The following is a 55583-nucleotide window of genomic DNA, read 5'->3' as shown; positions in this document are numbered from 1 at the left end:
CTGTCGTTCAACGGCGATCAGTACCTGCATTTCCCGCCGCGCAACCTGTCGCTGCGCTGGTACCAGAATTTCTGGGCGAGCCCCGACTGGCTGGATGCTGCGCGCATGAGCTTCGTGATCGCCATCGCCGTCACGATCCTGGCGGTGCCGCTCGGCACGGCGGCGGCGCTTGCCTTGAGCCGCCTGCGCTTCCGCGGCAAGTCGCTCGTGTTCGGCCTCATGCTGTCGCCGCTGATGGTGCCGGTCGTGGTCCTGGCGCTCGCACTCTATTTCTACTTCAGCACCCTGCATCTCGTGGGCTCCTGGGCCGCGATCGTGCTGGGCCAGACGATCCTCGCCTTTCCGTTCGTGCTGGTGAACGTGCATGCGAGCCTGCAGGGCTATCCGGTGACGCTCGAGCGGGCGGCGCGGACCTTGGGCGCGGGGCCGCTCACCATCTTCTTCCGGGTCACCCTGCCGATCATCCGGCCAGGTGTCATGGCGGGGGCACTCTTCGCCTTCATGGTCTCGTTCGACGAGATCGTGATCGCGCTGTTCCTCGCGAGCCCGGGTGCCACTACCATGCCGGTCAAGATGTGGCTCAGCATGCAATTCTCGATCAACCCGACCATCGCGGCGGTCTCGACCATGGTCACCGGCCTGAGCGTCGCACTGTTCCTGGCCATGGCCTGGGCGCGCCGGCGCACGACCCGGCGCCGGACCGCCCCGGTCACCTGAGCCCGGCCACCTAAAGGGAGACGCGATCCGCCATGTATGCGGCAATCGTCGGCGGCGAGCGCCATGTGTTCGACAGCCTGGCCCAACTCCTGGCGCACGCAACGCCGGCGCGCAGCGGCGACCGGCTCGCGGGCCTGGCCGCCCCCACGGCCGAGACGCGGGTCGCGGCCCAGTTCGCGCTCGCCGATCTGCCGCTCAAGACTTTCCTCGAAGACCTGGTCATTCCCTACGAGGCCGACGAGGTCTCGCGCCTCATCATCGACAGCCACGACGCCGCCGCCTTCACGCCGATCGCCCATCTGACGGTCGGCGGCTTCCGCGACTGGCTCCTGTCGGATACAGCGACGCCCGAGGTGCTGGCGACGATCGCGCCCGGCATCACGCCCGAAATGGCCGCCGCCGTCGCCAAGCTCGCCCGCGTGCAGGACCTGATGGTGATCGCGGCGAAATGCCAGGTGGTGACGCGCTTCCGCAACACGATCGGGCTCGCGGGCCGCCTTTCGACCCGGCTGCAGCCGAACCATCCGAGCGACGATCCGCGCGGCATCGCCGCCAGCATCCTCGACGGGCTGCTGCTGGGCTCGGGCGATGCCACCATCGGCATCAACCCGGCGACGGACAGCCCGAGCCATATCCTCTCGCTGCTCAGGCTCCTGGACGAGATCCGGCAGAAGCTCGACATCCCGACGCAGAGCTGCGTCCTGACCCATGTCACGACCACGCTCGAGCTCATGCGCGCCGGGGCCCCGGTCGACCTCGTGTTCCAGTCGATCGCCGGCACGGAGGCCGCGAACCGCAGCTTCGGCATCGATCTGGCGCTGCTCGCCGAGGCGCGTGACGCCGCACTCTCGCTCCGGCGCGGCACGGTCGGCGACAATGTCATGTACTTCGAGACCGGCCAGGGCTCGGCGCTGTCGGCCAATGCGCATCATGGCGTCGACCAGCAGACGCTCGAGGCGCGCGCCTATGCGGTCGCCCGCGCCTTCCAGCCGCTGCTCGTCAATACGGTCGTGGGTTTCATCGGCCCGGAATATCTCTATGACGGCAAGGAGATCATCCGCGCCGGGCTTGAGGACCATTTCTGCGGCAAGCTCCTGGGCCTGCCGATGGGCTGCGACGTCTGCTACACGAACCATGCCGAGGCCGACCAGGACGACATGGACATGCTCCTGACCCTGCTGACCGCGGCGGGCGTCAATTTCATCATGGGCGTGCCCGGTGCCGACGACGTCATGCTGGGCTACCAGAGCACGTCGTTCCACGACGCGCTTGCCATGCGCGACCTGTTGGGCCGCCGGCCGGCGCCGGAGTTCGAGGCCTGGCTCGACGGGCAAGGCCTGCTCGACAAGGCCGGCCATGTCCGCCCGCGCGACCTGCCGGAGCGGCTACGCCAGCTCCTGCCGGCGGCCTGACCGATGAGCCGCGCGAAACCGCCGGCCACCCCCGGTGACGCCTCAGCCAGTGTTACCTGGTCGAAGCTGCGCACGCTCACGACCGCGCGCATCGGGCTCGCCCGCAGCGGCGCCTCGCTCGCCACGCCGCCGCTCCTGGAGTTCCGCCTGGCCCACGCCCGCGCCCGCGACGCCGTCCACCAGGCCGCCGATTTCCGGGCACTTACGGCGGCATTCGCTGGCTTCGGCATGCCGGTGCTGACGGTCGAGAGTGCAGCACCGGACCGGCCGACCTATCTGATGCGGCCCGATCTCGGCCGGCAGTTGGCCCCGGCGGCGCGCGAGACATTGGCGTCTCATGCCGGCACCGCCGATCTGGTGATCACCGTGGCGGACGGGCTCTCGGCCCAGGCGATCGAGCGGCATGCGGCACCGCTGCTCGGCGCGCTGCTGCCGGCGCTCGCAGCCGAACATTGGCGCCTGGCGCCGCTCGTGCTCGTGAGCCAAGGCCGCGTCGCGATCGGCGACGCGGTGGCGGCCGCCCTCGGCGCCGCGGCCGTCGTCATGCTGATCGGCGAGCGGCCGGGCCTGTCGGCCCCGGACAGCCTCGGCGCCTACGTCACCTGGCGGCCCACGCCCGCCACCACCGATGCCGACCGCAACTGCATCTCGAACATCCGGCCCGAAGGGGTCGGCTATCCGGACGCGGCGTTCAAGCTCGCCTATCTCCTGCGCGAAATGCGCCGCCGCGGCCTTTCGGGTGTCGGCCTCAAGGACGAATCAGGCAGTTTGGGCGAGGCGGTGCTGGGGATGCCGATTGAGGAGAGATGATAGCGGCGGGGTGGAAGGACGGGAGCGGGCCGCTTTCTCCTGACTGCTCACGACCCACTGTTGTCATTCCTGCGCCCGCAGCTGCGCGCCGAAGGCGGACATTTGGGGACAGGCCGCGCGCGACCAAGGTACGCCAACAGCGGCAGTTCGCTGAACGGGGTGCACGCGCTGCCGATCGAGCCCCCGTCGATCCAGCAGCCATGCGCCCGGACCGGCAGGTCGCCCCAGTGGCCGAAAAACCGTTATCCTAGAAAGGCAGGAGATCCAGGGTCAGTTCGCCGAACCAGGGCGGCGTCGGGGCACAGAGGTCCTTGCGACGCCACTTGTCCTGGGGATTGTCCTGCGCAAGGCCCGGGAAACCGCCCCATTCCAGAATCGCGACGCGTAGATATGGTACGAAACCGATCCCTCGCCATTCTTCATGAAATGTCGCGTCGGCACCTGGGTCCGGAAGAGCGATAGCGTATGCTGCGCCGCCGCTGACGTTGTCCTTGTGCAGGACATCCGGCGCGAGCGGGCACATGAAGACGCCGTCCGGATTCCCGCTCTGCTCCCAATCAAGTAGGTCGAGTAGAGCATAGTCGGGCGGCGAGACAAACAATGGATCGCTATAGTCTGGCCAGCCTTCTGGCGCGCAGCCAATCAGCGAGACTGTACCGACGACCTGCCAGAACGCACAAAGGGACAGGGGAATCGGCCCCACCCGTTTCTCCAGTTCGAGGACATCGGCCAGCAGGGTGGCGTCGGGGTGACCATGAGCCCGGAGCGTTGCCGCAGGCACCGTGCCATCGGGATAGACGTCGAACTGATAGGAATGAGTTGCTAGCCGATCGATGATGCGATCGACGTTCTCCGCTACCCGAGTCATTGTCGCGTCGGCGACCGCTCGGGCATCCTCGATCAGCGCTGGGGCGCGGACCGAGGCCCCGAGCGCCGTCAACTCCTGCCAGACCGCAATGTATTCGCCTGCTTCATATCGCGCGTGATACGTCATGCGACCAGTCCGACCTATTAAACGAACGCAACCAGTTGTCGCGCATCCCGGCGGGTTCAGCTTAGCGCGTGTCAAATGAAACAACACCAAGAGAAGCAGAGCTTTCGGCGGAACTCCTCATCCCGAGCCGACCGCTCGAATCGCACCGCGCCATGGGCCGCTTCGGGTCAGATCCGGCCGGGCCGACCGGAATCTTGAGTGTCCGGTTTCGCCTCATGGCAACGGAAACCAGACAGACCGCTTCCTACCTATTCCAGCTTGCAGCAACCAAGCCCATGCCACCGCTTCGGCGCATTGGCGTTGATTGACCGAATGACGCAGGTGACCGCGCCACCGACGCCCTTGACCGTGGCGCCGTCCAGGGCGATCAGGCGCCCGAGCTTGTTCTGCGACGACTTCGGCGACGACGGGCCGACCTCGGCGAGCTTGGCCGCGGCCGCGAACTGGGGGGTAGGCCCGAAGGAGGCCGGCGCGCCGGGGCTCCGACCTTGGATGCGGTTGGCGGTCAATCGTGCTATTGTGGAGATCTCCCTAGAAGGAATTGAACAGTGACCCCAGGACCTGTTCAAATCGACATCGAGGCGGCGCTGGTCGATCCCAGGGCCTTCTTCGCGCAGCCGCAGGAAGTGGTTGTGCACCCTCAGCTGTCGCGTGAGGTCAAGCTCAAGGTGCTGCGGCAGTGGAAGCTGAACGCGCTCAATCTGGCGGTTGCCGAGGGCGAAGGCATGGGCGGCGGCGAGGAGAGCATGCTCGGCCGCGTCGAAGCCGCCATCCGGGCGTTGGGGGGAAGCGCCTGAGCGCAGCGCTCCCCACGCGCCGGGCCCGAGCCCAAACTTGCCACAGATATCCTACGGCATACGGCGTATGCCGTGGCCGTTGTGATGCGGGACGAGCTTGATCGGCATTCCGATCGGACCGCCCCGAGCCACTCAAGCGCCTGAGAAGGGCGCCTTCCAGCCGCCACGGAGATCTCCTTGCCGCACTTCAACCTTGCGATCCGCTTCCGCTCCCCCATCATCGCGCTTGCCATGATCGCGGCCGCCGGCCTTGCGCCGGCCGCGTCCGCGTTCGCCCAGGGCTACGGGGGCCAGGGCTACGGGGGTCAGGGCAACGGGGGCCAGACCTATGGCACCGACAATCGGGCCTGCGATCGCTCGTCGCTCGCCAACGTGTTCAGCACGTCCCAGAACAACCTCATCGGCTCGGCGCTGGGCGGTGCCGCCGGCGGCCTGCTCGGCAGCCAGTTCGGCAAGGGCTCGGGCCACACGGTCATGACGATTGCCGGCGTCCTGAGCGGCGCCTTGGCCGGCGGCGCCATCGGCCGGTCGATGGAGCCGGTCGACCAGGGTTGCGTCAACCAGACGCTCGAGCATGCCCCGACCGGGCAGACCGTCGCCTGGCAGAACCCCGACCAAGGGTCGTCCTATTGGGTGACACCCACCAACACCTATCAGTCGAACGACGGCACGCCCTGCCGTCGCTACGTCACCACGGCCCTGATCGATGGCCAGCAGCAGCGTGTCCAGGGAACCGCCTGCCGCCAGCAAGACGGCACCTGGAAGCAGCAGCAGTAGGGCTGTTCCTACCTAAGCTTCCTCAACAACGCCAAAAACTGCGCCTGTTCCTCCGGCGTCAGCGGCGCCAGGGTCTCCTCGGTGATCCTGGTGCCGGCTGGGAGGGCTTCGGCGGCGACGGCGCGGCCGAGGGCGGTCAAGGCCACGACAAGCAAGCGGCCGTCGTCCGGGTCGGGGCTGGTCTCGGTCAGGCCGCGCTTGGTCAGCCGGTCGATGACGCCCTTGATCGTGGCGCCGTCCATGGCGGTCAAGCGCCCGAGCTTGTTCTGCGACGACGGGCCGACCTCGGCGAGCTTGGCCAAGGCTGCAAACTGGGTCGGCGTCAGGTCCTCGACCATGAGCGCCACGAAGATCGATGTATGGCGCTGCGCCGCCTGGCGCAGGATGAAGCCGACCTGATCGTCGAGCCGATAGACGGTCTCCGAACGACGACGCTGCTTCGTGTCGAACGCATCGACGGGCATGCTTCCTCCAGGCCTGCTTTCTTGTTCCCCATCACACCGCGAGAACCGTCACACTGCAAGATAGGCATCGCGGATCGCCGGGTCGGCGTCGATCTCGGCGATCGTGCCGGAAAAACGCACCCGCCCCTTCTCGATGATATAGGCCCGATCCGAGATGAGGCGCGCGAAATGCAGGTTCTGCTCCGAGATCACCATGGCGAGCCCCTCGCGTTTCATGGCGATGATCGCGGCCGCCATCTGCTCGACGATCTTGGGCGCCAAGCCCTCCGACGGCTCGTCGAGCAGCACCAGCGACGGATTGCCCATGAGCGTGCGGGCGATGGTCAGCATCTGCTGCTCGCCGCCGCTCATCCGCCCACCCAGGCGCCGGCGCAGCTCGCCCAGGTTCGGGAACAGCGCATAGAGCTTGTCCGGTTCCCAGGCGGGCGCCCCCGCGCGCGGCCGCTGCCGGCCGACCGACAGGTTCTCCTCGACCGTGAGCTCGGTGAAGATGCGCCGGTCCTCCGGCACGTAGCCGAGGCCCCGCCGCGCGATCTCGTGCGGCGGCAGCCGCGAGATGTCGGCACCGCCGAAACGCACCTGGCCCTGGCGCGCCGGCACCAGGCCGGCGATGGCGCGGAAGGTCGTCGACTTGCCGGCGCCGTTGCGGCCGAGGAGCGCCACGACCTCGCCCGGCGCGACGTCGAGCGCCACATCGTAGAGAATATGCGCAGGTCCGTAGAAGGCGTTGAGCCCCTCGACATGCAGGCCTTCGACGTGCTGGCCTTCGACGTGCTGGCCTTCGACGTGCGGGCTCACGATGCCGCCTCCGCGTGATAGAGCCGCCCCTCGCCCAGATAGATCTGTCGCACCTGGTCGTTCGCCCTGACCTCGGCCGGCCGGCCCTCGGCGATGAGCGCGCCGCGGTTCAGCACCATGATCCGGTCGGCATGCTCGAACACCACGTCCATGTCGTGCTCGGTGAAGAGCACGCCCATGCGGCGGTCGCGCGCGATGCGTGCCGTCAAGCGCATGAGCGCGACACGTTCCTTGGGCGCCATGCCGGCGGTCGGCTCGTCCATCAACAAAAGTTTGGGTCGGTTGGCGAGCGCCACCGCCAGCTCGACGCGCTTCAGGTCGCCATAGGCGAGCTCGCCGCACGGCCGCTCCGCGGCATCGTCCATGCCGACGAGGCCGAGGAGCCGGTCGGCCTCGTCCGCTTCGAGCCGGCCGGCGAAGCGCCAGACGTCATGGATGGCCCGCGCGTGGGACAGCAGCGCCATCTGTACATTCTCGCGCACGGTCATGGAGCCGAAGGTCTGGGTGATCTGGAACGTGCGGCCGACGCCCAGGCGCCAGATCGCGCGCGGCGTCAATCCCACGAGCTCGCGCCCGTCGAGCTTGACGCTGCCCTGGTCCGGGCGGATCTGGCCGTTCAGCATGTTGAAGCAGGTGCTCTTGCCGGCACCGTTCGGGCCGATGAGCGCCAGGATCTCGCCGGCGTCGAGCGCGAAGGCGACGCCGCGCACCGCCTCGATGCCGCCGAACGCTTTGCGCAGGTTCTGGACCTCAAGCAGCATCATGCACCTCCGCCGCCCGCTCGGCGGGCGCCTCGGGTGGCGCCTCGGGCGGTGGGTGCTGCCGGCGATGCAGCAGGTCGCCCATGAATCCCAGGATGCCCTTGGGGCAGGCGACGACCAGCAGCACGATGACGGCGCCCAGCACCAGCTTCGACCAGTCGGTCTGGCTCATCAGCCAGATCGACAGCGTCTTGTAGACGAGCGCCCCGGCGACGCCGCCCGTGATCGTGCCGACGCCGCCCAGCAGCACCATGACCAGCCCGTCGATCGACTGCGGAATGCCGAGTACATCCGGGAAGACGCTGCCCTTGAGCACGGCGTAGAGCGCACCGGCCAGCGCCGCGACCGTGCCCGACAGCACGAAGGCGGCCCATTGGATGCGCATGCGGTCGAGCCCGAGCGAATCGGCGCGCAGCGGCGCGTCGCGGAGGGCACGCAGCGCATAGCCGAACGGCGACAGCAGCACCCGGCGCAGAAGGGCGATCAGCACGACCGCGAGCAGCAGGGTCAGCTCGTAGAAGCGCGCCGGTGTCGCGAGCCAGGCATCGGGCCAGACGCCGAGGATGCCGTTGTCGCCGCCGGTGACGCTCACCCATTGGAAGGCGAGCGACCAGACGATCTGGGCGAAGGCCAGGGTCAGCATGGCGAGATAGACGCCTGCCAGCCGGACCGAGAACCAGCCGAAGAGCGCTGCCCCCACGAGGCCTGCGAGCGGGGCTGCGGCAACGGCCGCCAGCGTCGCGAAGCCGGCCTGCTTGACGAGGAAGGCCGCGGCATAGGCGCCCAAGCCGAAATAGGCGGCATGGCCGAAGGATGCCAAGCCGCCGCCGCTCATCAGGAACTGCAGGCTCATCGCGAAGATCGCGAAGATCAGGATCTCGGCGCCAATGGTCATGAGATAGGGCCCGGCGCCAAGCGGCAGCAGCGCCGCCAATGCCACCAGGGCCGCGAGCACCGCCCGCTCACGCGGGACGAGCGGCCGCCATGGCCGAATCGCCGTCGCGGCGGGCGCGCGCTGCACGGCGTCCGGCTTGCCGAACAGGCCCCAGGGCCGGATCACCAGCACGACCGCCATGACCAGGAACACGAGAACGAGCGAGATGCGCGGCAGGATCAGGATGCCGAAGGCGTTGAGTTCGGACACGATCACCGCCGCGACAAAGGCGCCGGGCAGGGAGCCGAGGCCGCCGATCACCACGATGACGAAGGCCTCGACGATGATGCCCAGGTCCATGCCGTGATTGACCGCGTCGCGCGGCAGCTGCACGGCACCGCCGAACGCGGCCAGGCCCACGCCCAAGGCAAAGACGCCGGTGAAGAGCCATTTCTGGTTGACGCCGAGCGACGCAACCATCTCGCGGTCCTGGGTCGCCGCGCGCACCAGCACGCCGAACCGGGTGCGGTGGAACAAGAGCCAGAGCAGGCCCAGCACGACCGGCCCCAGCACCAGCAGAAGCAGATCGTAGGACGGCACCGGCTGGCCCAGGATCTCGACGGCGCCCTTGAAGCCCGGCGCCCGGCGGCCGACCAGGTCGTCCGGCCCCCAGACGAGCACGACCAGGTCCTCGACCATGAGCGTCATGCCGAAGGTCGCGAGCAGCTGGAACAGCTCCGGCGCCTGATAGAGCCGGCGTAAGAGCAGCATCTCGACGAGCGCCCCCACGACCGCAACCGCGAGCGCCGCGAGCACGAGCCCGCCCCAGAAGCCGAAGCCGCCTTCGAGCCGCTCCGTCAGCGTGTAAGCGACATAGGCGCCGGCCATGTAGAAGGCGCCATGGGCGAAATTCACGATCCGCGTGACGCCGAAGATGATGGAGAGCCCGGCCGCGACCAGGAACAAGGACGCGGCATTGGCGAGACCCGTCAGAAACTGAGCGACCAGAAAACCCATCGAGACCTGCTTCAGCTAGATCCTCGGCAGCTTCGTCAACCCTCGCCCGCGCAAGCGGGAGAGGGTGGCGAGCGCGAGCGAGCCGGGTGAGGGTTGCGCCGCAGCACCCCCTCACCCTTCCCGGCCCCGAGGAGCCGGGCCCCTTCCCTCTCCCGCTCGCGCGGGCGAGGGAGCGATGTCACTCCTTCGGCCGGAGCTTCGCGACTTCCTCGTCGCTCGGCAGGTATTTGGCGCCGTCGCGGTAGGCGAAGTCGACCATGACCGGCTTGCCGTCCTTGAGCGCGGTCTTGCCGACGAAGGCACCCAGCGTCGATTGATGGTCGATCTTGCGGAAGGTGATCGGGCCGAACGGCGTCGCGACGCCGAGCCCCTCGGCCGTCGCGATCAGCTTCTCCGTATCGGTCGAGCCGGCCTTGGCCAAGAGCGCCGCGATCGTCTTGACCGAGCTGTAGCCCACGATCGAGCCCAGCCGCGGCGGCTCGTTGTATTTCGCCTGATAGGCCTTCAGGAACGCGTCATGCTCCGGTGTGTGGATGCCGTACCAAGGATAGCCGGTGACGATCCAGCCCTCAGGCGCCTCGTCCTTCAAGGGATCGAGATACTCGGGCTCGCCGGTCAGGAAGCTCACGACCGACTTGCCCTTGAACAGGCCGCGCGTGTTGCCCTCGCGCACGAACTTGACGAGGTCGGGGCCGAACTCGACGTTGAGGATCGCCTCCGGATTGTCGGCGGCCAGCGCCTGGGTCACGGCACCCGCGTCGATCTTGCCCTGGGTCGGCCATTGCTCGCCGACCCACTGGATGTCGGGGCGCTTCGCCGACAGAAGCTGCTTGAACACGGCGACGGCCGACTGGCCGTATTCATAGTTGGGTGCCACCGTCGCCCAGCGCTTGGCCGGCAGTTTCGCCGCTTCCTCCGCCAGCATCGCCGCCTGCATGTAGTTCGACGGGCGGAGCCGGAATGTGTAGTGGTTGCCCTGGCTCCAGGTAATAGCGTCGGTCAAGGGCTCGGCACCCAGGAAGAACACCTTCTTCTGCTTGGCGAAGTCGGACACGGCGAGGCCGATGTTCGAGAAGAACGTGCCGAACAGCAGCACCGCATGGTCGTTCGCGACGAGCTCGTTCGCCGCCGTCACCGCGTCGCCCGGCTTGCCGCCGTCGTCGCGCGACACGATCGCGAGCTTCTTGCCCATGACGCCGCCGGCGGCATTCACCTCCTCGAGCGCCAACTGCCAGCCCTTGCGGTAGGGCTCGGTGAAGGATGGCAGGGCCGAATAGGAATTGATCTCGCCAACCGTGACCGCGTCCTCGGCCCGGGCCGCCGGGCTCGCGCCCCCGACACTCCAGACCGCGAGCGCCAACGCCGCCCCCGCGCAAAGCCGCTTCATCGCCATGTGCCTGTCCCCTCTCGTCCGAAGTCCCTGTCGTGAATTGGTATATTTGTCTATTTAGCGTCGTTCCCGCGAGAGGCGGGAATCCAGGGCGAGCGCTCGGTGCTTACCGACAGCCTTTACGGCTACCCCTGCGACAAGCCTGCGGCTTGCGCATGGATCCCCGCCTTCGCGGCGATGACGTTCGTTTTTTACCGCAACCCGTCCTCGCCCTTGATCTGGTCCTTGGTGAGGCCGCCGACGCGCGGCAGCGGGCGGCCGCTGTCGGTGACGGCGACGGCGACCACGATCTCGCGCGCCCGGGGCGCGTCCGGCACGCGCACTTCCATGCCGTCGAAATGGCTACGCACGAAGGCCGCGTCCTTGTGGCCCAAGGGGATGTCGAGCACCACGCCCGGCCCGCCGCGCTTCTTCGACGACGGGATCAAGGCCGCCCCCTTCCCCAGCACCTGGCGGACCGGCGTGCCGAGCTTCGGATGCAGGATGGCGGCGGCGTGCTCGAGCTCGCCATCCTCGCCGACGGCCGCCGCCTTGCCGTAGCTCTCGGCCCGGTCGCCGGGGATGCCGAGGGCGGCAACCGCCCGCTCGGTCAGGAGCCGGCCCAGCTCCTCGCCGATCTCGGTCAGGAGCGTCAGGTCCTCGACATAGGTGCCGGCATAGGGGTTCTCGATCACGGCGACGGCCGCGGCCCGGCGCGTCGCCGGCTCGACCGGCCGGCCCATCTCGAGCCGGGTCTCCTCGAGAAACGTCAGGAGCTTGCGGATCTTCGTCTTCATCTCAAGCCATCCTCTCCCTTGATCTCGGATGCCTTCAGGCCGCCGGCGCGGTTATGGATGCGGGCACCCGTCGTCATGACCAGCGCCAGCAGCATCTCGTCAGCCTTAGGCGCGTCCGGAATGCCGACCTCCATGGCGTCGAAATGGCTGCGCACATAGGAGGCGTCGATATGGGTCACCGGCACGTCGAGCCGCGTGCCCGGCCCGCCCACCTTCTTGGTCGACGGCACGATCGCCTTGGCGCCGCCCAGGATCTCACGCATGGCGTAGCCGCCCGGCGCATGCCAGAGCGCGCCATGCTCGAGCTCGCCCGCCGCACCGACGATGGCACCCTTGCCGTAGCCCTGGATCGCCTTCGGATCGCCGCCGAGCGCCGTCACCAGCCGGCGCGCCATCTCGAGGCCGAGCGGCTCCAGGTCCTTCATGAACGGCTGGATGTCCTCGACATAGCGCCCGGCGAAGGGATTACGGATGACGACGAGCGCGGCACCGCGCTTCAACGGCACGGCCGCGGGCGGACCGCCCTCGTGAAAGATCTCTTCGACGATGATCGCGCGTTTGCGCAGCACGACTTCAGGCATGAGGCATCCTCCGGAACGATTCGGTTTCTTCGGGCAGCGGCGAGGGTGGCGGCAGGGAGCCCAGCCGGCCGATCGTCCGCGTCGCGCCCTGCAGATGCAAGGAAGCGCCGACGATCCGCCCGGCACGGATGAGGCCGGAGGCCCGGGCAATGCCGGCGGCGAGCGCGCGGTCCCGCTCCGCCGGGTCGAGCGGCACCACCGCCCGCGTGACCAGGCGCGAGCCCAGGTCGGTGTTCGGGTCGATGCTGTCGGCGGCCACGCGCAGGATGCCCGGATGGCCGGGCAGATCGACCGCATTCGCGAGGATGGTCGCCGCTGCGTCCGCATCGGCCGCACGCGCCGCCAGCACCGTCACCGCATCGGCGATGCCGAGCGAGAAGGACCGGCCGTGCCGGCCGCTGGTCGCGATGCCGAAGATGCCGTCCTCGGCGCCGAGCCGCGCCGTGCCGATCATCGACGGCCGGTCCGGCCGGTCGATCAGGCCGGCGGTGAGGCTCTCGCCCGGTTCGATATGAAGCGCAATGTCGCCGCCGTTGTTCACATAGGCCCGGTCGAGCGGGGCGGCTTCGACCATCGCCGCCAGCACCGCCTCGGCCACGGCGCCGGCGACGGCGGCCATGGGCGTGATGAAGCATTCCGCGGCATAGGGCTCGACCGCCGCGCACATGCGGCGCGCGATCGGGCCCGCCGGCACCGGGACATGGCCGCCGGCCGGCGCCCTGAGGATCACAAGCTCATCGCACAACTCGTCGAGCAGCCCGTTCATCCGCGCCGCCGCCGCCCGGTGCGCCGCGCGCACAGCCGCGGGCGCGCCCCAGGCCTCCAGGATCAGGTCGATCGGCCCGTCATGGAGATGGACGCGCCGCCCGTCGGGCAGCAGGCGGATGAGCGGCGGCTCCCTCATCCATGCGACCTTTTGGCGTCCGACGGCGCCAGCGGCCAGGGATTGCCCTGGAGTTGCGGCAGCTTGCGCCCGCCCTGGCCCGCCAGCACCTGGTCGAGCGGCCGCAGATGGTCGAGATGGCCGCCGAGCGCCGCGTAATCCTCGAGCCGCATGGTGAACTCGATCGGCGCCACCAAGGCCGGCGTCGGCACATAGCCGAAGGCATTGTCCGGCACGCGCGTCACGTCGACCATGAAGGTGATGCCGCCGCCGGGCCAGACATAGACCGGCGCCCCGCCGCAGGTGACGTAGGTGAGGGCATCCTTGACCGAGCGGGTGAGGCGGACCGGGTTCTCGGTGACGCCGGCGCGGAGCGAACCGCCGGCGCCGCCCATGAAGAGGACGGTCGACAGCGCCGGCTCGCAATTCTCCTTCACCCGCTCGACCGATTCGACGAGGGGCGCCGGCAGGTCGCGTTCGACGGGCCGGAGCGCCTCGTCCAGCTCGTAATAGCCATATTGCTCGCCGGTCGTGCTGATCATCAGCAGCGACAGGCCGGGCCGGGCGACCTTCGGGTCGAACGGCCCCAGGATCGACAGCGGGTCCGTAATCGCGGTGCCGCCCCAGCCGGTGCCCGGATCGGCGACCTCGAAATAGCGGCCCGGCGTCGAGCGGCGGCCGGTCATGCGGATGCCGGTCTCCTTGACGCCCAATACCTTGCCGGCCTGGTGCTCCGACAGCACGCCGGTAATGTGGTCGTCGATCACCACGACCTCGTCGACCTTGCCGAACCATTGGCGCGCGAACATGCCGATGGTGGCCGAGCCGCAGCCGACGCGCATGCGCTCCTCGAGCATGCCGTTCACGACCGGCGGCTTGCCCGCCTGGACCAGTACGGTCGCACCCTCGTCGACCGTAAGCTCGACTGCCTTGCCGTTGCACAGGTCCAGGAGCGCTTCGCAGGTCGCGCGCCCCATCTTCTTGCCGCCGCCGGTCAGGTGGTTGACGCCGCCCAAGGACAGCATCTGCGAGCCGTATTCGCCGGTCGTCACATGGCCGATCGTCTCGCCCTTGGCGCGGACCGGCGCGCGCTCGGGGCCCAGGTGCCGGTCGGTGTCGATCTTCACCTTGACGCCGCAATAGCTGAAGATGCCCTCGGTCACGACCGTCACCATGTCGACGCCGTCGATCTGGGACGACACGATGAACGGTGCCGGCTTGTAGTCGGGATAGGTCGTGCCGGCGCCGATCGCCGTCACGAACCGGCCGCCCGGCTTCACCAGGTCGCCGTCCCATTCCTCCGACCGTTCCAGGAACTCGACGACCGGCTCGCCGCGGTCGACCGCCCGGTCGAGGATGACGTGGGGGTCGACGCGCACCAGGTCGCCGTTGTCGTTCATGTAGCGGTCGCAGGCGCCGGTCATGCCGGGCTTGATGAAGCACATGACCGGGCAGGCGTCGCAGCGGATCTTGTCGCCGTCGCGGACGAGGGCGGAGGAGTCAGGCATCGGAGTCTTCCTCGGCAGAAAGCGCACGGATCGCCGCCCGCACCCGGTCCGGGGTCGCGGGCACGCGCGTGATGCGCGCGCCGGTCGCATCGTAGATGGCGTTCAAGATGGCCGGCGCAGTCGGGATCAGCGCCTGCTCGCCGATGCCCTTGGCGCCGAACGGACCGATCGGCGACGCGTCCTCGATCAGGATCGAGGTCACCGGCGGCATGTCGCCCACGGTCGGGATCAGGTAGTCATGCAGGTTCTCGCCCTTGCCGGGGAAGAATTCCTCCATGAGCGCCAGGCCCAGGCCCTGCGCGGCCCCGCCCTCGATCTGGCCTTCGAGCAAGGTCGGGTTGATCGCGCGGCCGACGTCATGCGCCGCGGTCAGCTTCAGCACCTTGACCGTGCCCAGCGCAATGTCGACCTCGACCTCGGCCAGATGCGCGCCATAGCCGAAGACCGCATAGGGCTCGCCCTGGCCGTTCTCGTCCAAGGGGCTCGTCGGCGGATCGAACGTCTCCTCGACCGACAGCACGTAGCCGCGCGCATCGACCGGCAAGTCGACGAGGGACAGGATGCGCGCATGGCCGCGCTCCTCGACCGCGATGCGGCCGTCGCCGAAGATGAGCCGAGCGTCCTCGCCGGCATTGGCCTCGCGCAGGATCGCACGCCGGAGCGCCTGGCCGGCAAGGAACGCCGCCTTGCCGCTGACGAAGGTCTGGCGCGAGGCCGAGGTCTTGCCGCAGTCGGGCGTCAGGTCCGTGTCGCTCGACACCAGGTCGAAGAGCTCGAGCGGTGCGCCCAGCGCGTCGGCGCAGATCTGCGTCACGACCGTGTTCGAGCCCTGGCCGATGTCGACCGCGCCCTGGTGCAGCGTGAGCCGGCCGTCGGGCCTGAGGCCCAGCCGCATGGTCGAAGGATTGGGCAGCGAAGTATTGCCGCAGCCGTACCACATGCCGGCAAAGCCGACGCCGCGCCGCAGAGGCCCGGTCGCCGCCGCATTGAACGCCCGGGCCTCGGCATGCGCGGCGTCGCGGCGCGGGCGCAGCGCCTCGAGGCAGGCGCGGATGCCGACGCCCGCCTCGAACACCTGGCCCGTCACCGTCGGCACGCCCGGCCCGAGCGCATTCCTGATGCGGAAGTCGAGCCGGTCGATGCCGAGCTTGTCCGCCAGCTCGTCGAACAATTGCTCCTGTGCAACCGCCGCCTGCGGCACGCCGAAGCCGCGGAAGGCGCCGGCCGGCACCAGATTCGTGTGCACCGCCCGGGTCAGCGCCCGGTAATGCGGGATGAAGTAGGGCCCGGAGGCGTGGACCGGCACGCGGTTCGCGACCGTAGGCCCCCAGGAGGCATAGGCGCCGGTGTTGAAGTCGCCCGAGAAATCCATGGCCGTGAGGCGGCCGTCGCGCGCGGCCCCGATCCGCACCCGCATGCGCGCCGGATGCCGCTTGGTCGTGGTCATGATCGACTCGACGCGCGAATAGACCATGCGCACCGGCCGGTGGAGATGCCAGGCGGCGAGGGCGATGAACGGCTGCACCGAGAGGTCGAGCTTGGAGCCGAAGCCGCCGCCAACTGCGGTCGGGATGATGCGCACGGCTTCCACCGGCAGCCCCAGGATGCGCGCGACATCGTCGCGGTCCATATAGGGCGCCTGGGTACAGGCCTGAATCTCGATCCGGTCGCCGACGCGGCGCGCGAAGCCGGCCTCGGGCTCGATATAGGCGTGCTCGACGAAGCCGGTCTCGAAGCGGCCCTCGACCTCGACCTCGGCCGCCGCAAAGCCGGCTTCGAGATCACCGCGCACGACGCGGCCGCGGGTCAGGATGTTGCCCGGCCGGCCGTCGTGGAGCTTCGGCGCTGCCTCGTCCAGCGCGGCGTCGACATCGACGAGCGGCGGCAGTTCCTCCCAGGTAACCGGGAAGTCGCCAAGATTGAGCGCCGCCAGCGCCTCAGGCTCGCCCGCCACGGCGGCGACCGCCTCGCCACGGAAGCGTGCTTCGCCGACCGCGAACACCGGCTGGTCGGCGAACGGGCCGATGACGCCATAGCAATTGTCGCCAGGGACGTCGTCGGCGGTGAACACGCGCACGATGCCCGGATGGCTCGCCACGAAGCCGTCGAGATCGCCGAAGCGGAAGCGGGCGCGATGGTGCGGCGAGCGGATCGCCCGCACGGCCAGCGCATCGGCCGGCACCTCGTCCGCGCCAAAGATCTCGCTGCCGTCGATCTTGCGCCGGCCGTCGAGCCGCTCGACGCGCGTGCCGACCGCAGCGCCGGCCACGGGCGAGGCGACGGTTTCGCGGGCGGGGCCGCCGCCCGCCTCGAGCACCGCCTCAACGATCTTGCGATAGCCGGTGCACCGGCACAGCACGCCGCCGATCGCGTCCATCACTTGGGCTTCGGTTGGCCTCGGCTCGCGATCGAGCAGCGCCGTCGCGGCACCCAGCATGCCCGGCGTGCAGATGCCGCACTGGGCGGCGCCATGCTTCAAGAAGGCGCGCTGCAGCGCTGCGGCCGACGGGCTCGCGTCGGGCAGCCCTTCGATGCTGGTCACCGTCCGCCCGCGCACCTGGCCGACGGCGATCAGGCAGGAACAGACCGGGTCGCCGTCGAGCAGCACCGTGCAGGCGCCGCAATCGCCGGCGTCGCAGCCGACCTTGGTGCCGACGAGCCCCAGCTCGTCGCGCAGCACGGCCGAGAGACGGGTGATCGGTGCTGAGCCGACCTCGACCCGGCAGCCGTTGAGCTCGAAACCGAGCCGGGGAGCGGAATCAGGCACGGGCAGGCTCCATGGCGGCGGACTCCGTGAGACAGGCATCGAGCGCACGGCCGACGAGGGTCAGCGCGGCATCGCGTCGGTAGGTCGCGGTCGCGCGGACGTCGTCGATCGGCTGCAAGGGGGCGAGATGCGCCGGCTCGACCAGGGCCGCGAGACCGGACGCGGCGGGAGCGCCAACCAACGCCTGCTCCAGGGCCGGCAACCGGCGGGCGACCGCCGAGCAGGAGCCGACCGCGACGCGGGCATTCGCAACCCGGCCTGCCGCATCGAGCGTCAGCTCGGCCGCGACCATGACGATCGAGATCACAAGGTAGCGCCGGGCGCCCAGCTTGATGAAGCGCGATCGGGCGGCAGCGGGCGGCGGCGGCACCAGGATCGCGACCATGATCTCGTCCGGGGCGAGCGCCGTGCGCCGCGGCCCGAGGATGAACTGGTCGAGCGGCAGCACACGCCGGCCGGCCGGGCCCATGAGCTCGACCGACGCGTCGAGCGCCAGCAGCGGCGGCACGCCGTCGGCCGCCGGCGAGGCGTTGCAGAGATTGCCGGCGATCGTGCCGGCATTCTGGATCTGCCAGCCGCCGACCTCGCGCGCCGCGGCCCGGAGCGCATCGAACGCCGGCGGCAGCTCGGCCGCGCCGGCGATGGTGCTCCAGGTCGTGCCGGCGCCGATGCGGATGCCGTCGGCGGCGATCCGGATGCCCTTCAGCGCGTCGAGCGCGGAAATATCGAGCACCGGCCCCACGACGGGTCGGTCGCCCTGGCCTGGAAAGAAATCGGTGCCGCCGGCGAGAATTCGCCCGCCCTGGCTCGCCAGAACGCCGATCGCCTCGTCGATGGTCGTCGGTCGGACATACATCCGCCTGCTCCCAGTGAAATCACTCTGAACGGAAATCGCCCTGGACACGGCCGACGCCCGCGATCTTACGCCCGGATCTATCGTTGGTGTACAAACGATCCTGCGCGCGTGTCCCGGCACCTGTCAAGCCGTGACATCGGGGGTTTTTCCGGCATTGCCGCGACGAAGCGCACCGCTGGCCGTTAGCCGACCATCGAGCAACGACAAGGCCATGGACCGCGATGAATCTGAACCAGGCGACCGCGCTCGTGCTGCATGTGATCTTGGTGATCGTCGGCTTCGTCTTTGCCCTGTTCGGCGCGATCGAGCTATGGCTGCGCCATCTGCTGGCACGGGGCGGCATCCACGGGCACATCGCGACCGCCGCGCTGATCGTGGCGGCGATCGTCTTCTTCATCGGCGCCATCCGCCTGCTCGGCGGCGCGCTACAGCTGCTGATCCTGGCGTTCCTGTTCCTGTTCGCGCTCCAGGTCCTGTTCGCGATCGCGCCGGTTTAGCCGTTCGAGGCTCAGCGCTTCATCCGAGAATGCTGCCGAACACGATTTTCTTGAATTCGATCAAGGGAATGTCGCTCTTCTCGGCGCGCATGCGCAGGAGCGCCCCTTCCCAGCTATTCAGGATGAAATCAGCCAGTGAGTTGGCGGGAAACTGACGGCCGATTTCGCCCCTTTCCTGGCCCTCGAAAATGCATCTCTCGAATAGGGCGCTCCACGATCTGAAATGCTTGACCAGGTGCTGGCGGATGACCGTGCTGTGGTCTGCAGCCTCCGCGCTGAAATTGCCGAGCAGACAACCGCGGGCAAAGTTGGAAGCCCTGAACGCGGCGATCCGGTCATCGAAATAGGCTTCGAGGCGCGCAAGCGGCGCGAGATCGGCATCACTCAAGAAGCCACGCAACTTCGCCAGTCCGCGATCGGAATAGGCGTCGATGACTTCGGTCCCGAACGCCTCCTTGCTGGCGAAATACGTATAGAACGACCCCTTCGGCACGTCCGCCCGTTCGACGATGCCCTGGATGCCCGACGCGGAATAACCCTCGGCGTGAATCATTTGCAGGCCAGCTTGGATCAGATTGTCCCGTGTCCCAGGCTTCGGTTTCGGGCCCCGTCGAGCGTGACGAACTTCCATCTCACCGCCTATTGACTAATTACAGACGACCGGTCATATGTCATTTACGACAGCGCCGACGGCACCTGTCAAGCCGGCCGCTGTGGGCTGCCTGGTCCCGTGAGCATCTCGTCGCACCCACCAGCTTCTCCTGACGCCGCCCCAGACTAAGGGCCCCTCGCAACGGAGCGCATCGATGACGTCACCGGACACCCTGACAGGAAGCCTGCGTTGGGACGTGCTGACCATCAAGCGCCCCGGCCTCAGCCGCGACTTGCCGCCCGGCAAGGAGGAACTGGCATGGGTCGCGAATTCTTCGATCCTGATCTCCGGAGAGAAGGACGCGGTTCTCGTCGATACGTTTCTCACCATCGAGCAGTCGCAACGACTGGTGGAGTGGGTCGTTGCGAGCGGCAAGCGCCTCAAGGCCATCTACGTTACCCACGGGCATGGCGACCATTTCTTCGGCCTCGCACCCCTGCTCGAGCGTTTTCCTGAAGCCAAGGCCGTCGCCACGCCCGAAATCGTCGAGGCGATGCGGAACCAGCTCACGCCGGCCTGGGCTGACAATTTCTGGCGTCGACTGTTCCCCGGCGAAATTCCTGATCGCCTGCTGGTCGCCGGCCAGCTGGAGAACGGCGAGCTGGAACTGGAAGGGCACAAGCTCGTCGCGGTCGATGCCGGGCACACCGACACGGCGCAATCGACATGCCTCCACGTACCCTCGATCGGCCTGCTCGTCGGCGGCGACGCCGTCTATAACGGCATCCACCCGTATCTCGGCGAGACCGACAGCCGGAGCCGGCGCGAATGGATCGCCACGCTCGATAGACTCGAGGCTTTGCGGCCAACAGCGGTGATCGCCGGCCATAAGGTGCCGGAGAACGCCGACGATCCGCGCATCATCGGCGAAACCCGGCAATATCTCGTCGACTTCAACCGGCTGAACGAGGCGACGGCAACCGCCCGCGAGCTCTACGACGCGATGCTGGCGCTCTACCCGAACCGCGCCAATCCGGGCTCGCTCTGGGGTGCGGCGAACGCCGCCAAGAAGCAGGCCTGACGACCGCAGTCATAGCCGTCCCCGCCCCCAAACCACGGGTTCCCGCTCATGAAAATCGCCCTGTTCGCAGCCGCGTTCCTGCTCGCCGCCGTTTCGAACGGCGCCGCGGCGCTCGCCGCTTCCAACGAACCGGTCGACGCACAGGCGCTCGACACGGTCAAAGCGCGCTTCCGCCAATTGATGGACCTGGCCAACCGCCACGACATCGCGGCGATACACGCGATGTTCTGGCAATCGCCCTCAGCGCTGCTGGTGGCAAAGAGCGCCATCCCGTCCGAGGGCAATTGGGTAGGCTTCTGGGGCAACGCGGCGATCGATCAGAAGCTCCACGACATCGCCTCGTCCGGTCCGGTCGTGCTCGAGCCCGATTTCTCGAAGTTGAAGGCTGTCGGGCTCTCGCGTGAAATCGCCGAAACCTACGCGCCGCTCAATATCACCGTCTCCTACGCGGGGCAGGACGGCACGCCGAAGCCGTTCCTGCTGATCATCGACTGGAAGAAGATCGGGCGGGATTGGAAGATCGCGTCCGAGATCATCTTGCCGGTCCCACCCGTCCCGGCGAGCAAAAGCTAGCGCCGCGGGATCCCCAGGCCGAGCGCGGGGATCAGTGATACCGCGACAGCGCCAGCTCGCGCACGTCCGGTTCCGGCTTGCGGCCCGACAGCAAGTCCGCCAGCACGCGGCCCGAGCCGCAGGCCATGGTCCAGCCGAGGGTGCCGTGGCCGGTGTTGAGGTGCAGGTTGCGGAACTTCGTGCCGCCGATGATCGGCGGGCCGTCCGGCGTCATGGGACGGAGGCCGCACCAGAAGCTCGACCGGGCGAGATCGCCGGCGCCGGGGAAAAGGTCGCCCACCGACTGGTCGAGCGTCGCCTTGCGCGCCGTTCGCAGCACCTTGTCGAAGCCCGAGACCTCGGCCGTGCCGCCGACGCGGATCCGGTCGCCGAGCCGGGTGATCGCGACCTTGTAACTCTCGTCCATCACGGTCGAGACCGGCGCCTTGGCCGCGTCCACGATCGGCACGGTGATCGAATAGCCCTTGATCGGATAGACCGGGATCTGGATGCCGAGCGGACGTGCCAGGAACGGCGAATAGCTGCCGAGCGCCAGGATATAGTCGTCGCCCTTGAGCAGGCCGGCGCTGGTGCGGACGCCGTCGATCCGGTCGCCCTCGGTCACGAAGCCGTCGATGCTCGTATCGAACAGGAACTTGACGCCGAGCTCGGCCGCGAGCGTCGCCAGGTTCTTCGTGAACATGTGGCAGTCGCCGGTCTCGTCGCCCGGCAGGCGCAGCCCGCCCGCGATCTTTTCCGGCACCGATGCCAGGCCCGGCTCGGCGCGGATGCAGCCCGGCGCGTCGAGCAGCTCGAACGGCACGCCGTAATCCTTGAGCACGGCGATGTCGTCGGCGGCGTGATCGACCTGCGCCTGGGTGCGGAACAGCTGCAGCGTGCCCTGGGCGCGGTCGTCATACTGGATGCCGGTCTCGTCCCGGAGCGCCTTCAGGCAGTCGCGGCTGTATTCGGCGATGCCGACCATGCGGCCCTTGTTGATGGCATAGCGATGCGACGTGCAGTTGCGCAGCATCTGCACGAGCCAGCTCCACATATACGGGTCGGCCTTCGGCCGGATCTTGAGCGGTCCGTGCTTCATCAGCAGCCACTTGACCGCCTTCTGCGGGATACCGGGCCCGGCCCAGGGTGCGGCATAGCCGGGCGAGACCTCGCCGGCATTGGCGAAGCTCGTCTCGAGTGCGACACCCGGCTGGCGTTCGACGACCGTGACGGCATGGCCGGCCTTGGCGAGGTAATAGGCCGTCGCAACACCGATGACACCGCCGCCGAGAATGATCTTCATGGAGCGCTCCGCTAAGGCGATCAACCGCCGATATGGCGGCGGACATAGCGTCCGCCGAGACTGGTCAGGATTTCATAGCCGATGGTGCCCGCGGCCTTCGCGGCATCGTCGACCGACTGGTGCGGCCCGATGAGCTCGACGAAATCGCCGGGCTCCAGCATATCCGCCGGAAGCGCTGAAATGTCGAGTGTCAGCGAATCCATCGAGACGCGCCCGACGATCGGCAGCGCCCGGTCGCCGACATAGGCCCGGCCGAGGCTGCCCGTGCTGCGCAGCCAGCCGTCGGCATAGCCGACGCCAAGCGTCGCGATGCGCGTCGGGCCGCTCGCCCGGAACGTATGGCCGTAGCCGACGGCGTCGTTCGCGGCGATCCAGCGCGTCTGGATGACCCGCGCGTCGAGCCGGACGACGGCGCGCATCGGGTTGGGCCAGCCCGGCACCGGCGCCACGCCATAGAGCGCCGCACCGGGCCGCGCCAAGTCGAAATGATAGTCGGGCCCGAGGAAGATGCCGGACGAATTGGCGAAGGAGGCCGGCGCCGGCGGCAGGCGGCGGCGCAACGTCTCGAACGCCGCCAATTGCGCGCGGTTCGCCGGATGATCCGGCTCGTCAGCGCAGGCAAGATGGCTCATGACCGCGCGGACCGTGATGCCGCCGAGGCGCGCGGGATCGCGCTCCAGCTGATCGACCTCGGCCGGCGCCAGGCCGAGCCGCGCCATGCCGCTGTCGACCTGCAGGACGGCGGGCAATGCCTCGCCCCGCCGGCGGCCGAGGGCGGCCCAGGCATCGACCTGGGCAAGGCTGTTCAGCACCGGGGTGAGGCGTCCGTCGAGGCACGTCGCTTCGGCGCCCGGCATCAGCCCGTTGAGCACGAAGATTTCGGTCTCGTGGGCGGCCTCGTCCGGCAGGATCTTGCGTAGCGCCAGGCCCTCTTGCAGGTGCGCCACGAAAAAATGCCGGCAGCCGACGCGCGCGAGCACCGGAGCGACCCGCTCGGCGCCGAGGCCATAGGCATCGGCCTTGACCACCGCGGCGCAGGCGGCGCCGGTGAACCGATCGCGGAGCAGGCGGTAATTATCGACAAGGGCGTCGAGATCGACGGTCAGCACCGCGCTGGCGCCACCCGGCGCCACGGCCGCCGGGGCGTCGAACAGAGGCTGAACGCTTGCAGTCCTAACCATGGCTGCCATTCCCCATCGCGCATGTCGAACGGCACGAGAATAGTCGCAGATTGCTCTATTTTCCTGGCTTTCGATCGCAGAATTTGCTACATTCCTAGATAGATTGGCACGAAACACAGAACCTTTCGCAGGAAATTGCAATGCCTTCGATAGACTCGACCGACGCGAGGATCGTGCAGCTGCTCCGGGCCGATGGCCGCATGAGCAATGCGGACCTTGCGGCGACCGTGGGTCTGTCCGCCTCGGCCTGCTTGAGGCGCCTGAGGTTGCTCGAGCGCAACGGCACGATCCGCGGCTATACCGCGCTCGTCGATGAGCCCGACGCGTCGGAAATCATGGTCGCGATCGTCCAGGTGACGCTGGAGCGGCAGACGGAGGAATTCCTGCAGCGCTTCGAGGCCGCGGTGCGCAAATGCCCGGACGTGCGGGAGTGCTATCTCATGACCGGGCTCGAGGATTATATCCTGCGCGTCGACGCGCGGAACGCGGCCGACTACGAGCGCATCCACAACGAGCAGCTGTCGCGCCTGCCCGGCGTGCACCGCATCCGCTCGAGCTTCGCCATCCGCAGCGTGGTGCGCGCGCGGCCGCGCTGAGCCATTTACCCCGTCGTCAGGCCCGGGGATGACTGCTGTTTAGCTGATGACGCCGTGCAAATGAGCCGCCGCTCACCCGCCCACGCCTGTCTGGAACCGGCCGCTCAAGCGGTAGCGCGCTCCCGGGTAGAGCAGCCGCGCGACGCTGACGAGCCGGCCGGACGACCAGGTGCGGCGGCGGACGAGCAGGCAGGGCTCCGTGGGCTCGATCGCGAGCTGCCGGCATTCCCAGTCCTCAGCCAGCACCGCCTCGACGACATGCTCGCCTTCGCTGAGCGGTGCCGCCGCCATCAGATATTCGGCCGGCGTCACGCGCGTGAAATCCTGGTCGAGATAGGCCGGCACCAACGCCGGGTCGACGTAGCGGTCCTCGAGCTGGACCGGCAGGTCGTTTTCCTTGTGCACGACGATGGTGTGGAACAGCCGGCGTCCAGGCCGGGTACTGAACTCCAGGGCGATCTCGCCCGGCGCCAGCGCCACCTCGCGGCAGAGCAGCAGCGCGCCATGGCGATGGCCGCGCTCGGCGATCTCGTCGGCAATGTTGCGGATCTCCACGAGCGGCGTCAGCGCTGTCGTCTCGCCCCCACCCTCGCCTTCACCCGCCCCTTCGCCGGCGCCGACGAACGTGCCGACACCGTGGATACGGACGAGCACCCCGTCTTCCGCGAGCTCGGTGAAGGCGCGGTTGATCGTCATGCGGCTGACGCCGAGAGCGCGCACCAGCTCGTTCTCCGACGGGATGCGCTGGTCCGGACCCCAGGCACCGCTCTCGATCTTGCGCAGGATGCCGCGCTTGATGCGCTCGTAGAGCGGTGCCGGGCCATCCTCCAGATCCAAGGTGCTCATGGCCGTCTCATGCTATCAACACGTCTACACTTGTATATCCCATCGGAGCACCGCGCGCGCTGATCGCGAAGTCCAGCCTGATCGGCCGGCGCCAGGATCTATATCGGCAGCCCGGGGCAACGTCCAAGGCACTTACGCGACCTTCTTCGAGCCCGGGTGTCAGCATTGCAGCGGCAGCACTCCTTTCCCGCAAGGATGGGCAGAGAAAGTGCCTTTTCTAAACCGCCACCGGCTTTCGCCGGCGGTCGATCGCGTAGGCAGCGAGCCAGATCGCAAGGAAGGCCAACGCGACGCCGAGGCCCAAACTGCCGAACTGGTCGTTGAGGCGGCTGATCGCCGCCCAAACACCGCCGTCGAGCCCGAGCGCGTCGCTCAAAAGGCCGGCCGCCTCGAGGAGGCCGATGCCAAAGGCGACGCCGACCGACAGCAGGGTCACGAATAGATTATAGGCGAGCTTGCGGCGCGGCTCCTTGAGCGCCCAGCCGTAGACGCCGACCATCATCACCCCGTCGAGCGCGTCGATCAGCGTCATGGCGGCGGTGAACAGCAGCGGATAGGCCAGCACGGCATAGAGCGGCAGGCCGTTGACCGCGGCAGCGGCCGAGAGGCCGAGCAGCCCAATCTCGGTCGCGGTATCGAAGCCGAGGCCGAACAGCACGCCGACCGGATAGAGATGCCAGGCGCGCGAGACCAGGCCCAGCGCCGGTCGCAAGAGCCGGCCCATCGGCCCGGCCACGCGCAGCGGTTCGTCACCGGCGACAGCCGCGCCACGCCGCCAGCGGCGCCACAGCCGGGCCAGCAGAACCAGATTCCCCAAGCCCATCAGGACAAGGAACAGCACGGAGATGAGCGTGCCGACGAGGCCGCCCACTTCCCTCAAGCCATCAAGCCGGTCGCGCGCGCCATCGGACAGCAGGGCGATCGCGAGCGTCACGACGAACACGATGGTCGAATGGCCGAGCGAGAACCAGAGCCCGCTCGCCAAGGACCGGCGCCCCTCGTTCATCAGCTTGCGCGTCGTATTGTCGATCGCGGCGATATGGTCGGCATCGACCGCGTGCTTGAGGCCGAGCGTATAGGCCAGCACCGCCGCCCCGAATGCCGCCGGTGCTGCACCCAGACCGAACGCCGCCCAGACCCAGGCGCCGAGGTTGAGGGTCGCCACGACCGTGAAGACCGGCACCAGCCGACGGAGTCCGCCCGTCTCGATCGCCCCTTCAGACTCCATGGACGGCCCCCTTCTGTCCCGTCATCATTCGCCCGCTTGCCCGAACGAAGCGGGCGAGCAACGAACGTGCCAGCACCGGCCACGGCCTGCCAACGGGGGATGGGACGACCATGCGGATCTTCGGCGATTCGATTTCCGGCAATTGTCTCAAGGTGAAATGGACCGCCGACCTGCTTGGCCTGCGCTACGAGTGGGTCGAGATCGACATCATGAAGGGCGAGAGCCGGACGCCCGAATTCCTCGCCATGAACCCGGCGGGCCAGGTGCCGGTCGTGCAGTTCGACGACGGCCGGGCGCTCGCCCAGTCGAACGCCATCCTGCTGCATCTCGCCCGCGGCCGGCACCTCATCCCGGCGGATGGCTACGACGCGGCGAAGATGCTCGAATGGCTGTTCTGGGAGCAATATAACCACGAGCCCTATGTCGCGGTGGCACGCTTCCAGGTGCGCTATCAGGGCAAGCCGCTCGCAGATCTGGAGCCGCGCATCGTGGAGCGCGGCAATGCGGCGCTCGCCCGCCTGGAGGAGGCGCTGGCCGAGCGCGCGTTCCTGGTCGGCGATGCGCTCAGCCTCGCCGACATTTCACTCGTCGCCTACACGCGGCTGGCCGGCGAAGGCGGCTTCGACCTCGACCGCTATCCTGCCGTCCGCCGCTGGATCGGCCGGGTCGAACAGGCATTGAACCTGCAAGCGGTGCCCGCAACGACATAGTGAGCCCGCCCGATGCCCGACGCCTCCTCAGCCCTTGACGCACCTGCCCTTGACGCGACCGCGCTCGAACGCGCCGACGGTGCCGCACGGCTCGACTGGGTGCAGGACGGCCTTCAGACGCGGATCGGCGCGCTCTATCAGCGGGCGCCAGCGCGCGTGCTGTTTCCTGCCCCGGCACCGGACCGGCCGGCCGAAGCCGTGCTGGTCAACACCGCCGGCGGCATCGCGGGCGGCGACCGGATCCAGGTCGAGATCTGCGCCGGCACCGGCACCACCGCCCTGGTCACCACGGCGGCGGCCGAGAAGATCTACCGCGCGCGCCCGCTCGACGCCGCGGCGCGGCTCGAGACCCGCGTCGAGGTCGCGGCCGGCGCCTGGTTCGAATGGCTGCCGCAGGAGACCATCCTCTACGACGGCGCGCGGCTCGACCGGCGTCTCGCGTTCGCGCTGGCACCGGGGGCCCGGCTGCTCGCTGCCGAGACGGTGCTGTTCGGCCGCGCCGCCCATGGTGAGCAGATGCGCCATGGGCAATTGCTTGATTCTTGGGCACTTCGCATCGATGGCCGGCTCGTTTGGGCCGACCGGCTCCGGCTCGACGGCGACATAACAGCGGCACTCGGCCGCCCGTTCGGCTTCGGCGGTGCCGTCGGCCTGACAACCATTGTCCACGCCGGCCCGGACGCGGCATCGTTCTTGCCACAGGCCCGCGAGATCGCGGCGGCGGCGGGGGCCAGAGGGGCGGGGGCCGAGGGGGCGGCGACGCTGGTCAACGGCGTGCTGCTGCTGCGCTTCCTCAGTCGCGACGGCGCACGGCTGCGCCAGGCGGCGGCCACGGCGGCCATGACGCTGCGCCACGAGATCACCGGCCTCGCCCGGACGCCGCCCGGCGTCTGGCGCACCTGAGCCCGAGGGGCCAAGGTCGGGAACAAAGGGGAGAAGGGGACCAACATGAACCTCAGTCCGCGCGAGAAGGACAAGCTGCTTGTCGCCATGGCGGCGATGGTGGCGCGCCGGCGCCTGGAGCGCGGCGTCAAGCTCAACTATCCTGAGGCAGTGGCGCTCATCACCGATTTCGTGGTCGAGGGTGCCCGCGATGGTCGCCGCGTCGCCGACCTGATGGCGGCCGGCGGCGCGATCCTGAAACGCGACCAGGTGATGGAGGGCGTCGCCGAGATGATCCACGACATCCAGGTCGAGGCGACCTTCCCCGACGGTACCAAGCTCGTCACTGTGCACGAGCCGATCCGATGATGCCCCCGTCGATGATCCCGGGCGAGATCATCCCGCTCGCCGGCGAGATCGAGCTCAACGCCGGCCGGCCGACGGTGACGCTCACGGTCGCCAACACCGGCGATCGGCCGATCCAGGTCGGCAGCCACTTCCATTTCGCCGAGACGAACCAGGCACTGGCCTTCGACCGGGCCGCAGCGCGCGGCATGCGGCTCGACATCGCGGCCGGCACGGCCGTTCGTTTCGAACCCGGACAGACCCGCGAGGTGACGCTCGTCGCCTTCGCCGGCGCCCGCGAAGTCTACGGCTTCGCAGGATCCGTCATGGGCAAGCTGGAGACGCCGTGATGGCCACGAGAATGGAACGCCGCGCCTATGCCGGCATGTTCGGCCCGACCAAGGGCGACCGCATCCGGCTCGCCGACACGGAGCTCATGATCGAGGTCGAGGCCGATCACACGGTCTATGGCGAGGAGGTCAAGTTCGGCGGCGGCAAGGTGATCCGCGACGGCATGGGCCAGAGCCAGCTTTCGCGCGCCCAAGGCGCCGTCGACACGGTCATCACCAATGCGGTGATCCTGGACCATTGGGGCATCGTCAAGGCCGACGTGGGCTTGAAAGGCGGCCTGATCGTCGCGATCGGCAAGGCCGGCAACCCGGACATCCAGCCCGGCGTCACCATCGTGATCGGTCCGGGCACGGAGGTCATCGCCGGCGAGGGCAAGATCCTGACGGCCGGCGGCATCGACAGCCACATCCATTTCATCTGCCCGCAGCAGGTGGAAGAGGCGCTCTATTCCGGCGTCACCACCATGCTGGGCGGCGGCACCGGCCCGGCGGCCGGCACCAATGCGACGACCTGCACGCCCGGCCCCTGGCATCTCGAGCGCATGCTGCAGGCGGCCGAAGGCCTGCCGATGAACCTGGGCTTCTTCGGCAAGGGCAACGCGAGCCGGCCTGCCGCCTTGGTCGAGATGGTCGAGGCCGGCGCCTGCGGGCTCAAGCTGCACGAGGACTGGGGCACGACGCCGGCCGCGATCGACTGCTGCCTTTCGGTCGCCGATGAGCTCGACGTGCAGGTCACACTGCACAGCGACACGCTCAACGAGGGCGGGTTCGTCGAGACCACGATCGCCGCCTTCAAGGGGCGCACGATCCACGCGTTTCATACCGAGGGGGCGGGCGGCGGCCACGCGCCGGACATCATCCGCCTCGCCGGCGAGGCGAACGTGCTGCCGTCGTCGACCAATCCGACGCGGCCCTACACGGTCAATACGCTGGATGAGCATCTCGACATGCTCATGGTCTGCCATCATCTGGATGCGCGCATTCCGGAGGACATCGCGTTCGCCGAAAGCCGCATCCGCAAGGAGACGATCGCGGCCGAGGACATCCTGCACGACCTGGGCGCGCTTTCGATGATCTCGTCCGACAGCCAGGCCATGGGCCGCGTCGGCGAGGTGATCATCCGCTGCTGGCAGACGGCGGACAAGATGAAGCGGCAGCGCGGCGCCCTGGGCCAAGGCCCGGCCGACAATTTCCGCGCGCGCCGCTATATCGCGAAATACACGATCAACCCGGCGATCGCCCACGGCATCGGCGGCATCGTGGGCTCTGTCGAGCCCGGCAAGCTCGCCGACCTCGTGCTCTGGTCGCCGGCCTTCTTCGGCGTCAAGCCCGACCTGGTGCTGAAGGCCGGCTCGATCGCGGCGGCCCCCATGGGCGATCCCAACGCCAGCATCCCGACGCCGCAGCCAGTGCATTACCGGCCGATGTTCGCCGGCTTCGGCAAGAGCCTGGTGCAATCGAGCCTGACCTTCGTCAGTCAAGCTGGGCTCGACGCCGGCATTGCGGAGAAGTTCGGCCTCGAACGCCCGCTCTATGCCGTCCGCAACGTGCGCGGCGGCATCTCGAAGAAAAGCATGGTGCTGAACGACGCGACGCCGAAGATCGAAGTCGATCCTGAGACCTACGAGGTGCGCGCCGACGGCGAGCTGCTGACATGCCCGCCAGCCGACGTGCTGCCGATGGCGCAACGGTATTTCCTGTTTTGATGCAAGCCAACCTTTCTTCCCTCGTCATGGCCGGGCTTGACCCGGCCATCCACGCGTCTGCGGCGGCGAAGCGGTTCGGCACGTCCCATGTGGATCCCCGGGTCAAGCCCGGGGATGACGATGGGGAAGAGTCGTGATGCGCCGCGCCCACACCGCGCTCAAGGCCGGCGCCTGGCCCGTGGCCGAGCGGGCCTGTACCGTGACGCTCTCCTATCTAGAGCGGCACCGCCGGCGCATCCGGCTGGTCTCGGACCAGGGCGAGCCGCTGCTGCTCGATCTCGCCAAGGCGGTCCTGTTGAACGACGGCGACGGGCTGGCGCTCGATGAGGGCGGCTATGTCGAGGTCAAGGCGGCGAACGAGGCGCTGCTCGAAATCCGTGCCGGCACGGCCGGGCTGCCCCGTTTAGCCTATCATCTCGGCAACCGGCACCTGTCGCTGCAATTGCTACCGGACGCGCTCCTCATCCGCGACGACCATGTCATCGCCGACATGGTCAGGGTCCTGGGCGGCGAGGTGCGCGCGGTCAGCCGACCGTTCACGCCCGAGGCGGGCGCCTATGCCGGCGGCCACAGCCATTCCCATGGCTTTGAGGATGACGATGAGCAGGGCTGAGTTCGACTGGCTCTTGCCGCTCGGCACCTGGGCCTCGCCCGCCTATCCGATCGGCGCCTTCTCCTACAGCCACGGGCTCGAATGGGCGGTCGAGGCCGGCCGGGTGACTGACGTCGCAAGCCTCGCCGACTATGTCGCAACCGTCATCGAAGCCGGCGCCGGCTGGGCCGATCTGGTGCTGGTCGGTCAATCCTGGCGGGCAGCCGAGGCCGGCAATACGGACGGGTTCGAGGAAGTCCGCGAGCTGGCGGCGGCGCTGCGCGGCACAGCCGAGACGGCGCTCGAGACCATGCAGCAAGGGGCGAGCTTTGTGCTCGCGACCCGTGCGGCCTGGCCCGGCACCAAGCTCGACCAACTGGCCGATGACCGGCCCATGGCCTATCCGGTCGCGTTCGGCGCCGCTGCGGCCGGCCTCATCCCGCTTAACGCAACGCTCCTGGGCTTCGCGCAGGCGGTCGCGGCCAATCTCGTCTCGGCCGGCGTCCGGCTGGTACCTTTGGGCCAGACTGACGGCCAGCGGGCGCTTGCCCGGCTCGCCCCGGTGCTTGCGCGGACCGCGGCCCGCGCCGAGGCCGCAACACTCCACGACATCGGCACGGCGGCGCCGATGATCGACCTCTTCTCCATGCGTCACGAGACGCAATATACGAGGCTGTTCCGCTCATGAGCGTTTCCACCCCCAGCCCCACCCACGGCCCCTTGCGCGTCGGCATCGGCGGCCCGGTCGGCTCCGGCAAGACGGCGCTGACCGATCGCCTGTGCAAGGCGATGCGCGACACCTACAACATCGCGGCCATCACCAACGACATCTATACCAAGGAGGACGCGGAGTTCCTGACGCGCTCCGGCGCGCTCAGCGCCGACCGCATCAAGGGGGTCGAGACCGGCGGCTGCCCCCACACGGCGATCCGCGAGGATGCGTCGATCAACCTGGCCGCCGTCGCCGAGATGAACGCCCAGTTCCCGGGCCTCGACGTGATCTTCATCGAGAGCGGCGGCGACAATCTGGCCGCGACCTTCAGCCCGGAACTGGCCGACATCACGCTCTATGTCATCGACGTCTCGGCCGGCGACAAGATCCCGCGCAAGGGCGGCCCCGGCATCACGCGCAGCGACTTGCTGATCATCAACAAGATCGACCTGGCGCCGCTCGTCGGCGCCTCGCTCGAGGTCATGGACCGCGACGCCAAGAAGATGCGCGGCGAGCGGCCGTTCCTGTTCACCAACCTCAAGGAGAACAGGGGCCTGGCCGAGATCGTCGCCTTCATTGAGAAGGCGGGCGGCCTCAAGGCAGACTGACGCCAGACGCGAGCCGTACATAAATCTCAATTATTGATGGAGCGAAAGACGAAGCATATCCTGGCACGACGGCCGGAACTCGTCAGGCAACGAGGCCGGCCAGTCGGTCCTTGGGGAGCAAGCATATGGCAGTGGAGACGACAGCGGTCGGTCGGCCGACGGCGGAGCAGATTATCGCGCAGCTGACGGCAGAGCAGAATTTCGCGCTGGCCATTCCGGCCGGCCTCTTGGCCGCCATCGTCGGCGCCGTGCTCTGGGCGGCGGTCGTCTTTGCCACCAACATGGAGCTGGGCCTGGCGGCGGTCGCGGTCGGCGCGCTCGTCGGCTATGCGATCCGCTTCGCCGGGAAAGGCATCGAGCCCAAGTTCGGTCTGCTCGGCGCTGTCTGCGCCGCGGTCGGCTGGGGCCTTGGCACGGTGCTGAGCGATATCGCGTTCCTCTCGCACGCGCGGCAGCTGCCGCTGCTCGCCGTGGTTCAGTCCTTGACGATTGAACGGCTGAGTGCGCTCGTCTCCGCCGTGTTCCAGCCGATGGACATTCTCTTCCTCGGCATCGCCGTCTACGAAGGCTACAAGTTCTCGTTCCGCTACCGGCTGAAGCGGCCCGCATCCCAGCCGAAGACGCAGGCCCGCCCGTAGGCCGGCGGTGCGGCGGCATCGAGGAACTGCCCCGATGCCGCCCGGCCCCGTTAGTTGGCGCCCTTGTTCTTGGTGAGGTAGGCCACGATCGGCGCCACATCCTTGTCGTCGACCGGCGCCTCGAAGATGTTGATCATCTTGTGCACCTCGCCTTCCCAGGCCGTCTTGGACATGTTCGGCTGGTTCAGCACCATGCCCGGGGAATGGCAGGCCGTGCAGTTGTTGTTGATGGCGTCGGCCCCGTCGCCGGCGAATTGCCCGTCGCCGGCCGGCAGGTCGACGCTGACCGATTTCAGCGTCAGCGCACTCTGCGCCCAGGCGGCGGAGGACAGAATGGCGCCCAGCAGCAGGGCGACCGGCAGGATCTTGTTCGACATGATGCCGCCCTCCCTCAGGCTGCCATGACGGTCGTGGTCTCGACCAGATTGCGCATGAACCCGCCGGGGTTCCAGTTCGGCTGATCCGGCTGTGCCACACCGTCGGCATTGGTGCAGCGGACCATGAGCTTGTGCTGCCCCTTGTCGGCGAGCGTGATGTTGGCCTGCCACTGGCGGAAACTGTACTTGCCCTCGTCCTTGCCAAGCGTGGTCACAAGCCAGCTCTTGCCGCCGTCGGGCGACAGCTCGACCTTGGCGACGCCGGTATCGCCGCCGAAGGCGATGCCGCGCACGAGCGTCGACGCCCCCGCCGGGACCGAGGCGCCGTCCTTGAGGTTGGTCACAAACGAGCGCGGCACCATCCGGTTGATCGGCACCGTCTTGAAGCCGGTCTGGCCGGGGGTGACCGAGGCGTGCGGCGTATCCGGGATCAGATAGGCCGTCTTCATCCAGTAATTGTCGTCCGGCTTATCCAGGACCTCGATGTCGTTCAGCATCTTGATCCAATAGGTCGAGTACCAGCCGGGCACGATGAGGCGCAGCGGGAAGCCGTTGACGAGCGGCATCTGCCGGCCGTTCATGGCATAGGCGATCATGACCTCGCCGTCGCGCGCATGATCGATGTCGAGCGACTTCATGAAGTCGGGCGCCCCGTCGACCACCGGCTCGTCGAGCCCGTTGAAGCGCACCTGGACGGCGCCCGCCTTGACGCCCGCCCGGTCGAGCACATCCTTCAGCCGGACGCCGGTCCATTTGGCGTTGCCCATGGCACCGTTGAGCCACTGCCCGCCCGGCACCCGCGGCTGGAACAGGCCGCGCGAATTGCCCGAGCATTGGTTGACCGCCGCAAGCTCGACGCGCGGCAGCCCGTCGACGATGTCCTTGAGCGAGAGCGATAGCGGTTTTTCGACATGGCCGCGCACGGCGAGCCGGAATTGGTCGACATCGACCGCGTTCGGGATGACCGCCCAGTGCCAGCGCACGAAGAACTGCTCGTTGGGCGTGAACACGCCGCGGTCGAACACTTCGAACGGCGTCTCGAGCAGCGGCGGCCGGGTCCGCTGCAGGATCATCGGCCCCTTTTCCGGAAAGGCCGTCGTGATCTGGCGCTCTTCGGGCCCACCCGGCAGCGGCAGCTTGACCGTGTCGGCCCAGGCCGGCGCCGTCGCCATCGCAAGGCCGGCCATGCCGGCCTGGCCGAGGAAGGCGCGGCGGGTCGTGATGATGGAGCTGTGTTCGTTCGTCTTCATATCCGATGCCTCGCTTGCTTTATTGGCTCCTGCCGAGGCTGGCGTCGGATACGGCAGGGCTCAGACGCCAGACGCCGTCGTCTTCATTTTATTCCGGACGCTCGGATCTTAATACCGCACCGGCCGTCATGCGATGCCGAGCACGCGGATGAGCGCCATGCTGATGGTGATCAAGATCAGGAGCGACACGACCACGGCCGAGGTCACCCGGCCGCCGGCCCCGGCCACGACGCGCACGTCGACGCCCAGGCCCAGCGCCGCCATGGCAATGATGGTGAGGAAGTTCGCCGACGCTGCGGCCGGCGCGAGCATGGCGTGCGGGACGAGGTCCGCCGAGCGGAGCGCCGCCAGCGCCAGGAAACCGACGATGAACCAGGGCACGAGGCGGCTGAGCGGCAGCTTGCCGGTCTTGGGCAGCGCCTCGCCGGTCACGACCGCCGAGCGATGGATCGCCGCCTTCTCGAGCCGGCTCGCGCCCAGCGACAGGAACAGCACGACCGGCCCGAGCATCAGCACGCGGACGAGCTTGACGAGCGTGCCGATCTGCGTCGCGGCGAGGCCGACCGGCACCGTCGCGGCCAGCACCTGCGGCACGGCATAAACCGTCAAGCCCGCCAGCACGCCATATTGCGAGGCCGAGAGGCCGAAGAGCGGGACGAGGAGCGGCAGGCTCAGGACGACGACGACGCCCAGGACCGCGGTGAAGGCGATCGAGGAGGCGACGTCGTCGCTGTCGGCGCGGATCACTGGCGCCACGGCGGCGATCGCGGAATTGCCGCAGATCGAGTTGCCGCAGGCGATCAGGATGGCGATGCGCTGCGGCAGCCCCAGGAAGCGGCCCAGCATGTAGCTGGCCGGGATCGCGACCAGCACGATACCCATGATGCCGATGAGCAGGCCCGGCCCGACCGCGAGGATGGTCTGCGCGCTGATCGAGGCGCCGAGCAGCATGACCGCCAGCTCAAGCAGGAACTTGGCGCTGAAATTGATGCCCGGCAGCCAACGCTGGGGCGGGGTCCAGAGCGAGCGCACCGCCGTGCCGATGAGGATCGCCAGCACCAGCGCCTCGAGATAAGGCCGCCCGACGAGCCGCTCCTCAACCCCCTGCAGCACCATGGCCGCGACCGTGACGGCGGCGCAGAGGGCAACACCGGGTGCAAGGCGGATCGGGTTGAAGGCGGCGGCAGGCATGACGGCTCCAGGATCGGATGGCCGGCTCCGCACCGGCCCTCTTCACTTGGACCTGCCCACATCATAACTCCAATACATCTTTCTCATTATCATATAACTTTACTCTATGAGCCTGAACCTGCACCTGCTGCGCCTGTTCGCGGCCGTCGCCCGCCACCAGAGCTTCTCGCGTGCCGCCGAGGCGCTACATCTGAGCCAGCCTGCGGTCTCCAAGGGCGTGCGCGATTTCGAGGCGCAGGTCGGCAGCCGCCTGCTGGAGCGCGGCGCCGGCGGTGTGACGCTGACCGAAGCAGGCGCCTTGCTGATGCGTCACGCCACCCAGCTGTTTGCCGCAGAGCGCGCCGCAGAAGAGGATCTGGCGGCGCTCCGCGGCCTCGAGCGCGGCACGCTCAGCATCGGCGCCAGCACGACGGTTGCGACATATCAGCTGCCGCCGCTCCTGGGCCTGTTCCACCGCCGCCATCCGGAGATCGAGCTGCGGCTCACCAGCGCCAACACCCGTGCCATCGCCGACCTGCTGTCGGCGCGCGAGCTCGACATCGCGCTCATTGAAGGGCCGGTCGAGGAACCCGGCATCGAGGTCGTGCCCTGGCGTGAGGAGGAGATGATCCTGATCGCGGCACCCGACCACGCGCTGGCCCGCGCCACCGCGCCCATTGCCGCGGCGGCGCTGGCGAACGAGATCGTCCTCGTCCGCGAGCCCGGCTCGGGCACGCGCGAGGTGGCGCTGGCCGCGCTTGAATCGCATCGCATCGTGCCGCGCCAGATCCTGGAAGTCGGCAGCACGGAGGCGATCAAGCAGATCGTAGCAGGCGGGCTCGGCATCGCGATCGTGTCAGCCGCAGCGGCGGCGGATCAGATTGCGCTCGGCAAGCTCGTCGCCCTCAGCACACGGGACTTCGCCGTCCGCCGTCAGTTGACCCGCCTGCGCCTGCCGGGCCGCCAGCCGTCGGCACCGGCCGCCGTATTCGAGGCGCTCCTCGACCAGGCGCCGGACTGAGCTAGCTCACGCCGCAGGCATGATAGAGGTCATGGCGACGGCCGCTCGACCAGCCGCCGCCATGACGATTGCCTTCAGTTCCCGAATAGGGTCGTCAGTTCCGTCTCGCTCGAGCCCACGACGAACACGGCGAGGAGCTTGGCCGACCCCTTTATCCTTCGGCTGGCCGATGCAGGATCAGGCTTTCGTCCGTGAGCGACGGAACCATTCGTCGAAGCCGATGCGGCCGAGGCGCGCCTCGCCCAACGGCACGAGCGTGTGCTCATCGACCCGGCCGCCGAAGTAGCGGGCCTCGGGGTCGCGCACGACTTGCCGCGGGTCGCCGGCTGCCTTCAGGTAGCGGGCAACGAATTCGTTGAACGGCGCCCGTTCCGGGCCGGCGATCTCGACGATACCGTTTCGGGGTGCTGCGACCGCCATCTCGGCGACGACCGGAGCAACGTCGTCCGCCGCAATGGGCTGGAACAGGCTGGGCGAAACCCTGACGATGTTGCCATCCGCGCTTGAATCGGCGATGCCGCCGAAGAATTCCATGAACTGGGTCGCTCGGACGATGGTGTAGGGGACGCCGGAGGCCTCGATCAGTTTCTCCTGGGCGACCTTGGCGCGGAAATAGCCAATGTCGGGGGCCCGGTCAGTTCCGACGATGGAGAGTGCCACATGGAGCCGGACGCCCGCCGCGGCCTCCGCCGCAATAAGGTTGCGGCCGGAGGCCTGGAAGAATTCCAGCACCGCCTTGTCTTCAAATGAGGGGGAATTGCTGAGGTCGATCACGACCTGCGCGCGGGTCAAGGCCTCTTTGAGGCCCTCGCCGGTGATGGTGTTGACGCCGGTATTGGGCGAGGCGGCGACGACCTCGTGGCCGCCCTGGCGCAGAATGGCGACGGTCTTCGAACCGATCAGGCCGGTGCCTCCGATGACGACGATCTTCATGGTTTACCCTCCCTTGTCCATGACGGGTGACCCTGAGATGGCTCAGGACGCGCCGGACACGAATCATCGTTCCACAGCGCCGCAAGACGAGACGCGCGGGGGTCTTTCTCGGGGCGCCCGGCGGGAGCCCGAGAAAGAAATGAGCGAATGTCGGGCCGCGGGCCTGAGACCCGCGGGGCCTAGGCCGGCTGGTCGCGCAACCGCCTGCCGACCCGTGCGGTGCGACCGTCGACACGCTGGCCGATCCAGTCCTGGACGTCGGCGAGAAACTGCCGGGGCGCCTTGCTGCCGAAGCGGGCAGCCACATCGCCCAGCGTCTGTGCCGCCAGCGCCTGCCGCATCGCCTTCTCGGCCTGCAGCATGACGGCGTGGATGGCGCAGGTTCCCGCCATGGCCCACTCGGGCGCGCTGTCACCGTATACGGCACAGCGGCCGCGCACCTCCTGGCAATCGAACAAGGGCTTTTCGCCTTCGATCGCATCGACGATCTCAAGGAAGCTGATCTGGTCGGCCGGGCGCGCGAGCCGATAACCGCCGCGCACGCCCTCGCTCGCCGCGACGATCCCCGCCTTCTCGAGCTTGGGAAAGATCTTGGCGAGAAAGCTCGGCGATATTGCCTGCAGGTCCGCGATGTCGCGGCTGCTCAGCGGCTTGTCATTGTCGACAAGCCAGAGCAGGCCGTGGATCGCGTACTCGACGCTGGTGGTGATATGAGCCATAACGCTGACATACTTTGTCCGCGTTTATGAGTCAATCAAAAACGCAGACAAAACTTGTCTCCATTAAACGCTCGACCTCACGGCCGAACGCCGAGCGACCCGGTGGTTTCCAATATTCACGATTTGTTAAAAGTTAAGATGGTCGGGCAATCGCGAAAAATCCCGATTCATGCCAGGCCGGAAAAGTCAAATCCAACGAACAACAGGAAAATGCAGAGGAGCCATTCGCGCCCATTCGATGACTCTACCGTGCCCAAACGCAATCGAGTATCTTTACTTCCGCGGCAGTGAAGGCCGCAGCTAACCTCTTATTTCGAGCCTATCCATGCGCAAGTTGATTTCAGCGTTCGCCGTCTTCGCCGTTCTCGCCGCGACCACCTCGGCCGCCATGGCCCAGCCGCCGCACCATCGCCACCACGTGGCGCACAAGGGCCATCATCGCCACCACGTCGCCCGCCATCCGTAATCGATAAGCACCCGTGGCCCTGCCGAAGCCGAGCTTCGACGGGGTCACGGCCCCTCAAAGCGCATCATGCCGCAAGCCCAAGCGGTTGGCGCCGCCCCCTTGGAAATGCCATCATCCGCCCGATGAAAATTTGACCGCGTAACGCAAACGATCGAACGGGTGAGGGAATGGCATCGAACCGCATCTATCGCATCGCCGTCATACCGGGCGACGGCATCGGCAAGGAGACCGTGCCCGAGGGCGTGCGCGTGCTTGAGGCCGCCGCCAAGAAATACGGCTTCGAGCTTCGGCCCGACCATTTCGATTTCGCCAGCTGCGACTATTACCAGCGCCACGGCCAGATGATGCCGGACGACTGGAAGGCCCGGATCGGCGGCCATGACGCGATCTTCTTCGGCGCGGTCGGCTGGCCCAAGGTTGTGCCGGACCATGTCTCGCTGTGGGGCTCGCTCATCCTGTTCCGGCGCGAGTTCAGCCAGTACGTCAATCTTCGGCCCGTCAGGCTCATGCCGGGCGTGCCCTGCCCGCTCGTCGGCCGCAAGCCGGGCGACATCGATTTCTACGTGGTGCGCGAGAATACCGAGGGCGAATATTCCTCGGTCGGCGGCCGCATGTTCCAGGACACGGAGCGCGAGGTCGTGATCCAGGAGACGGTGATGTCGCGGACCGGCGTCGACCGGATCCTGAAGTTCGCCTTCGACCTCGCTGAGGCGCGCCCGAAGAAGCACTTGACCTCGGCCACCAAGTCGAACGGCATCTCCATCACCATGCCCTACTGGGACGAGCGGGTGGAGGCGATGGCGAAGCATTATCCGGGCGTGCGCTGGGACAAGTACCATATCGACATCCTGACCGCGAATTTCGTGCTGCACCCGGACTGGTTCGACGTGGTCGTGGGCTCGAACCTGTTCGGCGACATCCTGTCGGATCTAGGCCCCGCCTGCACCGGCACGATCGGCATCGCGCCGTCCGGCAACATCAACCCGGAGCGCGACTTCCCTTCGCTGTTCGAGCCGGTCCACGGCTCGGCGCCTGACATCGCGGGCCGGGGCATCGCCAACCCGATCGGCCAGATCTGGTCGGCCGCCATGATGCTCGACCACCTGGGCGAGCCGGAGGCCGCCGCCGCGATCGTCCGCGCGATCGAGCGCGTGCTGGCGGAGCAGAAGCTCCGCACCCGCGACCTGGGCGGCGCCGCCGACACGGTCGCCTGCGGCAAGGCGGTCGCGGAAATGCTGGACTAAGGGCAGATCTCGGACAAGAGCGGCCGGACCGACGGGGAGCGACCGAGGTCCGGCACAACGCCCATTTCATCCGGCCTTCCAAAGCTGACGCCAGAAGCCAAAGCTGACGCCAGAAGGCAGGCAGCCGCTCGAAGGCGCGGTCGAATTGCCTCACGCCGCACCCCACGGTTGTGATTCAAATAAACGCGCTGAACACCTAGAGTTTTGAAACCATTGGCCCGAAGCCCGTGAGCTTCTCGACCATCTTATTGAATACGCTTGGATTGGCGCGAGACGCTGATTCAATGATTTTTAGATGCATCAGTTGGGCATCTTGCGGAAATTTCAATTTATACTGCTGACGGGGTGCACGATGACTAACCTGTCGTTGAGCATAGGCTCGGCGGCATGAACAGGCCCTGGTCGTTTGCGTGCCGAGGCTGTCGTAGAGCGGCTTGACCTGCGATCCCGGAAGCGAGCGCCACGCGGCTTGCTGGTGTGGCCACATCGCGCTCAAGGCGGCCCCGTATCGTGGGACAGCCCGAACTCACTCGTGTCGGAATACCTTACACACACGAAGCATATTCGGGCCAATTTTGAGCCAACCAATTGAAATAGCTAGATTGGCACAACTGTTGCTGAAACCGTCGCCGCTTTATGCAACAGGAGAATGCAATGCGTGCGCTTGGCGCTTTGTCGATTTCGATTTGCACGACATTTTTGGCTATCGGCACCGCCGTTGCGGGTCCGATCAACGAGGCGCCGCCGGTCGGCGCCATCTTGGACCTGGCAGGCCAATCAATTCCCACAAGCTTTCAGACCTATTCGGTTGGTTTCAGCGCATCCGTTGCCAATACGGATATTACCTTTGCGCTTCGGAACGATCCGGACTTCACGAACCTGACAAATGTTTCCGTGACCAATCAAACGACGGGAAGCAGCACCAACCTTATCGTCAATGGCACCTTCCTCGGCTCTGGCACGTCGATCACGGGCTGGACCTATGACAACGTGTACGGCGCCATCGACGGAGGCACCGCCCAGAACGGTTACTGGCATGACGGCGCCGTGCAGGCCTATGACGCCATCGACCAGGTAATCGCCACAACGATCGGTGACAACTACCTGATCTCGTTCTCGCTCGAAGGTGCCGGCGATTCGGTGTTTTCGGCCTTGAGCACCAATGGGGATACCACGGACACGCACGGCAACGGCAACGACGTGCTGGTGTACGCGCAGGCCGGGCTCCCGACGGCGTCCGTTCCCGAGCCCGCATCGATCGCGCTTCTGGGGTCTGGGTTGTTCGGTGCCCTGGCTCTACGGCGGCGCCGGAAGGCGTAAGAGGGGTTCTGCGGCGCCACCGGCGACGTGCGAAACACGTCGACCGTCTCAACTTGTGGCGCCCCAAATTATCATGCCTTGCCGGCCGTGCCCTCGTCCTCCGAGGGCGCGGCCTCGCCCGGCACGATCCGCTCCGCGTCGAGCCAGGTGCGGTATTTGGCGAACTGCTGCACCGTCAGGTCGAGGAAGGCGCGGATCTTGCCCGACACGTGGTGGCGGTGCGGATAGATCGCGTTCATGGCGAACTCGACCGGCCGATGGTCCTCGAGCACACGCACGAGCCGGCCGGACGCCAGGTCCTCGGCGACGAGGAAGCTCGGCGCCATGAACAGGCCCTGGCCACTCAACGCCACGAGCCGGAGCGCCTCGCCGTTGCCGGTGATGAAATTGCCGGACACGCGGACATTCGCGGGCTTGCCGTCCGGCCCGATGAAGCGCCATTCGTCGCCGAACGGGTAGAGTGCATAGCGCAGGCAATTGTGCTGGGCGACCTCTTCGAGCCGCGTCGGCCGCGGATGGTGCTCGAGATAGTCCGGCGAGCAGCACAGTAGATGGCGCCAGGACGCGAGGTTGCGCACGATCAGGCTGGAATCCGCTGACGGCACCGTCCAGATCGCGAGGTCATAGCCCTCCTCGATCAGGTCGACCATGCGCGTGCCCGTGCCGAGATCGACCGAGGCCGCCGGATAGAGCGTCAGAAACTCCGAGATCACCGGCGCCAGGAAGCGCACGATATGAGCGTTGCCGTAGAGCCGGAGCGTGCCGCGCGGGCTCGACTGCAGCGCGCTCGCCTCGCGGTCGGCCTCCTCGAGCTCGCCCAGGACGAAGGTGCAACGCTCGTAATAGGCCTTGCCGATCTCGGTCAGGCCGACCCGGCGCGTCGTCCGGTTCAAGAGCCGAACGCCCAGCCGGTCCTCCAGCGCCTGGACATGGTTCGAGACCATGGTGACGGACATGTTGAGCCGGCGCGCGGCCGCCGAGAAGCCGCCGCAATCCACGACCCGCACGAAGGTCGTCAAGCTGGTCAAGCGATCCATGGCGCCTCGGGATTATCCGCTCACACTGGAAGATCCTTCTGATTCTTCCCGGATTATCACAGGAGCGGCTGGATCGCATCTTCTCTCACGATAGCAGGAGGCGTCGCGGCCCTGAGCCGGACCTCCTGCAAGAGAAGAGGACCGATCATGGCAGAGACTTCCCAGGCGGCCGTCGCCACCCCGATCCCCGCCGGCCCCATCCCCTCCGGCCCCGTCCCAGCTGGCACCACCGCGGCGGGCGCACGCCGCAACGGCCTGAAGCGCCTGGCGCTCGGTCTGGCGCTGACAACCGGCCTCGTCGGGGCCGCCCTCTGGGGCTATCGCTATTGGACGGTCGGCCAGTACCTGGTCGCGACCGACGATGCCTATGTCCAGGCCGACTATACGACGACCGCCCCCAAGGTCTCGGGCTATATCGCGGACGTGCTCGTCAACGACAACCAGCCGGTCAAGGCCGGCCAGGTCCTGGCGCGCATCGACGACCGGGACTTCCGGGCAGCACTCGACCAGGCCAAGGCCGACGTCGACGTCGCCGCGACGGCGATCCACAACATCGATGCCCAGATCACGCTGCAGCAGTCGATGATCGACCAGAGCAAGTCCGACATCGCGTCGACCGAGGCCACGCTGCGCTTCGCCCAGCAGGAATATGCCCGCTACACCGACCTGGCCAAGACCGGCTATGGCACGGTCCAGCATGCTCAGCAGGCCGATTCCTCGCTGCATCAGCAGGAGGCGCAGCTGCAGGGCAACCGGGCGGGCCTTGTCGCGGCTGAGAAGAAGCTCGATGTGCTCGCGACCGATCGGGCGTCGGCCGTGGCACAGCTCGCCCATGCCCAAGCAGTCGAGCACCAGGCGGAACTCAATCTCAGCTACACGGTGATCACGGCCGCGGTCGACGGCACGGTCGGCTCGCGCTCGCTCCGGGTCGGGCAATATGTCCAGGCCGGCACGCAGCTCATGGCGGTCGTCCCGCTCCATGCGGTCTATATCGTCGCGAACTACAAGGAAACGCAGCTGACGCACGTGCGCGACGGCCAGAGCGCGACGGTCGAGATCGACACGTTCCCGGGCGTGAAGCTGCGCGGCCATGTCGACAGCCTGGCGCCGGCAAGCGGCCTCGAGTTCGCACTGCTGCCGCCCGACAACGCGACCGGCAACTTCACGAAGATCGTTCAGCGCATCCCGGTCAAGATCGTGCTCGACGACCCGGCGCTCGCCGGACTGCTGCGGCCCGGCATGTCGGTCGAGCCGACAATCGACACCAAGAAGGCGGGCTGAGCCGGCTCGCCGCTCCGCTCTCCTGCAACCCGCTCTCCCGCAAGAGGAGCATCGACCATGTCTGGCTCGGGCACACCGGAACCGGCAATGTCGTTCAAGACCTGGATCGCCGTCATCAGCTCCACGCTCGGCGCGTTCATGGCGGTCCTCAATATCCAGATCGTCAACGCCTCGCTCCAGGACATCCAGGGCGGCATCGGCACCGGCAACGACGACGGCGGCTGGATCTCGACCTCCTATCTCGTTGCCGAGATCATCGTGATCCCGCTCTCGGCTTGGCTCGCCCGGGTCTTTTCGCTGCGGCGCTATCTGCTCGTGAACACAGTTCTGTTCCTCGCCTTCTCGGCCGCCTGCGCGCTCGCGCAGAACCTGGGGCAGATGATCGTGCTGCGCGCCATCCAGGGCTTCAGCGGCGGCGTGCTGATCCCGATGGCCTTCACCATCATCATCACGCTCATGCCCAGGTCGAAGCAGCCGATCGGCCTTGCGCTCTTCGCCATCTCGGCCACCTTCGCGCCGGCCATCGGCCCGACCATTGGCGGCTACCTGACCGAGAATTATGGTTGGCAATATATCTTCTACGTCAATCTGGCGCCGGGCGTACCGATGCTCGCGATGCTATGGTACTCGCTCGCGCCCACGCCGATGAACCTGTCGCTCCTGAAGCAGGGCGACTGGCCCGGCATCGTCACCATGGCGCTCGGCCTCGGCACGCTGCAGACCGTGCTCGAGGAAGGCAACAAGGACGACTGGTTCGGCTCGCCCTTCATCACGCGCCTGTCGGTCATCTCCGCAATCTCGCTGGCACTCTTCCTCGTGATCGAGTTCACGTCCAGGAAGCCGCTTCTGAACCTGCGGATCCTGGGCCGGCGCAACTTCGGCTTCGGCACCCTCTCGAATTTCACGATGGGCATCGCACTCTACGGCTCCGTCTACATCCTGCCGCAGTATCTGGCGCTCATCCAAGGCTACAATTCCGAGCAGATCGGCCTGGTCCTGGCGTGGACCGGCCTGCCGCAGCTCCTGCTCATCCCGCTGGTGCCGAGGCTCATGAAGCAGTTCGACGCACGCATCCTGATCGTGGTCGGCTTCGCCCTGTTCGCGTTCAGCAACTTCATGAATATCTACATGTCCAAGGATTTCTCCGGGGATCAGCTGTTCTGGCCGAACGTGATCCGCGCCTTCGGGCAAGCGCTCTGCTTCGCCCCGCTTTCCGCGGTGGCCAGCGCCGGCATCGAGGCGGAGAACGCCGGCTCGGCCTCGGCGCTGTTCAACATGAGCCGCAACCTGGGCGGCGCCATCGGCATCGCCATGCTGCAGACCTTCCTGACCAAGCGCGAACAGTTCCACTCGAACGTGCTCAACCAGTCGGTCTCGCTGCTGTTCCCGGCCGTCCGCCAGCGCGTGAGCGATCTCACCCAGTATTTCATGAGCCATGGGGTCTCCGACCCGGCGACGGCGACGCACGAGGCGTTCGTCGCGATCGGCAGGATCGTGCGCCAGCAGTCCTACATCTTCGCGTTCAGCGACACATTCTTCCTGCTGGGCGTCTCGCTCGTCGTCGCCCTGCTGGCCTCGCTTCTCCTGAAGAAGCCGAGCGGCAAGCTCGACGCCGGCGGCGCGCACTGAGCGCCGCTGCCTCACCCCCGAGCACCCGCGTTTCCGGAGAGATACGACATGGCCAGGACCGCTAGAGGCACGATCAACGCGGAGGTGGCCACTTCCCCCGGCATCGCCGGATGCCTCAATGCCAAGGGTTTCCCCGATGGCGACGAGGTCGGCCTGCTCGCCGGCCTCGCGCACCGACTGCGCGAGGCCGGTCTTGCCGTCGACCGCCTCATCCTGCACCAGCGCACCTTGCATCCGGAGATCCTGGCACGCGCAGTCGCCTGGGCGCCCAATGAACCGATCGAGATCTACGACCAGCAGTTCGGCTTCGACCTGTCGCTGAATTTCGCCGGCAGCCCGTTGCACCGGGTCATGGAAACCGGCGCCGAGGAGGCAATTCGCCTGGTGCCGGCGACGAGTCCCGCCTGGTTCTGGTGCCTGACGCTCGGCCGACGGAACCTGGTCGAGCTCGTCATCATGCCGCTCGGCAACATCGAGGGGCCGGTGAGCACGCTTACCTTTGGCACGGCGCGTCCCGGCGGTTTCGCCCCGAGCGACCGGTTGATGCTGCAGCATATTGCGCCCGCTGTGCGCGAAGCCTACGAGGCGCAGCAGACCGCCACCGCCCCGTGACCACCGGGCAGCAGGCGCCGACAAGGCGCTTGCATTAAGATACATTACATATGTATCTTAATTTTTGACCGTGCACGGCACCGATCGCGGTTGAGTTCCACAACTTCGGTCATAAACTACCGCTATCCGTGAACCGACCTTGCGAGCGGCACTACGCCGGCTCGAGGAGATCGCCGGTCCCCGGCGTCGCCGTTTTCTCCTGTGCCGCTCTTGTGAAAAACGCACCCCCCAATGGTGCAAGAAGAAATCCGCTTCGTGGCCCGTCGTTGAAGTCCGCCTACGCCGAACGCTGCGCCCGTCTTTCACCCAGCCGACCGGACCGCTGCCCCGCCGCGCGGGACCGTCGTCAACCGAAGGAAAGATCATGACGCTCATCCAAAGCCGGCTCACGCCACCTGACCGGCCTGGCGGGAGACACGCATGAACCTTCCTGCTCGCATCCGGCCCCGGATCGCGCCGGGTTTGCTGTCGCTGGGCCTGCTTGTCGCCGGGAGCCTGGTCGCACCGGCGCTGGCCGGCGCCGCGCAGCCGGCGGAACACGCGCCTGATACCATGACGGCACGCATGCTCGCCTGCGTCCCCTGCCATGGCGCCGCGGGCCAGGGCGCCAAGGATGATTATTTCCCGCGCCTCGCGGGCAAGCCGGCCGGCTATCTCTACAACCAGCTCGTCGCCTTCCGCGATGGGCGGCGGCGCTATGCGCCGATGAACTACCTGCTCGAATATCTGCCGGATTCCTACCTCCACGAGATCGCCGAGTATTTCTCGGCCGAGCATACCCCCTATCCGGCGCCGGAGCCGCCGACCGCGAGCAAGGCCGTGCTCGCCCGGGGCAAGGAACTTGTGACAGGAGGCGATCCGACGCGCGAGATTCCGGCCTGTGCCAATTGCCACGGGCCGAACTTCACCGGCATGGAGCCGGCGATCCCCAGCCTCGTCGGCCTGCACGCGAAATACATCAGCGCGCAGTTGGGCGCCTGGCGCTACGGCACGCGTACGGCGGCCGCCCCCGACTGCATGCAGATCGTGGCCGGCCACCTGACCGAGAACGACGTGACCGCGATCGCCGCCTACCTGTCGTCCCTGCCGGCTCCGGCCAACCTGTCGCCGGTGCCGGCCGGCTCGCTGCCGATGCCGCTCGGCTGCGGCAGCGTTCCCAATCCGTGAGGGAGCGAGCAATGGTCCGTCTCGCAAGCCCGTTCCGCGCGGCAATCCTGGCCCTGGTGCTCCTGACCCCCAGCACGGCTGCGTTGGCTCAGGACAAGGCCCCAGCCGATGCTGACATGATCGCGCGCGGCAAGTCCCTGGCCGAGGCCGGCGACTGCATCGCCTGCCACACTCAGCCGGGCGGCCAGCTGTTCGCCGGCGGCCGGCCGATGGCGACGCCGTTCGGCACGATCTACACGTCGAACATCTCACCCGACCCCGACACGGGCATCGGCAAATGGTCGGCCGATGATTTCTACGGCGTGATGCACACCGGCCGCTTCCCGGACGGCAGCCTGCTCTATCCGGCCATGCCGTTCGGCGCCTATACCCAGGTGACCCGCGCCGATTCCGATGCGATCTTCGCCTATCTGAAGTCGGTGCCGCCGGTGAAGCTCGCCGACCGGCCACACGACCTGCGCTTTCCCTACAACAACCGCTCGCTGATCCTCGGCTGGCGCACGCTGTTCTTCAAGGAAGGCGAGTTCCAGCCCGACCCGGCGAAATCGGACGAGTGGAACCGCGGTGCCTACCTGGTGCAGGGGCTCGGTCATTGCTCCATGTGCCACACCGCGATCAACGCGCTCGGCGGCAGCTCGGAGTCCGAGGCGTTCCAGGGCGGCCTCATCCCGATGCAGGATTGGTACGCCCCGTCGCTCACCTCGAACAAGGAGGCGGGCCTGGGCGACTGGGACCTGCAGGACATCACCGATCTCCTGAAGAGTGGCATCTCCAGGCGCGGCGCCGTCTACGGCCCGATGGCCGAAGTCGTCTACGACAGCCTGCAATACCTGTCGGACGACGACATCAAGGCCATGGCGATCTATCTCAAGGCGCTGGCACCCCGCCAGGCAGCCGACGGGGCGCCTCCGACCACGACCAAGGCCGAGAGCAGCCTGCTGTACCGCCTGGGCGCCCGCATCTATGAGGCGCAATGCGCCGTCTGCCATGGCACGGACGGCAAGGGCAAGCTGCCGGAGTTCCCGCCGCTCGCCGACAACCAGTCGATCCAGATGAGTTCGGCCGTGAACCCGATCCGCATGGTGCTGAACGGCGGCTATCCGCCCGGCACCGCCGGCAACCCGCGGCCCTATGGCATGCCGCCCTTCGCCCAGACGCTGCCGAACGACGACGACGTCGCGGCGGTCGTGACCTACATCCGCACTGCCTGGGGCAACCGGGGCACGCCGGTTTCCGCCCAGCAGGTGAACGAGCTCCGCTCGGCGCCGCTCAACTGACGAGGCACCATGCTCAACTCGCTCCCGAGCCCGACCAGCCCCGCCGAAACCGAGGACGCGGCCATCGAGCGCATCGTGCGCGCCGGCCCGAGCGGCGCGATTGCGCTTGCGGGGATCTCGACCGCGATCGTGATCCTCTTGTGGTTCGCCTTCTATTTCATCGTGTTCCTGCCCCGGGGAACGATCCAATGACGGCGCAGTCCGAGCATGACGAGGGCCTCGAGATTGCCGCCCGCATCGAGCGGCGCTGGGCCTGGATCGCCACCGCGCTGATCGCGCTCCTCGTTGCGGTCACGATCTATACCGGCCTGCACTGGGCGATGATGCCGCCGTCGCGCGTCGAGACGGCCGACCCGCGGACGCTGCATGTTTCAGGCGAGTTCATCGAGAGCAATCTCGGCGCCGCAGCCGAGGCCGACGGCTCGGTCACGGTGCGGATCGTGGCGCAGCAATATTCCTTCACACCGCAATGCATCCTGGTGCCGGCCGGCACGCCCATCACCGTGCGGGCGACCAGCGCCGATGTGGTCCACGGCTTCCTGGTCGATCACACCAACATCAACACGATGCTGGTGCCGGGCTATGTCTCGACCTTCCGGACCAGCTTCGCCGAGCCCGGCGACCATCCCATGCCCTGCCACGAGTTCTGCGGCACCGGCCACCAGGGCATGTGGGCCGAGGTCAAGGTCGTCGACCGCGACACGTTCTTCAAGCAGGCAACGAACGCCCGGAGGCTGAGCTGTGTTAACCAGTAGGCGCCTCATCCTCGCTCATTTCTGGTTCGCCTTCGCCAGCTTCGGCCTGGCGCTGCTGCTGGGCGCCTGGCAGATGTTCGTCCGCAGCCCGCTGCCGGGTGCCATCGACGATCCCGGACTCTACTATCGCTCGGTGACGGCCCACGGCACGGTCATGGGCTATGTCTTCCCGACGCTCGTCGCCATGGGCTTCGGCTATGCCATCACCGAGCTGTCGCTCGGCCAGCGGCTGGTCGGCCGGCACTGGGCGTGGGCCGGCTTCGCGCTCGTGGCGCTCGGCACCGTGACGGCGGCCGTGCCGGTGGCCATGGGCCTCGCGTCCGTGCTCTACACCTTCTATCCGCCGATGATCGGCCACGCGGCCTATTACATCGGTGTGGTGATGGTCGTCGTCGGCTCCTGGATCTGGGTCGGCCTGATGGCGGTCAATCTCGGCGTCTGGAAGCGCGAGAACCCGGGCCGGCCGGTGCCGCTCCCCATGTTCGCGAATGTCGCCGGCGCCTATCTCTGGGGCTGGACCGCGGTCGGTGCCGCCCTCGAGATCCTGCTGCAGATCCTGCCGGTCGCCCTCGGCTTCAAGAGCACGATCGACGCCGGCCTGGCGCGCGTCTTCTTTTCCTGGACGCTGCACGCCATCGTCTATTTCTGGCTGATGCCGAGCTATATCGCCTTCTACACCATCGTCCCGCGGGCGATCGGCGGGCGGCTCTACAGCGACACGATGGCGCGCATCTCGTTCGCGCTGTTCCTGGTCGTCGCCATGCCGATCGGCATCCACCACCTGTTCGCCGACCCGCAGGTCGGTTCCGGCTTCAAGGTGGTGCATTCAATCTTCACGGCGATCGTCACGATCCCGACGCTGCTCACCGTCTTCACCATCTGCGCCTCGGTCGAGATCGCCGGGCGGCTTCGGGGCGGCAAGGGCGTCTGGGGCTGGCTCGCCGCCCTGCCGTGGGACAACCCGATGATGTTGGCGGTCACCTTCGCCTTCATCATGCTGGGCTTCGGCGGCGCCGGCGGCATCATCAATATGAGCTACCAGCTCGACTCGACGATCCACAACACGCAGTGGATCACGGGGCATTTCCATCTGATCTTCGGCGGCGCGATCGTCATCATGTATTTCGCGATCGCCTATGACCTGTGGCCGCATCTGACCAGCCGGGTGCTGGCCGACCTCGGCCTGATGCGCCTGCAGCTGTGGCTGTGGTTCATCGGCATGATCACGGTCACCTTCCCCTGGCACTACGTCGGCATCCTCGGCATGCCGCGCCGCATGGCGGTCTATGACTACAGCAGCCCGGCGCTCGCACCGGACGCACTGCCGGTCATCCTGTCGGTGATCGGCGGCTTCATCCTCGTGCTGTCGGGCGCGCTGTTCATCGTGATCCTGGTGCGCGGACACCTGGCGCCGCGCGTCACCCCGCCGACTTACCGCTTCAGCGTGGCGCTGCACGAGCCCAAGGTGATGCCGGCCGCCCTCAACGGCTTCGCGCTCTGGGCGGCCTTGATGATCGGGCTCACGATCGCGAACTATGGCTATCCGATCGCCCAGTTGGCGGCGCTCAACAACACCTCCGTCCCCGCCGTCGTCGTCGGAGCCGGACAATGAGCCAGGAGCGCGTCTTCTCCCTAGGCAACCCGTGGTTCAGGGCCAGCGTCGGCATCACGGTCGCGGTCGGCGTGTTTTCCGCGTTCGTCGGCTTCATCTGGCTGCCGTCGGTCGAGCCCGACGCGCAGTTCCAGGGCATCTGGAATGCAATCTGCAGCGCCGCCGGCGTGCCGCGCACTTGGCTGAAATCCGAACCGAGCGCGGCCGCGCCCACGTTCGTGGCGTCGACCGTCGTGGTGACGCCGCAGATGCTCGACGACGCCACCGCGGAATCGATCGGCCGCGGCGCAACGCTCGCGCTCAAATGCACCATGTGCCACGGCGCCCGCGGCTTGAGCGAGGCGAATTCGCCGAACCTCGCCGGCCAATATGCGGCGTCCGTCTACAAGGAGCTGCAGGATTTCAAGACCGGTGCCCGGACGAACGCGATCATGTCGCCCATGATCGCGAATCTCAGCGACCGGGACATGCGGGATCTCGCGGCCTATTACGCCTATCTGCCGCGCCCGCCGGCCTATCATCCGGCGGGTGGCTCGACAGCGCCGTCGATCGTCGCGCATGGCGCGCCCATGCGCAACATCCCGCCCTGCGCCGCGTGCCACGGCGGCATGGACACCAAAACCGGCAGCCCGTGGCTCGACGGGGAGTCCGCGGTCTATCTGAAGGCGCAGTTGCAAGCCTTCGCGTCCGGCGACCGGCACAACGACATCAGCGAGCAGATGCGCAACGTCGCCCGCCGCATGACGCCGGCGGAGATCGACGCCGCAGCCGAATATTACGCAAGCCAGCCACAGTGAGCAGCCGGCACGGCTGAACCCCGTGTACTGAACGCCACGCACTAACAGGCGCGCTCGACGCGCAGCCATTCGATACCCGGACATCGGCCAAGGGATTGCCGATGAGCGGATCCGGCGACCAGAGGTCGGGCGCTCCGGCCCGGAACTGACGCGACGCGAATGCCGGCGTTAGATCAGACAACGTCAAAACTCGTCGATAAACAACCGCAGCCGGCGCCTGTTGCGACAATAATACACCTGGACAATTGCGGAAATCGGCTCTCGCGTTTCAAAAAATCGAAATATATCTCTCATTTGATCGACATCTCGAATCCTTAGGTTCCCGCGCCGCAGCAAAGATCAAATCGGCCACATCATTGTGAACGAATGATTATACCTGCGCGAAGTCAGCAAATTCGGGGACAACCATGCGTAGATGGACTGAGGAGCCAAGAAAACAGGCGCGCATCGAGATCATTCCGATGATCGACGTCATGATGTTCCTGCTGGTTTTCTTTGTTCTCATCAGCATCAACGTGATCCCGGCGCTTGGCATCAAGACCACGCTGCCGCAATCTTCGCAGCCCGAGGACAATCGCGCGGTCAAGAACGTCATCATCACGCTGGCGCCGAGCGGCGAGATGCAGCTCGACGGCGCCGCGGTCACGGCGGACGAACTGACCCAGCGGCTCACGGCGCTGCATGCGGCCGACCCGCACGTCAACGTCATCATCAACGGCGACCGGACGGTCGAGATGCAGCGCCTGGTCGACGCGCTCGACGCGGTGAAGGCCGCGGGCATCGACGCGCTGTCCATGGCGACGAAGAAGCGGGATTGACGCCGTGGAGCTGCTCTACCGGGCACGCGGCTGGGTGGCTGCCGCGCCGACGATCCTGGTCGTCGCCGCCGCCCTCGTGCTGACGACGCGGTCGCTGCCGAAGCCGCCGAAAGCCCCCGACGCGCCGCCGGTCAAGATCCAGCTGACCACCATGCCCGAACCGGTGCCGCCGCCACCCGAGCCGGCGCCCACGCCGCCGGCGCCGCCCCCGCCCGACCCGGCTCCTCCACAACCGGCGCCCCCACAACCGGCACCACCGCAACCAGCGCCGGCCCCGCCCCGCCTCGCCCCCGTCGCCCGGCCGAAGCCGGTGGCGCGGCCGACGCCACATCCGGCGCCCCAGCCGGCCCCGCAACCGGCACCTGAGCAGCCCGCCTCGCAGCAGGCGGCGACAGCGGCCACGCCGGCAATGAGCGCGCCTGCCGCCGCTCCGGCGCCCGCGGCAGCTCCGACGCCGGCCCGCCCGTCGAGCGCCGGGGCCGAGGACGCCTACGCGGCGCAGATCCGCGCCGACATCGAGGCGAACAAGCACTACCCGACCAGCAAGGAGGCGCGGCTCGCCCGCCCGCACGGCGAGGTCGAGGTCTGGTTCCGGCTCGACCGGTCCGGCGCCGTCAAGGAGGCCGGCATCCAGACCTCGTCGAGCTCGCTCATCCTCGACCAGGCCGCCTTGGCGCTCGTGCGCGGCGGCTCCTACCCGCCCTTCCCGGCCGGAACCTTTCCCGGTGCACCCGAGCACCGCTTCGTCGTGACGCTCAGCTACGCGTACTCCTGAAGATCTGTCCCCGGAGCACCATTATGAACCAAAGCAAATTACTGACCTTTCTCCTGGCCAGCACTGCGTTGATCAGCAGCGGCGCGCTCGCCCAACAGGCAGCCCCGCAGCAGGTGACGCCGCAGCAGGCGACCAACGTCGGCAAAGTGACCGTCGACACGCCGGCCGAGGATGCGCCGGGCAACGGCTACATCATTCAGGAAGACGGCGGCAAGGAACGCTCGACCGTCACCAAGGAGGCGATCGAGCGCCACCCGGCCAGCGCCAACATCTTCCAGCTGCTCGACCGCACGCCGGGCGTGAACGCGCAGTCGACCGACGGCACGGGCCTGTTCGGCGGCCAGCTGTCGGTGCGCGGCTTCAACTCCGACGAGATCGGCTTCACCATCGCCGGCGTGCCGGTCAACGACAGCGGCAACTACGCGGTCTTTCCGCAGGAATACGTCGACGCGGAGAACCTGGAGGAGATCAGCATCACCCAGGGCGCGCCGGATCCGGATCAGCCGCAGGGCGGCGCCGTCGGCGGTGCGGTCTCGGTCGTGCCGCAGGAGCCGACCGAATACCGCCGCGTGCGCATCGTACAGTCGATCGGCCAGAACAATTTCTTCAAGAGCTTCGGCCGCATCGACACCGGCGACCTGTTCAACACCACGTTCCGCATGTTCCTGTCCTATTCGAAAGCGGAAACGGACAAGTGGAAGGGGCCGGGTAACGCCGACCGTGATCACCTCGATTTCGGCGCCGTCTACGAGACGCCGGGCGGCAGCAAGTTCTCGGCCTATTCATTCTTCAACTCGGCGGTCAACAATTCTTTCCTCAACCCAACGCTGGCGCAGTTCCAGACTTTCGGGCGCAATTTCGACTTCGAGCCGAATTTCACGCCGTTCGCGCCGCCGGTGAAGGGCACGGTGCAGAACCAGGCCGCCAACCAGACCGGCACCGGCGGCACGCAGAAGCTGACCTCCGCCTATCCCAATCTCGCGTACAACTACGGCAACTACTACAAATACCGCGTCAACCCGTTCAACAACGAGATCGCGAGCTTCACGGCCGACCTGAAGCTGCTCGACAATCTGCGCGCCAGCGTCGAGCCCTATTACTGGAACGGCTACGGCAACGGCGGCGGCACCAGCTCGCTCACCGAAGGCAGCGCCACCAACGCCTATGCCGGCTTCGGCTCGAGCCGCCCGGCGGCCTTCGTGGGCACCGCCCCCTTCACCACGCCCGATCTCAATGGCGATGGCGACAAGCTCGACACGATCCTCTATTACCGGCCGTCGATCACCTCGACCCAGCGACCGGGCGTGAATACGAAGTTCACGTATGAAGCGCTCGATTGGGACACGGTCCGGTTCGGCCTCAACTACGATCATTCGCGCCATCACCAGACCCAGCCGTTCGAGAGCATCGGGCCGACGGGCGAGATCGACGTCTGGGCGAACCAGAACGATCTGCTGCTGCATCGTCCGGACGGCACGCTCGTCCAGGGCCGTGACCAGCTGACGTTCAACGATACCAAGATCGCGTACCTGGAAAACACCTCGACCTTCCTCAATGACCGCGCGAAAGTCGTGCTCGGTATCAAGCGGCAGGAGACGAACCGCGACGGCAATAACAGGCTGCCCTTCGCGCTCGCGACGGGCTTGCCGAACGTCATCCACCCGAGCGTCGATTACCTGAACTACCTGCCCAGCATCCAGACCAGCTTCAAGATCACCGAAGAGAACCAGGTCTTCGCCAATCTGCAGAAGAACGCGCGGGCGCCCAGCAACTACACGCTCTACGAGAACGCCTACAACACGGTCGGCAACCAGATCCAGGAAACCGCCTGGAACCTCGACGTCGGCTATCGCTTCCAGAACCCGTATGTGCTGGCCTCGATCTCGGCCTTCGCGGTCAATTTCCAGAACCGCCAGCTCAACATCGCCCTGCCGGACGACCCGACCTCCTTCACCGACATCAACGCCGGCACCGTGCACAACCGCGGCGTCGAGCTCGAGATCGGCACGGCCAAGCCGATCTATGACGTCAATCTCTACGCGTCCGCCTCCTACACCAAGTCGCTTATCAAGAGCGATCTGCTGACGTCGATCGCGGCCAGCGGCGGCAAGCCGGGGATCCTCGACTTCGCCATCCCGACCTCGGGCAAGGTCTATCCGAACACGCCGAAATGGCAGATCTCGGGGGTCGCCAGCTATTCGCCGCCCTTCTTCCCGGGCGCCTACATCGGTCTTTCGCCGAAATGGACGAGCTCGCGCGAAGCGACGCTGGTCAATGACGAAAAGATCCCGGGCTACATGAAGGTCGACCTGTTCGCCGGCTATGCCGTGCCGGACGACATGGTCAAGGTCGTCAACAACGTGAAGATCCAGTTCAACGTCGATAACCTGTTCGACCGCGACTACCTGTTCTTCGGCTACGGCGCCAGCAGCGGCGCCATCAACGCCCATGCGGTGACGACGCGCCAAGGCACGATCGGCGCCTCGGGCACGCCCACCTACACCGTCGGCTCGCCGCTGTTCTTCAGCATCAAGGTCTCGGCCGACTTCTAAGACCGGCTACGGGCGGATCCCCCGGGTCCGCCCTTCTTTTCGAGGAGCAATCGCCCATGTCCACCGTCGAGTGGCTGCACACCATCACCTTCTGGCTGCTCTATACCGCCGCGGCGCTCGCGACCTTCGTCATCGTCGAACGCCTGATCTTCTACGTCTGGACCGGCCGC

General features: G+C 67.4%; 58 protein-coding genes (1 of these 58 running past the window's edge). 34 read left to right on the top strand and 24 right to left on the bottom strand.

What is annotated here, in order from left to right:
- The 3 genes in view from IEY58_RS14365 to eutC are tightly spaced (at most 32 nt apart) and all read left to right on the top strand, a layout consistent with a single transcriptional unit that may run on beyond the window.
- Positions 1-717 carry the 3' portion of an ABC transporter permease gene (locus tag IEY58_RS14365; RefSeq protein ID WP_189046894.1) on the top strand. It extends 99 nt beyond the left edge of the window, so the window shows 717 of its 816 coding nt (coding positions 100-816); the start codon falls outside the window, past its left edge; its stop codon occupies positions 715-717.
- A gap of 32 nt (positions 718-749) precedes the next feature.
- Positions 750-2129, top strand: a complete 1380-nt coding sequence (locus IEY58_RS14360; protein ID WP_189046892.1) for an ethanolamine ammonia-lyase subunit EutB — start codon at positions 750-752, stop codon at positions 2127-2129.
- Between the two features lie 3 nt (positions 2130-2132).
- Positions 2133-2939 carry an ethanolamine ammonia-lyase subunit EutC gene (gene eutC, locus IEY58_RS14355; RefSeq protein ID WP_189046890.1) on the top strand — a complete coding sequence of 269 codons (807 nt, stop codon included), beginning with the start codon at positions 2133-2135 and terminating at the stop codon, positions 2937-2939.
- Positions 2940-3186: 247 nt separating this feature from the next.
- Here the strand turns inward: eutC and IEY58_RS14350 are convergent, their stop codons facing one another.
- Together IEY58_RS14350 and IEY58_RS14345 are read right to left on the bottom strand one after the other, a co-directional pair.
- Positions 3187-3933, bottom strand: a complete 747-nt coding sequence (locus IEY58_RS14350) for a hypothetical protein (protein ID WP_189046889.1) — start codon at positions 3931-3933, stop codon at positions 3187-3189.
- A 248-nt stretch (positions 3934-4181) separates the two neighbouring features.
- Positions 4182-4442 (bottom strand): hypothetical protein, encoded by a 261-nt coding sequence (locus IEY58_RS14345; RefSeq protein WP_189047388.1) that lies wholly within the window; start codon positions 4440-4442, stop codon positions 4182-4184.
- 39 nt (positions 4443-4481) lie between these two features.
- On the opposite strand from IEY58_RS14345, the gene IEY58_RS14340 reads away from it, so the two are divergent.
- Positions 4482-4730 (top strand): hypothetical protein, encoded by a 249-nt coding sequence (locus IEY58_RS14340; protein WP_189046887.1) that lies wholly within the window; start codon positions 4482-4484, stop codon positions 4728-4730.
- A gap of 177 nt (positions 4731-4907) precedes the next feature.
- On the top strand, positions 4908-5507 hold the full coding sequence (locus IEY58_RS14335; RefSeq protein ID WP_189046885.1) for an RT0821/Lpp0805 family surface protein: 600 nt from the start codon (positions 4908-4910) through the stop codon (positions 5505-5507).
- Between the two features lie 8 nt (positions 5508-5515).
- Here the strand turns inward: IEY58_RS14335 and IEY58_RS14330 are convergent, their stop codons facing one another.
- From IEY58_RS14330 to IEY58_RS14280, 11 genes are all read right to left on the bottom strand, one after another.
- Positions 5516-5971: a MarR family winged helix-turn-helix transcriptional regulator gene (locus tag IEY58_RS14330; RefSeq protein ID WP_189046883.1), complete on the bottom strand. Its 456-nt coding sequence runs from the start codon at positions 5969-5971 to the stop codon at positions 5516-5518.
- A gap of 48 nt (positions 5972-6019) precedes the next feature.
- Complete coding sequence (locus IEY58_RS14325) at positions 6020-6769, bottom strand: ABC transporter ATP-binding protein (protein ID WP_229743727.1); 750 nt, start codon at positions 6767-6769, stop codon at positions 6020-6022.
- On the bottom strand, positions 6766-7533 hold the full coding sequence (locus IEY58_RS14320; RefSeq protein WP_189046881.1) for an ABC transporter ATP-binding protein: 768 nt from the start codon (positions 7531-7533) through the stop codon (positions 6766-6768). The genes IEY58_RS14325 and IEY58_RS14320 overlap by 4 nt, the downstream gene beginning before the upstream one ends.
- Positions 7520-9421 (bottom strand): ABC transporter permease, encoded by a 1902-nt coding sequence (locus IEY58_RS14315; RefSeq protein ID WP_189046879.1) that lies wholly within the window; start codon positions 9419-9421, stop codon positions 7520-7522. Before IEY58_RS14315 ends, IEY58_RS14320 begins: the two co-directional genes overlap by 14 nt.
- Before the next feature lie 178 nt (positions 9422-9599).
- Positions 9600-10814, bottom strand: a complete 1215-nt coding sequence (locus tag IEY58_RS14310; protein ID WP_229743726.1) for an ABC transporter substrate-binding protein — start codon at positions 10812-10814, stop codon at positions 9600-9602.
- 188 nt (positions 10815-11002) lie between these two features.
- A complete protein-coding gene (locus IEY58_RS14305) occupies positions 11003-11587 on the bottom strand; it encodes an amino acid synthesis family protein (protein WP_189046877.1) in 585 nt (194 codons plus the stop codon).
- Complete coding sequence (locus IEY58_RS14300; RefSeq protein ID WP_189046875.1) at positions 11584-12168, bottom strand: amino acid synthesis family protein; 585 nt, start codon at positions 12166-12168, stop codon at positions 11584-11586. Before IEY58_RS14300 ends, IEY58_RS14305 begins: the two co-directional genes overlap by 4 nt.
- Entirely contained in the window at positions 12161-13072 is a 912-nt protein-coding gene (locus tag IEY58_RS14295) for a UPF0280 family protein (RefSeq protein WP_189046873.1), read from the bottom strand. Before IEY58_RS14295 ends, IEY58_RS14300 begins: the two co-directional genes overlap by 8 nt.
- Positions 13069-14559: a 6-hydroxynicotinate reductase gene (locus IEY58_RS14290; RefSeq protein ID WP_189046871.1), complete on the bottom strand. Its 1491-nt coding sequence runs from the start codon at positions 14557-14559 to the stop codon at positions 13069-13071. The genes IEY58_RS14295 and IEY58_RS14290 overlap by 4 nt, the downstream gene beginning before the upstream one ends.
- A complete protein-coding gene (locus tag IEY58_RS14285; protein WP_229743725.1) occupies positions 14552-17326 on the bottom strand; it encodes a molybdopterin-dependent oxidoreductase in 2775 nt (924 codons plus the stop codon). Before IEY58_RS14285 ends, IEY58_RS14290 begins: the two co-directional genes overlap by 8 nt.
- A complete protein-coding gene (locus tag IEY58_RS14280; protein ID WP_189046867.1) occupies positions 17319-18182 on the bottom strand; it encodes an FAD binding domain-containing protein in 864 nt (287 codons plus the stop codon). Before IEY58_RS14280 ends, IEY58_RS14285 begins: the two co-directional genes overlap by 8 nt.
- A gap of 221 nt (positions 18183-18403) precedes the next feature.
- Between IEY58_RS14280 and IEY58_RS14275 the strand changes: the two genes are divergently transcribed.
- Entirely contained in the window at positions 18404-18679 is a 276-nt protein-coding gene (locus tag IEY58_RS14275) for a hypothetical protein (protein ID WP_189046866.1), read from the top strand.
- A gap of 19 nt (positions 18680-18698) precedes the next feature.
- Here IEY58_RS14275 and IEY58_RS14270 read toward each other — a convergent pair whose 3' ends face one another.
- Positions 18699-19310 (bottom strand): TetR family transcriptional regulator C-terminal domain-containing protein, encoded by a 612-nt coding sequence (locus IEY58_RS14270; RefSeq protein WP_189046864.1) that lies wholly within the window; start codon positions 19308-19310, stop codon positions 18699-18701.
- A 175-nt stretch (positions 19311-19485) separates the two neighbouring features.
- On the opposite strand from IEY58_RS14270, the gene IEY58_RS14265 reads away from it, so the two are divergent.
- Entirely contained in the window at positions 19486-20352 is an 867-nt protein-coding gene (locus tag IEY58_RS14265) for an MBL fold metallo-hydrolase (RefSeq protein WP_189046862.1), read from the top strand.
- A gap of 48 nt (positions 20353-20400) precedes the next feature.
- Positions 20401-20925: a hypothetical protein gene (locus tag IEY58_RS14260; RefSeq protein WP_189046860.1), complete on the top strand. Its 525-nt coding sequence runs from the start codon at positions 20401-20403 to the stop codon at positions 20923-20925.
- A 31-nt stretch (positions 20926-20956) separates the two neighbouring features.
- Here IEY58_RS14260 and IEY58_RS14255 read toward each other — a convergent pair whose 3' ends face one another.
- Complete coding sequence (locus tag IEY58_RS14255; protein ID WP_189046858.1) at positions 20957-22207, bottom strand: D-amino acid dehydrogenase; 1251 nt, start codon at positions 22205-22207, stop codon at positions 20957-20959.
- 20 nt (positions 22208-22227) lie between these two features.
- Complete coding sequence (alr, locus tag IEY58_RS14250) at positions 22228-23388, bottom strand: alanine racemase (protein WP_189046856.1); 1161 nt, start codon at positions 23386-23388, stop codon at positions 22228-22230.
- Positions 23389-23528: 140 nt separating this feature from the next.
- On the opposite strand from alr, the gene IEY58_RS14245 reads away from it, so the two are divergent.
- Positions 23529-23984 (top strand): Lrp/AsnC family transcriptional regulator, encoded by a 456-nt coding sequence (locus IEY58_RS14245; RefSeq protein ID WP_189046854.1) that lies wholly within the window; start codon positions 23529-23531, stop codon positions 23982-23984.
- 72 nt (positions 23985-24056) lie between these two features.
- Here IEY58_RS14245 and hutC read toward each other — a convergent pair whose 3' ends face one another.
- On the bottom strand, positions 24057-24830 hold the full coding sequence (gene hutC, locus IEY58_RS14240; RefSeq protein WP_189046852.1) for a histidine utilization repressor: 774 nt from the start codon (positions 24828-24830) through the stop codon (positions 24057-24059).
- 217 nt (positions 24831-25047) lie between these two features.
- Positions 25048-26058 carry a HoxN/HupN/NixA family nickel/cobalt transporter gene (locus IEY58_RS14235; RefSeq protein ID WP_189046850.1) on the bottom strand — a complete coding sequence of 337 codons (1011 nt, stop codon included), beginning with the start codon at positions 26056-26058 and terminating at the stop codon, positions 25048-25050.
- A gap of 110 nt (positions 26059-26168) precedes the next feature.
- On the opposite strand from IEY58_RS14235, the gene IEY58_RS14230 reads away from it, so the two are divergent.
- The 9 genes from IEY58_RS14230 (at position 26169) to IEY58_RS14190 (ending at position 32601) form a co-directional block, all read left to right on the top strand.
- Positions 26169-26768 carry a glutathione S-transferase family protein gene (locus IEY58_RS14230; protein WP_189046849.1) on the top strand — a complete coding sequence of 200 codons (600 nt, stop codon included), beginning with the start codon at positions 26169-26171 and terminating at the stop codon, positions 26766-26768.
- Positions 26769-26780: 12 nt separating this feature from the next.
- Positions 26781-27671 carry an urease accessory protein UreD gene (locus tag IEY58_RS14225; protein ID WP_189046847.1) on the top strand — a complete coding sequence of 297 codons (891 nt, stop codon included), beginning with the start codon at positions 26781-26783 and terminating at the stop codon, positions 27669-27671.
- 45 nt (positions 27672-27716) lie between these two features.
- Positions 27717-28019, top strand: coding sequence for an urease subunit gamma (locus tag IEY58_RS14220; protein ID WP_189046845.1), 303 nt, complete (start codon positions 27717-27719; stop codon positions 28017-28019).
- Between the two features lie 11 nt (positions 28020-28030).
- Positions 28031-28345 (top strand): urease subunit beta, encoded by a 315-nt coding sequence (locus IEY58_RS14215; RefSeq protein WP_189047358.1) that lies wholly within the window; start codon positions 28031-28033, stop codon positions 28343-28345.
- The gene (gene ureC / locus IEY58_RS14210; protein ID WP_189046843.1) at positions 28345-30051 is read left to right on the top strand and encodes an urease subunit alpha; all 1707 of its coding nucleotides are present in this window, start codon (positions 28345-28347) and stop codon (positions 30049-30051) included. The genes IEY58_RS14215 and ureC overlap by 1 nt, the downstream gene beginning before the upstream one ends.
- 136 nt (positions 30052-30187) lie before the next feature.
- Positions 30188-30664: an urease accessory protein UreE gene (locus IEY58_RS14205; RefSeq protein WP_189046841.1), complete on the top strand. Its 477-nt coding sequence runs from the start codon at positions 30188-30190 to the stop codon at positions 30662-30664.
- Complete coding sequence (locus IEY58_RS14200; RefSeq protein ID WP_189046839.1) at positions 30651-31331, top strand: urease accessory protein UreF; 681 nt, start codon at positions 30651-30653, stop codon at positions 31329-31331. Before IEY58_RS14205 ends, IEY58_RS14200 begins: the two co-directional genes overlap by 14 nt.
- Entirely contained in the window at positions 31328-31963 is a 636-nt protein-coding gene (ureG, locus tag IEY58_RS14195) for an urease accessory protein UreG (protein WP_189046837.1), read from the top strand. Before IEY58_RS14200 ends, ureG begins: the two co-directional genes overlap by 4 nt.
- Before the next feature lie 125 nt (positions 31964-32088).
- Positions 32089-32601 (top strand): hypothetical protein, encoded by a 513-nt coding sequence (locus tag IEY58_RS14190; RefSeq protein ID WP_189046835.1) that lies wholly within the window; start codon positions 32089-32091, stop codon positions 32599-32601.
- Positions 32602-32651: 50 nt separating this feature from the next.
- Here IEY58_RS14190 and IEY58_RS14185 read toward each other — a convergent pair whose 3' ends face one another.
- The 3 genes from IEY58_RS14185 to IEY58_RS14175 all read right to left on the bottom strand — a co-directional run bounded on the left by IEY58_RS14185 (position 32652) and on the right by IEY58_RS14175 (position 35419).
- Positions 32652-32978 (bottom strand): c-type cytochrome, encoded by a 327-nt coding sequence (locus tag IEY58_RS14185; RefSeq protein ID WP_189046834.1) that lies wholly within the window; start codon positions 32976-32978, stop codon positions 32652-32654.
- A gap of 14 nt (positions 32979-32992) precedes the next feature.
- A complete protein-coding gene (locus IEY58_RS14180; RefSeq protein WP_189046832.1) occupies positions 32993-34228 on the bottom strand; it encodes a molybdopterin-dependent oxidoreductase in 1236 nt (411 codons plus the stop codon).
- Between the two features lie 126 nt (positions 34229-34354).
- Positions 34355-35419, bottom strand: a complete 1065-nt coding sequence (locus tag IEY58_RS14175; protein WP_189046830.1) for a YeiH family protein — start codon at positions 35417-35419, stop codon at positions 34355-34357.
- A gap of 106 nt (positions 35420-35525) precedes the next feature.
- Here IEY58_RS14175 and IEY58_RS14170 point away from each other — a divergent pair, with 106 nt between their 5' ends.
- Positions 35526-36419 (top strand): LysR substrate-binding domain-containing protein, encoded by an 894-nt coding sequence (locus IEY58_RS14170; RefSeq protein ID WP_229743723.1) that lies wholly within the window; start codon positions 35526-35528, stop codon positions 36417-36419.
- Positions 36420-36596: 177 nt separating this feature from the next.
- Here the strand turns inward: IEY58_RS14170 and IEY58_RS14165 are convergent, their stop codons facing one another.
- The gene (locus tag IEY58_RS14165; protein WP_189046828.1) at positions 36597-37352 is read right to left on the bottom strand and encodes an SDR family oxidoreductase; all 756 of its coding nucleotides are present in this window, start codon (positions 37350-37352) and stop codon (positions 36597-36599) included.
- Between the two features lie 179 nt (positions 37353-37531).
- Positions 37532-38071: an RrF2 family transcriptional regulator gene (locus tag IEY58_RS14160; RefSeq protein ID WP_189046826.1), complete on the bottom strand. Its 540-nt coding sequence runs from the start codon at positions 38069-38071 to the stop codon at positions 37532-37534.
- 325 nt (positions 38072-38396) lie between these two features.
- Between IEY58_RS14160 and IEY58_RS14155 the strand changes: the two genes are divergently transcribed.
- The 3 genes from IEY58_RS14155 (at position 38397) to IEY58_RS14145 (ending at position 41101) form a co-directional block, all read left to right on the top strand.
- On the top strand, positions 38397-38537 hold the full coding sequence (locus tag IEY58_RS14155) for a hypothetical protein (protein WP_189046824.1): 141 nt from the start codon (positions 38397-38399) through the stop codon (positions 38535-38537).
- 167 nt (positions 38538-38704) lie between these two features.
- Positions 38705-39781 (top strand): tartrate dehydrogenase, encoded by a 1077-nt coding sequence (locus IEY58_RS14150; RefSeq protein ID WP_189046822.1) that lies wholly within the window; start codon positions 38705-38707, stop codon positions 39779-39781.
- 654 nt (positions 39782-40435) lie between these two features.
- Positions 40436-41101, top strand: a complete 666-nt coding sequence (locus IEY58_RS14145; protein WP_189046820.1) for a PEP-CTERM sorting domain-containing protein — start codon at positions 40436-40438, stop codon at positions 41099-41101.
- Positions 41102-41172: 71 nt separating this feature from the next.
- Here the strand turns inward: IEY58_RS14145 and IEY58_RS14140 are convergent, their stop codons facing one another.
- Positions 41173-42138 (bottom strand): LysR family transcriptional regulator, encoded by a 966-nt coding sequence (locus IEY58_RS14140; RefSeq protein ID WP_189046818.1) that lies wholly within the window; start codon positions 42136-42138, stop codon positions 41173-41175.
- A 147-nt stretch (positions 42139-42285) separates the two neighbouring features.
- Here IEY58_RS14140 and IEY58_RS14135 point away from each other — a divergent pair, with 147 nt between their 5' ends.
- From IEY58_RS14135 to IEY58_RS14080, 12 genes are all read left to right on the top strand, one after another.
- Positions 42286-43419 (top strand): HlyD family secretion protein, encoded by a 1134-nt coding sequence (locus IEY58_RS14135; RefSeq protein WP_189046816.1) that lies wholly within the window; start codon positions 42286-42288, stop codon positions 43417-43419.
- Between the two features lie 57 nt (positions 43420-43476).
- Positions 43477-45048 carry an MDR family MFS transporter gene (locus tag IEY58_RS14130; RefSeq protein WP_189046814.1) on the top strand — a complete coding sequence of 524 codons (1572 nt, stop codon included), beginning with the start codon at positions 43477-43479 and terminating at the stop codon, positions 45046-45048.
- Between the two features lie 48 nt (positions 45049-45096).
- On the top strand, positions 45097-45660 hold the full coding sequence (locus IEY58_RS14125; RefSeq protein ID WP_189046812.1) for a hypothetical protein: 564 nt from the start codon (positions 45097-45099) through the stop codon (positions 45658-45660).
- 420 nt (positions 45661-46080) lie between these two features.
- A complete protein-coding gene (locus IEY58_RS14120) occupies positions 46081-46827 on the top strand; it encodes a c-type cytochrome (protein WP_189046810.1) in 747 nt (248 codons plus the stop codon).
- Between the two features lie 11 nt (positions 46828-46838).
- On the top strand, positions 46839-48104 hold the full coding sequence (locus tag IEY58_RS14115; RefSeq protein WP_189046808.1) for a c-type cytochrome: 1266 nt from the start codon (positions 46839-46841) through the stop codon (positions 48102-48104).
- Positions 48105-48113: 9 nt separating this feature from the next.
- Positions 48114-48296: a hypothetical protein gene (locus IEY58_RS14110; protein ID WP_189046806.1), complete on the top strand. Its 183-nt coding sequence runs from the start codon at positions 48114-48116 to the stop codon at positions 48294-48296.
- Entirely contained in the window at positions 48293-48859 is a 567-nt protein-coding gene (locus IEY58_RS14105; protein WP_189046804.1) for a cupredoxin domain-containing protein, read from the top strand. The genes IEY58_RS14110 and IEY58_RS14105 overlap by 4 nt, the downstream gene beginning before the upstream one ends.
- The gene (locus IEY58_RS14100; RefSeq protein WP_189046803.1) at positions 48846-50471 is read left to right on the top strand and encodes a b(o/a)3-type cytochrome-c oxidase subunit 1; all 1626 of its coding nucleotides are present in this window, start codon (positions 48846-48848) and stop codon (positions 50469-50471) included. The genes IEY58_RS14105 and IEY58_RS14100 overlap by 14 nt, the downstream gene beginning before the upstream one ends.
- The gene (locus tag IEY58_RS14095) at positions 50468-51268 is read left to right on the top strand and encodes a c-type cytochrome (protein ID WP_189046801.1); all 801 of its coding nucleotides are present in this window, start codon (positions 50468-50470) and stop codon (positions 51266-51268) included. The genes IEY58_RS14100 and IEY58_RS14095 overlap by 4 nt, the downstream gene beginning before the upstream one ends.
- A gap of 407 nt (positions 51269-51675) precedes the next feature.
- Positions 51676-52086, top strand: coding sequence for an ExbD/TolR family protein (locus IEY58_RS14090; protein ID WP_189046799.1), 411 nt, complete (start codon positions 51676-51678; stop codon positions 52084-52086).
- Between the two features lie 4 nt (positions 52087-52090).
- On the top strand, positions 52091-52861 hold the full coding sequence (locus tag IEY58_RS14085) for an energy transducer TonB (RefSeq protein WP_189046797.1): 771 nt from the start codon (positions 52091-52093) through the stop codon (positions 52859-52861).
- Positions 52862-52884: 23 nt separating this feature from the next.
- Complete coding sequence (locus IEY58_RS14080; protein ID WP_189046795.1) at positions 52885-55413, top strand: TonB-dependent receptor; 2529 nt, start codon at positions 52885-52887, stop codon at positions 55411-55413.
- Positions 55414-55583: the final 170 nt, after the last annotated feature.

This window comes from Aliidongia dinghuensis (assembly GCF_014643535.1).
Lineage (GTDB): Bacteria > Pseudomonadota > Alphaproteobacteria > ATCC43930 > CGMCC-115725 > Aliidongia > Aliidongia dinghuensis.
This window is presented reverse-complemented; position numbering and strand designations above follow the sequence as displayed.

Coding starts and splice junctions, on each gene's coding strand:
- IEY58_RS14360 (WP_189046892.1), top strand. CDS start 750: ATGTATGCGGCAATCGTCGGCGGCGAGCGCCATGTGTTCGACAGCCTG.
- eutC (WP_189046890.1), top strand. CDS start 2,133: ATGAGCCGCGCGAAACCGCCGGCCACCCCCGGTGACGCCTCAGCCAGT.
- IEY58_RS14350 (WP_189046889.1), bottom strand. CDS start 3,933: ATGACGTATCACGCGCGATATGAAGCAGGCGAATACATTGCGGTCTGG.
- IEY58_RS14330 (WP_189046883.1), bottom strand. CDS start 5,971: ATGCCCGTCGATGCGTTCGACACGAAGCAGCGTCGTCGTTCGGAGACC.
- IEY58_RS14320 (WP_189046881.1), bottom strand. CDS start 7,533: ATGATGCTGCTTGAGGTCCAGAACCTGCGCAAAGCGTTCGGCGGCATC.
- IEY58_RS14315 (WP_189046879.1), bottom strand. CDS start 9,421: ATGGGTTTTCTGGTCGCTCAGTTTCTGACGGGTCTCGCCAATGCCGCG.
- IEY58_RS14310 (WP_229743726.1), bottom strand. CDS start 10,814: ATGGCGATGAAGCGGCTTTGCGCGGGGGCGGCGTTGGCGCTCGCGGTC.
- IEY58_RS14305 (WP_189046877.1), bottom strand. CDS start 11,587: ATGAAGACGAAGATCCGCAAGCTCCTGACGTTTCTCGAGGAGACCCGG.
- IEY58_RS14300 (WP_189046875.1), bottom strand. CDS start 12,168: ATGCCTGAAGTCGTGCTGCGCAAACGCGCGATCATCGTCGAAGAGATC.
- IEY58_RS14295 (WP_189046873.1), bottom strand. CDS start 13,072: ATGAGGGAGCCGCCGCTCATCCGCCTGCTGCCCGACGGGCGGCGCGTC.
- IEY58_RS14290 (WP_189046871.1), bottom strand. CDS start 14,559: ATGCCTGACTCCTCCGCCCTCGTCCGCGACGGCGACAAGATCCGCTGC.
- IEY58_RS14280 (WP_189046867.1), bottom strand. CDS start 18,182: ATGTATGTCCGACCGACGACCATCGACGAGGCGATCGGCGTTCTGGCG.
- IEY58_RS14275 (WP_189046866.1), top strand. CDS start 18,404: ATGAATCTGAACCAGGCGACCGCGCTCGTGCTGCATGTGATCTTGGTG.
- IEY58_RS14270 (WP_189046864.1), bottom strand. CDS start 19,310: ATGGAAGTTCGTCACGCTCGACGGGGCCCGAAACCGAAGCCTGGGACA.
- IEY58_RS14265 (WP_189046862.1), top strand. CDS start 19,486: ATGACGTCACCGGACACCCTGACAGGAAGCCTGCGTTGGGACGTGCTG.
- IEY58_RS14260 (WP_189046860.1), top strand. CDS start 20,401: ATGAAAATCGCCCTGTTCGCAGCCGCGTTCCTGCTCGCCGCCGTTTCG.
- IEY58_RS14255 (WP_189046858.1), bottom strand. CDS start 22,207: ATGAAGATCATTCTCGGCGGCGGTGTCATCGGTGTTGCGACGGCCTAT.
- alr (WP_189046856.1), bottom strand. CDS start 23,388: ATGGTTAGGACTGCAAGCGTTCAGCCTCTGTTCGACGCCCCGGCGGCC.
- IEY58_RS14245 (WP_189046854.1), top strand. CDS start 23,529: ATGCCTTCGATAGACTCGACCGACGCGAGGATCGTGCAGCTGCTCCGG.
- hutC (WP_189046852.1), bottom strand. CDS start 24,830: ATGAGCACCTTGGATCTGGAGGATGGCCCGGCACCGCTCTACGAGCGC.
- IEY58_RS14235 (WP_189046850.1), bottom strand. CDS start 26,058: ATGGAGTCTGAAGGGGCGATCGAGACGGGCGGACTCCGTCGGCTGGTG.
- IEY58_RS14230 (WP_189046849.1), top strand. CDS start 26,169: ATGCGGATCTTCGGCGATTCGATTTCCGGCAATTGTCTCAAGGTGAAA.
- IEY58_RS14225 (WP_189046847.1), top strand. CDS start 26,781: ATGCCCGACGCCTCCTCAGCCCTTGACGCACCTGCCCTTGACGCGACC.
- IEY58_RS14220 (WP_189046845.1), top strand. CDS start 27,717: ATGAACCTCAGTCCGCGCGAGAAGGACAAGCTGCTTGTCGCCATGGCG.
- IEY58_RS14215 (WP_189047358.1), top strand. CDS start 28,031: ATGATCCCGGGCGAGATCATCCCGCTCGCCGGCGAGATCGAGCTCAAC.
- ureC (WP_189046843.1), top strand. CDS start 28,345: ATGGCCACGAGAATGGAACGCCGCGCCTATGCCGGCATGTTCGGCCCG.
- IEY58_RS14205 (WP_189046841.1), top strand. CDS start 30,188: ATGCGCCGCGCCCACACCGCGCTCAAGGCCGGCGCCTGGCCCGTGGCC.
- IEY58_RS14200 (WP_189046839.1), top strand. CDS start 30,651: ATGAGCAGGGCTGAGTTCGACTGGCTCTTGCCGCTCGGCACCTGGGCC.
- ureG (WP_189046837.1), top strand. CDS start 31,328: ATGAGCGTTTCCACCCCCAGCCCCACCCACGGCCCCTTGCGCGTCGGC.
- IEY58_RS14190 (WP_189046835.1), top strand. CDS start 32,089: ATGGCAGTGGAGACGACAGCGGTCGGTCGGCCGACGGCGGAGCAGATT.
- IEY58_RS14185 (WP_189046834.1), bottom strand. CDS start 32,978: ATGTCGAACAAGATCCTGCCGGTCGCCCTGCTGCTGGGCGCCATTCTG.
- IEY58_RS14180 (WP_189046832.1), bottom strand. CDS start 34,228: ATGAAGACGAACGAACACAGCTCCATCATCACGACCCGCCGCGCCTTC.
- IEY58_RS14175 (WP_189046830.1), bottom strand. CDS start 35,419: ATGCCTGCCGCCGCCTTCAACCCGATCCGCCTTGCACCCGGTGTTGCC.
- IEY58_RS14170 (WP_229743723.1), top strand. CDS start 35,526: ATGAGCCTGAACCTGCACCTGCTGCGCCTGTTCGCGGCCGTCGCCCGC.
- IEY58_RS14165 (WP_189046828.1), bottom strand. CDS start 37,352: ATGAAGATCGTCGTCATCGGAGGCACCGGCCTGATCGGTTCGAAGACC.
- IEY58_RS14160 (WP_189046826.1), bottom strand. CDS start 38,071: ATGGCTCATATCACCACCAGCGTCGAGTACGCGATCCACGGCCTGCTC.
- IEY58_RS14155 (WP_189046824.1), top strand. CDS start 38,397: ATGCGCAAGTTGATTTCAGCGTTCGCCGTCTTCGCCGTTCTCGCCGCG.
- IEY58_RS14150 (WP_189046822.1), top strand. CDS start 38,705: ATGGCATCGAACCGCATCTATCGCATCGCCGTCATACCGGGCGACGGC.
- IEY58_RS14145 (WP_189046820.1), top strand. CDS start 40,436: ATGCGTGCGCTTGGCGCTTTGTCGATTTCGATTTGCACGACATTTTTG.
- IEY58_RS14140 (WP_189046818.1), bottom strand. CDS start 42,138: ATGGATCGCTTGACCAGCTTGACGACCTTCGTGCGGGTCGTGGATTGC.
- IEY58_RS14135 (WP_189046816.1), top strand. CDS start 42,286: ATGGCAGAGACTTCCCAGGCGGCCGTCGCCACCCCGATCCCCGCCGGC.
- IEY58_RS14130 (WP_189046814.1), top strand. CDS start 43,477: ATGTCTGGCTCGGGCACACCGGAACCGGCAATGTCGTTCAAGACCTGG.
- IEY58_RS14125 (WP_189046812.1), top strand. CDS start 45,097: ATGGCCAGGACCGCTAGAGGCACGATCAACGCGGAGGTGGCCACTTCC.
- IEY58_RS14120 (WP_189046810.1), top strand. CDS start 46,081: ATGAACCTTCCTGCTCGCATCCGGCCCCGGATCGCGCCGGGTTTGCTG.
- IEY58_RS14115 (WP_189046808.1), top strand. CDS start 46,839: ATGGTCCGTCTCGCAAGCCCGTTCCGCGCGGCAATCCTGGCCCTGGTG.
- IEY58_RS14110 (WP_189046806.1), top strand. CDS start 48,114: ATGCTCAACTCGCTCCCGAGCCCGACCAGCCCCGCCGAAACCGAGGAC.
- IEY58_RS14105 (WP_189046804.1), top strand. CDS start 48,293: ATGACGGCGCAGTCCGAGCATGACGAGGGCCTCGAGATTGCCGCCCGC.
- IEY58_RS14095 (WP_189046801.1), top strand. CDS start 50,468: ATGAGCCAGGAGCGCGTCTTCTCCCTAGGCAACCCGTGGTTCAGGGCC.
- IEY58_RS14090 (WP_189046799.1), top strand. CDS start 51,676: ATGCGTAGATGGACTGAGGAGCCAAGAAAACAGGCGCGCATCGAGATC.
- IEY58_RS14080 (WP_189046795.1), top strand. CDS start 52,885: ATGAACCAAAGCAAATTACTGACCTTTCTCCTGGCCAGCACTGCGTTG.